Consider the following 57671-nt stretch of genomic DNA (forward strand, 5'->3'; position numbering starts at 1 on the left):
AAGTCTGCCGCGAAGACGGACAAGGCTGAGCCGGTCGAAGATCTGGAACTGAAGTCCGAGGAAATTGCCGATCAGGCGTTCGAAGCCCAGGATGCGACCGTTCTTCCGGGTGACCGTCCGGCACCGGAACTGCAACAAGGCTCCAATGGACGCCGCCGCGCCATCCTTTATACCGCTGCCGCAGTTGTTCTGCTGCTTGGAACGCTGCAAGTGTTCCGTATGGCAACCGGTGGACCGGAAGAGGGTGATCAGGTTGCCGCCAATACGCCGGAAACCGTTGAAGCAACACCTGCGCAGACCGTGGCTGATGCAACTCCGGCACAGGCAGACACCCAGCCGGAAGCTGACGCGACAAGCGAGGTTGCACTTGCAGAAAGTCGTGGCGCCGAAGCTGCCGCAAACAATCCTCCCCCTGAGAACACAAGCAAAGCGGTCTCAGCGCAGGCACCGGCTGTTGCTGCCGCAGCGCAAGCGGCTCCGGCCCCCGCAGCGCCCGTCACCGAGAAAAGTACGGTTCAGGCAGCTTCTGCCTCCGGCACACTTTCTCCGGAAACAGAACTGGCCTTTGCCCCGCCTGCCGGCGTTGCCAGCACCTTCGGCGAACCAGGCGAAAGCACGGTCTCAGGCTTCGAACCGGCAAGCACGACCGGTGCACAGGCAAACCTTATTGCCAACCTGCCACCGGAAGGCGTCGGTCCGATGGCGCTGCGCAGCGCCGCAGCCAGCGGCAATGCGGCGGCAGAGTTCCTTGTGGGTGTGAAATACACCGAGGGCAACGGCGTCCCGGCGGATCTGGCCAAGGCGGCAGCCTGGTATCAGAAAGCAGCCGACAAGGGCCTTGCGCCCGCTCAGTACAGACTTGCCAGCCTTTACGAGAAAGGCCGCGGCGTCGAAAAGGACCTGCCGAAGGCGAAAGCCTGGTACCTCAAGGCGGCCGAGGCTGGCAATGCGAAAGCCATGCATAACCTTGCGGTTCTTTACGCGGAAGGTGGCGGGGAACAGCCCGACTATGCCGCTGCCGCGAAGTGGTTCGAGGAAGCCGCCAACTTCGGCGTCAAGGACAGCCTGTTCAACCTGGGCATCCTCTATGCCGGTGGCATCGGTGTCGATAAGGACCTGGTTGCCAGCTACAAATGGTTTGCCATCGCAGCCGATCAGGGCGATCCGGAAGCGGCCAAGCGCCGTGACGACGTCGCCAACATGATGGACCAGGAACAGCTCGCCAATGCCCGGCTTGCCGTCGAGAGCTTCAAACTGAAGACCCCGAACGCGGCAGCCAACAAGGTCACGATGGAGCCGAACTGGGTGGACAGCGCTGCGTTGCCGGCGGAAAAAGTGTCGATCCAGGCTCCCGACAACACAGCCATGGTCAAGGAAGCGCAGGACAAGCTGAACTATCTCGGTTTCGACACCGGAACGCCGGACGGCCAGATGGGACCGCGCACCCGCAGCGCGATCCGCGCCTTCCAGCGCAGCATCGGGATGCCGGAAACCGGCGAAGTTGACGGCCGTCTGCTGGACGAGCTGAAAAGTCAGGCGATCTAGGTGACGCCCTCATAAACGGGTAGCCAAATCAGAAAGACGCCCAGTCAGGCTTGTTGCCCGGCTGGGCGTTTTGGCGTTGGAGGGGCGTTTAAGATCTCATGGCGCTGGACGTGAGAAATGTGTTCGGCAATCGAAGGTGCCGTTGGCTCGGCCAGTTTTTGCTGGGGATAAGGGCCCGTCAAAAGTGACGTCGGATTTTTGACAGAAGAAGCGGTGCGGGTCGCAGTGTTGAAAACCGGCCTTTTGCCGAGATATTTTCGCAACGCAACAGGAGAATTCCGCCTGTTATTGTCCTAAAGACGGCGATTGGAACAGAACCGGCCCGCAGGCTGGTTGACAGGCCGGACAGTACGGGTCTTTAACCATTTCATCGTAATCATTACGCAGTCATTTCTGCAATATTTCGGTTGATCCCGTGCAATTATATCTGCCCATAGCCGAGATTCCGGTGAATATCTTCGTGATATTCGGCATGGGTGGTGCCGTGGGGTTCCTGTCGGGGCTGTTCGGTATCGGCGGCGGGTTCTTGCTGACACCGCTGTTGATCTTTTCCGGCATCCCTCCGGCAGTGTCCGTCGCGACGGTCACCACCCAGGTGGTCGCCTCATCGTCGTCGGCTGTCGTCACCTATTGGCGCCGAAAGGCCATCGACCTGAAACTCGGCACGATCCTCCTCTGCGGAGGTGTGTTCGGCTCGCTTATCGGCGTCGTCCTGTTCCAGGTTCTGCAGTCCATCGGTCAGCTCGACGTCGTGATTTCGCTGTCCTATGTCACGTTTCTTGGTGCCATCGGCGGCCTGATGCTGTTCGAATCCATCCGTGCCATCCGGCGGCGCAAATCCGGTGTCGCGCCCAAAGCGCGCAGACCCGGCCAGCATAACTGGATCCACGGCCTGCCGCTGAAGGTGCGGTTCCGCCGCTCCAAGCTCTATGTCAGCGTCATTCCGGTTGTCGGGCTTGGCGCAATCATCGGCTTTCTCGGCACGATCCTGGGCATCGGCGGCGGCTTCATGATGGTGCCGGCGTTGATCTATCTGCTGCGTGTTCCGACCAACATCGTCATCGGCACCTCCCTGTTCCAGATTCTGTTCACGATGGCGGCCGCGACCGTGTTCCATTCCATGGGCACAAAGACGGTCGATATCGTTCTGGCCATGACGTTGATGATCGGTGGTGTTATCGGAGCCCAGTTCGGCGCGCGTATGGGCCAGAACCTGCGCGGCGACCAGCTGCGCATGCTGCTGGCCCTGCTGGTGCTGGCTGTGGGCTTGCGATTTGCGATCGACCTTCTGCTGACACCGGACGACTTCTATTCCATCGCGATCCGGAAGGGGGCAGGGGCATGAGCCGGCTGTTCCTGCTTCTGTCGATGGTCCTGTGTCTGACGACGGGCGCACGAGCACAGGAGCGGCCTGCTCAGGAGCTGGTGACCTCCCTGTCGTCGGACCTGATTTCAATCCAGTCCAATTTCACGGGCACGGAAATCGTCATTTTCGGCCAGGCGAGCGACATCCAGCGCCAGCCGAACGATCCCAGCAGTTACGAACTCGCCATTGTTGTCGAAGGCCCGCCCCAGGACATAACCACACGACGCAAGGGCCGGTTTCTGGGGGTGTGGGTCAACCGCGAGGCCGAGCGCTTTCAGCACGTTCCGTCCTTTTACGCGGTCGCCAGCACCGTCAATATCGGCAGCATGGCGAACCGCACGGTGCTCGATGATCTTGGCATCGGTCTCAATCACATCAACCTGGCTGTGTCCGGCGTTTCCAATGTGGCACTGTCCGACCGGGATGATTTCCGCCGTGCCTTTATCCGTTTGCGGAAGCAAATGGGCCTGTATTCGGAGCAGGAAGCCTCGATCACTTTTCTGACCGAGACGATGTTTCGCACCAATATTCCTCTGCCGGCCAACATTCCGGTTGGTGACTACAAGGTGAAAAGCTTCCTGTTCCTGCACGGCCATGTGGTGGCCCAGACGGAGCAGACACTGGCCGTTGCGAAAAGCGGGTTTGAACAGGTTACTTTCGAAATGGCGCAGTCCTATCCGTTATTTTACGGCGTTCTTGCAGTCTCGCTGGCCATCTTCACCGGCTGGCTCGCCGGCGTGATTTTCCGCAAGGACTAGTCAGCCCGTTGTGGGCCCCCGGCACCATTCAACTCGCACGGTTCTGATTGCTTGCCACCTGCGCAACACCTTTGTTTCGCAGCGTCAAATCGCTTTTCTACGCACTTTCCGCTGGCGCTCGCAGCAGCTGTGGCTATTCTCAAGTCTATCGAATTTTCAGACTGTTGGGGCAGGCGGACATGACAGATGAACCCTCATCCAGGCCACGGGTGGAAACAGTCGTGAAACAGGATCCGACGCTTGACGCGAAGGTGATCGATGTTGCCATCCGCCTCGGCGTTCTCGGGCTTTTCGCCTATTTTTCGCTTCAGCTGGTGGCACCGTTCTTTCTGTTTCTGGTGTGGGCCGTGGTGCTGACAGTTGCGCTTTATCCGGTCTATGGCTGGCTGACAGCCAGGCTTGGCGGACGCAAGGTTCTGGCTGCTGTCCTGATCACGCTCTGCTGCCTGGCAATTGTCATCGGTCCCGTCGCCGTGCTGATCGTCAGTCTCGTCGACACCCTGCAGGGCTGGTACCACGGCGTTGCCAGCGGCGTGCTCAAGCTGCCTCCGTTGCCCGAGAAACTGGGCACCTTGCCGGTCGTCGGTGAGAATCTTTCCGAAATCTGGCACCTTACCGGCCAGGGTCTGGAACAGGTGTTGGCCAAGGTCGGTCCAACACTGGTGCCCGCCGGTGGCCGCATCCTCGGCGTCCTGGCATCGCTGAGCGGCAGCGTTCTGTTCTTTGTTGTCTCCATCATTCTGTCAGGCTGCCTGTTCGTGCCGGCTCCCTCTCTGGCAAAGGGTGCCAAGCTGTTTGCCGACCGCATCATCGCTCCGCGCGGATCAGAGTTCGTCGATCTGGCTGGGGCCACCATCCGCAACGTCTCGCGTGGGGTCATCGGTGTCGCCGTCGTCCAGGGGCTGCTGACGGGCATCGTGCTGATCGTGTTTTCCGTGCCGCTTGCCGGTGTTCTGACCTTCGTGGCGCTGATCCTGTGCATCGTTCAGATCGGTCCTGCTCTGGTAATCATTCCCACAATCATCTGGGCGTGGAGCTCCTGGGACCTGATGCCAGCGCTCCTGTTCACCGTGCTGATGGTTCCGGTGATGCTGATCGACAATGTCTTGCGACCGATCCTGATGTCCCGGGGCCTGAACGTGCCGATGCTGGTGATCCTGATCGGCGTTCTCGGCGGCACCATAGCCTATGGCCTGATAGGCCTGTTTCTCGGGCCCGTCATTCTGGCGGTGTTTTACGAACTGGTCATTGCATGGGTGAAGGCAGGCGAGAAGAGGGCGGCTGAAGCGACGAGCTTGCCCGATCGCTAGAGCGTCTGGAAATAGCCGCTTGCCGGATCTTCAGCGAGATGGCTGGAAATCGCTGCCCAGGTTCCATCGGCAACCAGTCCGTCGATATGCGCCTTGTGGATTGCTTCGTTTTCCCAGTTTTCGACAAGCGTAAAGTGGCAGGCATCATCCCGGTCTCTCAGAACCTCGACGCCGTGACATCCGGATACGCCCGGAAGCTCGGTCGCGACGGAGCGCATGATGGATTCAAAAGCCTCTTGCTTGTCTTTGAGTGCCTTGAAGTGAACGACAACTTTGATGGCCATGTGGAGTCCCTTCCGCGTTGGCTGTGTGGTGCGGGCATGGGATAAGCTGGCAAGAGAGATAATAACAGACCCGTTCCTGCTGAACGACTGCCCGATCCTGCGAACCTTTCTTCAGCCGTCGTTCTGGCGAGGGCTATGCAGAGTCTCTGTATATTGGCGCGGAGCCAGGCCGAAAGCGGATTTGAAATCGCGCGTGAAATGGGACGTGCTGGCGTAGCCGGCAGCCTCGGCGGCACGGGCGACGCTCGTGTTTGAAGTCAGGAGTTGCTGCCGGGCGCGATCTAGACGTACCTGCTTGCGATATTGAAGCGGCGACTGGCCGAACAGGGCAGTGAAACCATGTGCGAAATGCGAGGGGCTCAAGGCAACCTCGGAGGCGATTTCGGCAACTGTCAGATCCGGTTTTGCAGCATGGGCCTCGATATAGCGCAAGGCCTTGACCAACCTTTCATCCGTTGCACCCACCATGCTCCTCAGCACGCCAAATGCGTTGGACCGCAGGATCCGGTAACAGATCTCCTGCAGGCAGAGGGGCGCCAGGACGTGGCAGTCGGCAGGATCCTGAAAAGCGGTCAAGAGGCGCAGCAGCGAAGCGGCAAGTCCATCGTCAAGTGGCTCGCAGGCGATAAGCGCGCCATTGGCCGGGGAGGACACATCGGCATGGGTTTCGGAAAGGCGGACCAGCGTTTGAGCAATCAGCTCCGGTGGCAGTTGCAGTTTGATGGCGAGGTAAGGCTCTGCCGGAGAGCCCTCCACATAGGCGCTGTAAGCAGTATCACCATGAAACGCGATCACGTGGCCTGTGTCATTGATGATCTGCTTGTCGCCCAGGGAAACGCGTTTCAACCCGGATACTGCAACAGCGACTGACAATCCCCTGTTCCGGCCACGATGATAGGGAAGGCATTCCGACTGTCTCAACACCCAGACGGACGCAAGCGGGGACGGGGTGACACCATCCGTCTGCGCAAACTTCCAGACAGCATCGGCCAGTGCACACATTGCTGGTGAAGCACTTTCGGGACTGCCGGATTGGCAAGGTTCGGCGGGAGTGGTCGTTAGCATCACTTTGGCTTAGTCAAATGATGCCGCCGACACAAGCAGCAGGTAAATTGTCAGTCCCCGACCAGCCGGCTGGCGGTGAAGGGGTAGAGGCGGTCGTTGCCGAGCATGAAGACCGAAAACTGGCGCCGCCGAAACAGCATGCCATAGGCCTCGTCGGTGACGTTGAGGCCACCTGTCAGCGCGCCAAAGGCGGGCAGGACAAGACGGGTGCCGTCGGTGACGAAACAGGCCCGCCGGATCGAACGGCCGAAGCGGCGCACGCGGGCGGCGGGATGCAGATGGCCGCAGATTTCCCCGGTGGTCTCGGTAGAGCCAACCTTTTCGACCGGTTCGTGGCGGAAGGTCAGCGGTCCGATGGTGATTTCATCGACCGTGACACCGCACAGGCGGACCGGTGCAACCGGATCGTGGTTTCCGGTAACCCAGATCCATTCGCGGCCGAGCTGCAGCGTTGTCAGCATGGCCCGGTAGGGCGCAGGCAACCGGTCGGAGCCGTCAGGGTCGTGGAAACTGTCGCCGAGGCAAATGACGCAGGCCGGGTCGAAGGCATCGATCACGCCGGCAAGCTTTTCCAGCGTCGCTCCGGTGTCATAAGGCGGCAGCATCACACCGCGCCGGGCGTAACTGGAGCCTTTTTCAAGATGGAGATCCGCGACGATCAGGGTGGATTCGTCCGGCCACCACAGGATTCCGCTGTCATGTAGACCGACCAACTGGCCATTGATCTGAATGTCATGACATACCGGCGCAGCAGCATATTTGCGCAGATGGGATGTCAGGGCACTCATTCCATAGCCTCCAGTACGAGTTCTTCGGCGGCGTCGGCCAGCAGCGTATCCATGGCCTCCCCGTAGACCGGTTCTTTCCCTATTTCGAGAAGAATTGGCACGGCAAGGGGCGAAACATGTGGAAGGTCAGTATGCGTGATTCGTCCGCGGATACGGGCAAGAAGTTCCCCCAGACGAGAGATATCCAGAAGTCCTTCGGCGGCATCGTTCCAGGTTGCCTTCAGGAGTATGTGGTCTGGTTCATGGGCGCGCAGCACGTCATAGATCAGGTCCGAGGAAACGGTTACCTGCCGTCCCGACTTCTCCAGCCCCGGATGGCGGCGTTCGATCAGGCCGGCAATGACAGCACAATTGCGAAACGTCCGTTTCATGAGGCTGGATTCGGCGAGCCAGGCATCAAGATCGTCTCCAAGAATGTCTTCCTCGAACAATTGATCCAGTGGGATCCTGCCGGAGGAAAACTGCAGGGACAGATCGCCAAGTCCCCAGACCGCAAGCGCATAGTCGTTGGCAACGAAGCCGAGCGGGTTTGCGCCCAGGCGTTCCAGACGCTTGGTCAGCAGCATCCCGAGCGTCTGGTGCGCAAGGCGCCCTTCGAAGGGATAACAGACCATGTAATGCTTGTTCGCGCGTGGAAATGTCTCCACCAGCAAGCCGTCTCTGGACGGCAATACGGATTTTTCCTGCTGAATGGTCAGCCAGTCGCGCACCTGTTCCGGCAGAGCCTTCCAGGTTTCGGGCGTCGCCAGCATCGTGCGCACGCCTTCGGCGAGATAGGTGGAGAGCGGAAACTTGCCGCCCATATAGGACGGGATCATCGGATTGTCCGATGTCGTGCGCGAGACATAGGCTTCGCTTTCGCGGATGCCCTCAAAACGGACCACCTCGCCGCCGAAGAGGAATGTGTCGCCCGGCGCCATCTGCTCCAGAAAATACTCCTCCATCTCGCCCAGCACCCGGCCGCCCCGACCAACGGGCGTCCTGCGCCCGGAAGCCTTGGAGCGGACCAGCCGCACCTTCAGCATCGGCGCTTCAACGATGGTGCCGACGTTCAGCCGGTATTGCTGCGCGATCTTCGGGTGGGAGATGCGCCAGAGCCCGTCCTCGCCTTTTCGCAGCTTGGCATATTGATCGTAGCTCTTGAGCGCATAGCCGCCGGTCGCGACAAAATCGAGGACCCGCTCGAAGGTCTCCCAGTCGAGATGCCTGTAGGTTTCCGAGGATCGTATCTCGTTGAAGATGTCCACCGCATCCAGCGGATCAGCACAGGCCAGACCAAGCAGATGCTGAGCGAGCACGTCCAGCGCGCCCTGGCGCAACGGCGGCGTGTCCTGGTCCCCCCGCATGGAAGCGGCAAGAGCCGCCTGGCACTCCAGCACCTCGAAGCGATTGGAGGGGATGAGGATCGCCTTGGACGGTTCGTCCATGCGGTGATTGGCGCGGCCGATCCGCTGGGCAAGACGGCTCGCCCCCTTCGGCGCACCAATATTGACCACCAGATCGATGTCGCCCCAGTCGATGCCCATATCGAGCGAAGACGTGGCGACCACCGCCTTCAGGGCTCCGGAGGCCATGGCGCTTTCGACCTTCCGCCGCTGGCCAACATCAAGAGAGCCGTGATGAAGCGCAATCGGCAGCGTATCGTCGTTGATGCGCCACAGTTCCTGAAACACCATTTCGGCCTGGCTGCGTGTGTTGACGAACAGCAGCGACACGTTGTGCGCCTTGATCAGCTTGTAGATGTCGGCAATGGCATAACGTGACGAGTGCCCGGACCAGGGCACGCGTTCTTCGCTGTCCAGGATCGAGATATCCGGCCTCGCGCCACCGGCAACCTCGACGACATGAGACAGAGCCCGTCCATCGGGGTCGGGTTGGTCGACAAGATAGGCGCGAAGGTCATCCGGTTCAGCGACGGTTGCCGAAAGGCCAATGGTTCTGAGGTTCGGTGCCAGCCTGCGCAGACGGGCGAGGCCTAGCGCGAGGAGATCGCCCCGTTTGGACGTCACCAGCGCATGCAACTCGTCCAGAATGACGGTGCGAAGAGAGGCGAACATGCGCGCCGAGGCCGGGTCTGACAGCAGCAGGGCGATCTGCTCCGGCGTGGTCAGCAGAATATCCGGCGGATTGAGCTTCTGCCGTTGGCGCTTGTGGGACGGTGTGTCACCGGTGCGTGTCTCCAGCCGGACGGCAAGATCCATCTCCGAAACGGGGGCTTCCAGATTACGGGCAATGTCGACGGCAAGCGCCTTCAGCGGCGAAATGTAAAGCGTGTGGATGCCGTTGCCCGCGGAACCGGGTTTCCTTTTTCCGCGCGTCTCAAGTTCCACCAGGCTGGGCAGGAACCCTGCCAACGTCTTGCCGGCGCCCGTTGGCGCGATCAGCAGCGTGGAATGACCTTGTTGAAGGTGATCGATCAGTTGAAGCTGATGCGGCCTCGGAGCCCATCCCCGCGAGGCAAACCAGCTTTGGAATCTATTCGGTAGCAACTGCGCGTCCATGGCTTGGTTTTAGGTCAGGGCTGGGCGAAAAGCGAGGGGATGTTCCTAGAATGTTCGTCTTGCCTTCAAGTCCGCTTTGGTCAATCGTGCGGGAAGATGCCTTAGGGGGAGGTTCTGTTGAAAACACTTGCATTTATTGGAATATTGTCGGCCGCTGTTCTGTCTGCAACTGCTGGTGCAAAGGCTTCGGAAAGCCTTAATTACCGTTGCAATCTCGGCAATCAGTTCGCCTTCATTGAAACGATCCCGGAAGAGGGGCGCGCAATTCTTGAGGACATTGACGGCAAGACCATTCTGGTACCGGACGGGCGGGGCGGTTACTTCAACGATGGCGAGGAGATTTCCTTTGACCAGGACAAGCCCGTCCCCGAACTCTGGCTCGGCGATGTGTCGCATCGCTGCGAGATAGCGACACCGGCTTCCAGCAACCAGACTCATGCGAACGGCGCTGTTGGCGGGAACGACACGCAATTGAATCTCCAGGGACAATCTCTGGGTGGCAAGCTTCGCGACGGGCCTGGTCTGAATTTCCGGCAGACCGGCAGCCTTCCGGAAGGAACCTGGGTCACGATCCTGAAGAACACGGGTGTGCGAATGGATGGCTACGACTGGTTCGAAGTTGCGGCTGACAGCGGATTGCGCGGTTACCAGTGGGGTGGGATCATGTGCTCCAACGGCTCGCAGATTGCCGGTGTTTATCAGGCCTGCGGTGCGCAGGCGTCTTCGCAACCGGCTGTGAAGGTGGCTCAGCAGCAAGGCGGCGGCTGGATGGCCTTTGCGCTGGCCCCCGGTGGAGCCTTTGGTCATGGTGCTGCCCCGACCCGGGCAGGTGCGGAGCAGTTCGCCATGCAATATTGTGGCAACAACCAATGCAGGATTGCGGACACGACGCAGGCAAGGTGCCATGCGCTCGCCGTGTCACCCTCCAGTCATGGTATTGGCGCGGGCGATAGCGAACAGGCCGCGATGAATTTCGCCATGGGCTGGTGCTCGAACAGCGGCGCAAGCGGCTGTCGCATCGAATACAGCTATTGCCAATGATCTGAAACAACACCATGCGGCCTTCTGGCCGCATGGCTGTGGCACAAACGCCAAACAGGCCCTATCTAGCGTCTGATGTCCGATCTTCTAACGCTCACGCCCGAAGGCCTGTTCTGCGCTGAAGCAGGTGTTCATATCGATCCGGTCCGCCCGGTCGAAAAGGCTGTCATTACACACGGCCATGCCGATCATGCCCGGTCGGGCCATGGGGCGGTGTTGGCGACCCGCCAGACACTCGACATCATGGCCATCCGCTACGGCGAGAATTTCTGCGGGGCGGCGCAGGCAATCGGTTTTGGCGAGACGCTGAAACTTCAGGGTGTCGAGATCTCGCTTCATCCGGCAGGACACGTGCTCGGCTCTGCCCAGGTGTTGTTGACATCTGCCGGTCAGCGAACCGTCGTCTCCGGCGACTACAAGCGCCAGGCGGATCCGACCTGTGCTCCGTTTGAAGTCGTTCCCTGCGATACCTTCGTGACTGAGGCGACCTTCGGTTTGCCGGTGTTTCGCCATCCCCCGGCGCGAGAGGAAATTGCCAAGCTGCTTTCCTCGCTGGAGTTGTTTCCGGAGCAGACCCATCTGGTCGGGGCCTATGCGCTCGGCAAGGCGCAGCGCGTGATCGCCGAATTGCGGGCGGCCGGTTATGAAAAGACGATCTACATGCACGGCGCGCTGGAAAAGCTGACGGCCTATTACAAGAGCCAGGGGATCGATCTTGGCGATGTCGAAGCCGTTGGCCAGCGCGGCAAGGAGCTCGCCGGTGAAATTGTCCTGTGTCCGCCCGGGCAGCTGTCAGACCGATGGTCCCGCCGCTTCGGCGATCCGGTTGCGGCGATGGCATCGGGCTGGATGCGCGTCAGGGCCCGGGCCCGGCAAAGAGGAGCCGAACTGCCGCTGATCCTGTCCGACCATGCCGACTGGGATGACCTTTGCCGCACCATTCTGGAAACGGGAGCCGAGCAGATCTGGGTAACCCACGGCGCGGAAGAGGCACTTGTCCACTGGTGCGAATTGAATGGACGAAACGCCCGCCCGCTCAATATGATAGGCTATGACGACGGCGAGGATGCCGACGTTGCGCGGGCCACACATGGCTGATCAGGCCTGCACGGAATTACGGCATATTTTCCTTTTGGGGGAGAGGTAGTCATGGCGGACAACGGTGGATTTGCAGGAGCCGGAAACGGACAGACAAACGGGGCCGGGGCCAGCGCAAATGGCGATGCGGAAGAAGCGATTGCCCAGCTCTTTGACGACTACCAGGCCGGTTTCAACGACTATGACATCGACAGGATCTGCGATTGCTTCGCGCTGCCGACCATCATCTGGCAGCATGAGAAGGGCCATGTCTTCAACGACGACGAGGAACTGATCGAGAATATCGAGGCACTTCTGCAGGCCCTGGAAAAGGAAGGCGTGTCCCATTCGGATTTCCACGTCGTCTCCAGCCACGTCAGCGGCTCGGCCGCACTGGTGACCCTCGACTGGAGCCAGGAAACGGCCGACGGCGAGGCCGTTTTGGAATTCACCTGCCACTATCAGCTCATCCAGGACGGAGCGGATTGGGTTATTGCCTGCATCATCAATGAATAAAACGAAGGGCCGGAGGGCGGGTCGTCTTGTCCTGCCGGTCCTTTGCATGCTGTCGGCCCTGTCTGTACGGGCTGGAGCCGAGACGCCGGCAGCCTATGGTGCGCTGACACCAGCACCCGAAAGCTTGAAAGCCTGCGAGCTTCCGGAGATTGCCCCGGGCAAGGTTTTGCTGGAGACGGATTGCCGCTATTCGGATCCAGTCGTGATCTCCACCGGCAATGTGATTCTGGATTGCCGTGGAGGCACCATATCGGGCATGCACCGGCGCGGCATCACCATCCGGCCCGGTCTGAAGAACGTTACCATCCGCGATTGCCGCCTGGCTGACACCGGCGGCATCCTGATCGAAGGTCAGACGCCGACGGATGATGCCCCGGCACGGGATGAGGCGCGGGCAACATCGTCGCAAGGGGTCGTGCTCGACCATCTGACAATCACCCAGTCCTATATGACCGGTGTCTTTGTCGACCACTACGTGGTCGGTGCGACGATCCGAAATTCCATTGTTGCCGATGGTCACCATGTCGGCATCTATCTGGAACATGGGTCGCAGAAGAACGTCGTTTCGGGCAATCTGATCCGAAACAACGGCCTCTTCACCAACAAGGGTATCCGGCGCATCGGCCCGACCCGCCGCGAAGGCCTGTCCGTGGACGGGTCCGCCTACAATCTCATTGAAAACAACGTTTTCGACAGCAATGCCTTCGGCGGCATCTTCCACTACAAGAACTGTTGGGAATTCCACACCACCAACCCCGAAAGCCGCCCGCGCCTGCAAGGATCGGACGGCAATGTCATCCGGGGCAACGTCTTTCGCAACATGGACATCGGCATCTGGGTCGCCTCGCGCCAGGCGCGGGATCTGGTGATGTGGGATTGCGGCGACAAGAGCCCCTACGACAATCCGGTTTCGCTGAACCTGATGATGGGTGAGCGCCCGTGGGGCAAGTCCGACAATTTCCTGGGCTATCGCTTCAATCCGGAGTTGATCGCTGGCTTGGTCGACAAGAATGCCCTTGCCCCCAGGTGGCCGTTTCCGATGGAACTGCACCTTTACGAGGATTTCGCAGAAGACAATACCTACGAGGGCAATTGCTTCGAGAACCTTGTCACCGGCATCCGGATCGAAGACGACGGCAACACCGTCAGGAAAAACCTGTTCCTGGGGGACTTCGAATATCTTTATCTTGGCAGCCCGTTCCGGGCACGGGTGTTGAACCGGCCGATTGAGGGAACCGTTATCGAAGGCAACACAAACGTCTCTCCCTCGGGGCGAAGCTTCCTGCAGAACAGCTTCCTCGCGGAGGGGGAGTACACGGATACCGTTATCGATCAGCCAGACAAGGCGTCAGTCGGGCCGAAGCCGGAGGTCTGCCAAACGGGGCAGAGCTAGACCAGTCCAAAAGAAAAAAGCCGGTGACGCTGGTCACCGGCCTTTTGTCAGGGCTTGGTTTTCGAAGCCTTGCGCTCGGAGCGCGACGGCTTGTTTTTCTTCCCGGCTTTCTTCTTGACCCCTGCGGCGTTGGCTGCAGGACGGCTGCGCGGTTTGCGGCGTTCGCCGTCAGGTGCATCCGCGGAACGGCTCTTGCGCTTGGGAGCCTGGTCGCCGCTGTCGAGATCCCGGGCCAGTTCCTTGGTGTTCAGAGGCTCATAGGCAGGATGGTTCGGAACGAAATCGTCGTCGCCGGACCGACGGCGGGGTTTCCCGCGAGGGCCGTCAAATTTGCCCTTTGGGCCGTCGAACTTGCCGCGGCCTTCGCGCTTCGGGCGGCCCGCCTTCAGGCTGTCTTCTGCACCGAGGTTTTCATAGTCCGGTGCGTCCGCACCACGCGGGCGGCGTTTGGGCGGACCGGAGCGGTCACGGCGGAAGCCATCATCCTTCGGCGGAGCCGGTATCTTGCCGCCACGCGCGTCGAGCAGTTTGATGGTGGCATTTTCTTCACCCGTGCCCTCACGCTTGACCACGTCGGCAAAGCGCTGGCCATGGCTGCCGGCGATCTCGAAATAGAGTTCGTTCTGGAAGATCTTGATTGCGCCGACTTCCTTCTTGGTCACGTGACCGGCGCGGCAGATCATCGGAAGAATCCACCGCGGTTCAGCGCGCTGGCGGTGGCCAAGCGACAGCGAGAACCAGATGCCGTCTTCAAACTTGCCGGTGATTTCCGCAGTGCGGCCACCGCGTGAACCGGCATCCCGGCCTTTCAGAGACGAGTCATCCAGACCCGATACTTCTTCCGGAGCGGGCAGACGCGACTGACGCAGTTTGACAAAGGCAGCCGCCAGCTGTTCCGGGCTGTGCAGCGCAAGCAGTTCGTTGGCAATTGCCAGTTCTTCTTCTTCCAGCTCTACCTTCAGTGCCGGGTCGGCCAGAAGCCGTTCCTTGTCCTTGGCACGGATGTCATCCGCAGTCGGCGCACCTTTCCAGGTTGCCGTGATACCGGCGAAATGCAGCACGCGTTCTGCCTGGCGGCGACGCGGGAAGGGGACCATCAGCACGCAGGTGCCCTTGCGCCCGGCGCGGCCCGTACGGCCGGAGCGGTGCAACAGCGCCGCCTTGCCTGTCGGCAGGTCGGCATGGATCACCAGATCGAGGTTCGGCAGGTCGATACCGCGCGCGGCGACGTCTGTCGCGACGCAGACACGGGCGCGGCCATCCTTCATCGCGGCCAGCGCGCTGGAGCGCTGTTCCTGGCTGAGTTCGCCGGAAAGCGAGACGATGGAAAAACCGCGGTTTGCGAGACGGGATGTCAGCCGGCTGACGGCTTCACGGGTCGAGCAGAATACGATTGCCTTTTCCGCCTCGTGCTGGCGCAGCACGTTGATGATGGCGTTTTCGCGCTCGTTCGGCGCAACCGGATGCGCGACATAGTCGATGTCGCCATGCTGTTCGCGCGCATTGATGGTCGACAGGCGAACGGCGTCTTTCTGAAAGCGCTTGGCCAGTTCCGCGATCGGCTTGGGAACCGTTGCGGAGAACATCAGCGTACGTCGTTCCTGCGGCGCGGTATCCAGAATGAACTCCAGATCCTCGCGGAAGCCCATGTCCAGCATTTCGTCGGCTTCATCGAGCACGACGGCCTTGATCTCGGAAAGGTCCAGTGCGCCACGTTCGATATGATCGCGCAGGCGACCCGGCGTCCCTACGACGATGTGAACACCGCGCTCCAGTGTCCGCCGTTCCATGCGCGGGTCCATGCCGCCGACACAGGAGGCCGTCACGGCACCGGCTTCATTGTAGAGCCAGGTCAGTTCTTCCTTCACCTGAAGGGCAAGCTCACGGGTCGGGGCAATGGCCAGCGCCAAAGGCGCGCCTGCTCTGCCGAGGCTGTCCTGTCCGTCCAGCAGGGTAGGGGCGAGTGCGAGGCCGAAGGCAACGGTCTTGCCGGACCCGGTCTGCGCGGACACCAGAAGGTCGGCTTCCGGCGGAGCGTCGCTCAGAATGCTTTCCTGAACGGAGGTGAGGTTTTCATAGCCACGTTTCGCCAGCGCGGCCTTCAGCGCCGGGGCGAGAGAAGTCAAATCGGTCATAGAAATCTTTCAACTGCTCCGGATCTTCTGCATGCCAGTCAGCAGTCTACCGGATAGGGCCATCCAGTTATGGGCCCATGGATGGCCGCGGCTTATACAGGTATTTTCCGTTTCCGTCCATCCCGCATTTCGGGAGACCAGGCTAACCCTGACAAAACCGCCAAGGATTATCAGGGAACGCTCGCATAAATATTGGAAATAATACCATAGGTTTATAGTGCCTAATTTTTCACCTCAAGGTTACTCAAATTATTAACTTGCCCCTGCGTTTGATATTGCATCTTCAGGTTGGGGATGAGACATGTTGAAATCAATTCGAGTTCAGATCGCGCTGCTGGCGATCGTTCCATTGCTTGCTTTCGTCGTGCTTGGGGCAATGACGATAGAAGAGGCTTACCGGGATAGCCGGCATGCGTCTGAAATTCTGCCTATCGCCGACATGGCCAGGAAATCGGAAGCCGTTCTGCACGAATTGCAGAAGGAGCGCGGCCGCACGGCAGTGCTGATTGCCTCAGGATACGCCCCCGAACCGCAAGGTCTTCTCCAGAAACAACGCGCCGCGACGGACGAGGCTGTTGAGCAGTTGGTTACGACTGTTGACGGCTTCGCCGTCGACAACACGAAGTTGCTTGCCGCCGCGCGGGAAGCTGCTGCCGGAATGGAACCGATTGCGGCGCTGCGCGCGAGCGTTGACAGCAAGTCCATAGCGACCCCGGAAGTTCTTGCCTTTTACTCCGGCAAGGTGAGGAATCTGATTACGCTCGTTCAGGCCGCCGCCCAGGCAACGGAAGACGGCGCCTATACCGAGCAGATGCACCCATTCGTTCAACTGACCGAAGCAGGCGAGGCTGGCGGGCTGGAGCGCGCCATTGGCGGGCAATTGTTCACTCTCGTTGCTCGCAACGGTGAGGTTCCAACAGACAGGTTTCAGGCCTACTTCGACAGATTGTCGGTTGAACAGGCGTTCTTGAGCAATTTCAAACAGATTGCCACACCGGAACAGCTGGCCGCTTACGAGCAACTGGTTTCCGGTCCGTCGGTCGATCAGGTCATCGAGTGGCGCAAGGTGTTGCGCGGGCTGCCCGAAACCAAGGACGGACAGGGCATTGACGGGTCTGTCTGGTTCGGCAAGGCAACGGACCGGTTGAACCTCATCCGGGAAGCGTCGCTTGGCATGCTTGCAGCTGCCCAGGCCCGCGCTGCGCAGCTTTCCGAGGAAGCTGCGTCGCGTCTGCGCAATGCCATCATCGCGAAGGTGGCCGTCGTGTTGATCACCATTGCGCTTTGTGTCTGGCAGATCGGCCGGGTGAACGGCATTCTTTCACGGCTGACCACCGAACTCGTTCGCATTTCAAGGGGCGACCTTGATTTCGAGCTGCCCTTCTCCGAGCGGAAGGACGTTGTCGGCGACCTCGCCAGGGCGGGACGCATCTTCCAGGAAAATGCAAGGGTCCGGCAGGCACTCGAAGAGGAAGCTGTAAAGGAGCGCGACCGAGAGCGCCTGCGCCAGAACCATGTCGAGGCCCTTATCGAAAAGTTCCGGTCGCTGATGGTGACCGTGACGGGCAACGTCGATAGCCGGACAGCGTCCATGGCGGATATCGCTGCGCGTGTCCGCAGCATTTCACAGGAAGCCTCGGCTGCGGCTTCAGAAGCGAAAAACGCTTCCACCTCCTCATCGAACAACGTTCAGACGGTTGCAGCAGCAGCCGAGGAAATGGCGGCGGCGATCCAGGAAATCATGAGCCAGGCCGAGCGGGCGAGCGGTGTTATCGACGAGGCGACGAGCGTGGCACAGCGCACGGATACCAGCGTTTCCAGCCTTGCCCAAGCGGTTGAAAAAATCGACACGGTTGTTGAAATGATCCGTGCGATTGCCGAGCAGACCAACCTGCTTGCCCTGAACGCGACGATCGAAGCGGCGCGTGCAGGCGAGGCGGGACGGGGCTTTGCCGTTGTCGCGGCGGAGGTCAAGGAACTGTCGACCCAGACAGCAAAGGCAACGGAAGAAATTTCGAGTCAGATTTCCTCCGTCCAGGGACTTACCGACGAGGCTGTCGATTCCATTCGCCGGATTTCCGGGTCGATCGAACTGATCCAGGAAGTTACCGGCGCCATCACCGTGGCGGTCGGGGAGCAGAGCGTCGCCACACAGGAAATCTCGCAAAGCATCACCATGGCAGCGAGCGAAACCAGCAATGCCGTCCGGAGCGCAGAGACGGTCGACGAAGCGATCCAGACGACCGCCGGTGAAGCGGAGAGGGTTGATACAATCGCAGGCGAGGTCAAGCAGGTCGCGACCGAGATGGCCGACGGCATTGAAGGCTTCCTGGAAGAGATGACCCGTGACGTCGAAGAGCGTCGCCGGGCAAGCCGCAAGCAGGAAATGGGTCAGCACGTCACGCTTTTGACCCAGGATGGCAAATCGATCGAGACCCGCCTGATGAACAGTTCAGAAGGGGGCATCGGGGTGATGCATTTCGATGGCGCCCGAGCAGGCCAGTTGGTGACCTATGAGGACTTTTCCGGCAAAAAGTTCCCGATGGAAATCAAATGGGTGAGGGACGACATGGTCGGGCTTCAGTATCGAGCGGAAGCTGGCAGCATGGCTGACGCAGCCTGATCGGCTGCAAGCCACCTTGCGCGTCAGCCGTTATAAAACCGTTGGTCTGACCGGATGCCGGGAAGGTGACCGGCCAGACCTTCTAAAGAAAATCTGACAGGGCTTGCAGTCCGGACCCTTTCGCGGTTCGTATAGCGCTCATGCAGGCCTTTTCCCATTTGCTCGACCGGCTTTCCCTGGAACCCAGGCGCCTCGCCAAGGAAGCGCTTTTGATCCGGTATTTTCAGGACGTGGCAGATCCGGACCGGGGTTTCGCGCTGGCTGCGCTGACCGGTGGGTTGCGTTTCAAGAATGCCAAACCAGCCCTCCTGAGAGCTTTGATCGATGAGCGGACAGACACGGAGCTGTTTGCGCTTTCCTATGATTTCGTCGGCGATCTGTCGGAAACCATTTCCCTGATGTGGCCGCAGGCAACATCCGGGGATGTTGCCGTGCAAGACGCAGCCCCAACTCTGTCTGAAGTGGTCAATCGCCTGGAAAACGCCGGCAAGAGCGAAGTACCCGGTTTGCTGACGGACTGGCTGGACACACTGGATGAAACCGGCAGGTGGGCTCTGTTGAAACTGGTGACGGGCGGTTTGCGCGTCGGGGTTTCTGCAAGACTGGCCAAAACGGCGGTTGCCAGGCTCGGCGGCCTGGATGTCGCCTCGGTGGAGGAAGTCTGGCACGGGCTGGAGCCTCCCTATGAGGCTTTGTTCGCGTGGGCAGAAGGCCGGTCCGGTCCGCCCGATACATCCGATCCCGCTCCATTTCGCCCCGTGATGCTGGCGCACCCTCTGGACGAAATCAAAGATACGGACCTGCTGGACGCACAGGATTTCGCCGTTGAGTGGAAGTGGGACGGAATACGCGTGCAGGCAGCCGCTGGCCAGAGCGACACCGGAGACCGCGTGCGTCGTCTGTTCAGCCGGACCGGCGAAGACATATCGAAGGCCTTTCCCGACATTCTGGAACTCCTGACATTCGATGCCTGCATCGATGGCGAACTGCTGGTGGTCTCGGAGGGCAAGGTCCGTCCCTTTGCGGATCTTCAGAAACGCCTAAACCGAAAGACCGCAGGTCCAAAGCTGATCCGTGAGTATCCGGCTGCGATCCGTGCCTATGACCTGCTGAGTGTCGGCGGCACCGATTTAAGGGAGTTGCCGTTTAAGGAGCGGCGCAAGGCGCTTGAAGCATTTATCGCCGATCTGCCCGAGGGAAGCATCGATCTGTCTCCCATGGTGCACGTAACAGGTTGGGAGGAAATCACCGCGGCGCGTGCCGAACCCCATGCCCATCTGCCGGCCGCCGATGCCGAGGCCGTTGAAGGCCTGATGTTGAAACGATGGGATGCGCCCTATGTCACGGGTCGGCCAAAGGGACTTTGGTTCAAATGGAAGCGGGAGCCCTACCTGATCGATGCGGTGCTGATGTATGCACAGCGCGGCCATGGCAAGCGCTCCTCGTTTTATTCCGACTACACTTTCGGTGTCTGGCGCGACGGAGAGGCCGGTGCCGAGCTGGTTCCGGTCGGCAAGGCCTATTTCGGATTTACCGACGAGGAGCTGCGTGAAATCGATCGCTACGTGCGAAACAACACCATCAACCGTTTTGGTCCGGTTCGGGAGGTTGTTCACGGCGCCGAAAAGGGGCTTGTTCTGGAAGTCGCCTTTGAAGGCCTCAACCGGTCCACACGGCACAAGTCAGGGGTCGCCATGCGTTTTCCCCGCATTTCCAGACTGCGCTGGGACAAGCCGGCTGCTGAAGCCGACAGACTGGAAACGCTGCAGGCAATGCTGCCGGGCGAGAAAACATAATCCCGGGTTTCGACAACTGGTTTTTGAAAACCCGCCCTTAAGTCGTGCTTTGGCCATGGAAATATGGCACGCATGGACGAGACAATGGCCGACGGTTGCCCTGCTTTCGAAAGGGCTGTTCCCACATGCGGGAAACGCACGGCCGCCAACCGGAGAGGCACTATGACGATCCGCAACACATTTCTGGCTCCCCTGTTCCGTGGACTGGCCGTGGCCGTTCTTCTGGTCCCGGCAGCCATCGCTCAGGAAAAGGTCGCGCCTGAAACGGCAGACGCAGTCACGAAGGGGCAGGCGAACCGCTTTTCACTGGTCAAAGTCGATGAAGATATCCTGAGAGTGGACCGTCAGAACGGCACTGTTTCCATTTGCAAGGAACAGAGCGATGCATGGCGCTGCAATCCGGTGCCGCTGGCCGAAGAGGCCTATCTTGCGGAGATCAACGAACTGGCCGGTGAGGTGGATCGTCTGACGGCCCGCCTGGAAGAACTGGAAGGCAAGGGCGGAAAGTCCGGCAAACAATTGCCGCCCGGTTCCGCGCTCGACCGTCCGGCACCCAAGCCAGGAGAAGGCGGTCGTAGCCCGTCGGCGACCGAGGAAGATGAAGAACTCGAAAAGGTTCTGACCTTCACCGAAAGCGCCATGCGCCGCTTTTTCGGCATGGTCCGCGATCTGCAGAAGGACTTCGAAGGCGACGGCAACTGAGCGCTTGAGAGGAGCGGTGGAAAGATTGCGTGTCTCTGTCCGGGATACGCGATCTTCAAATGAGCTTTCTGCTGCCGAAAAAATCAGTCGATCAGCATTTTGCTGATGGCCTGATAGGCCTCGTCCGGTAGTTCAACAGAAACCCGCTTCGTCAGGTCCATCGTCAGCGCAACAACATCCAGCACGGCGACCAGACGGTTCGTCCGCGTTTCAAACAGATGATGGCGCATCGAGAATGTCTTGGGACTGACGCCGGTAAAGCCAGAAACGACCAGCATTGCATCGCCGGTCTTCAGAGGCGTTAGCCAGGTCAGTTTCATTTCGACAGCCACCCGGCCGTACCCGTTTTCCGTCAGATAGCTGTGGGTCATGGGCGTGCGTTGCCAGACGTGGGGTACGCCGTCCGTGCAGCAGGACAGGGCAAACCTGTCATCGGCCTTGCTGTCCGGGCCGATATCGCGCGGGAGCACGGTTCCCCGGTAAACGATCTGCGCCCCCTTGGCCTGAAGGGCGGCAAGCGTCGCGCGCGCATTTGCAGGGGCGGCGGTGATTCCTCTCGGCCCTGCCTCTGCAATCATAGGTGACTGGAAGTCGCGAAAGCGCTGACGCAGGGGTTTGGCGGCGGTGGCGCTAGGTTCATATCCGTCGAGCGCGGTCGCGGTGAGTGTGCCCGTGGCCCCGTCGCGCATCTCGTGGATGACGGTCAGCATATGCGGTCCGTCAAAGGCGATGCTGGAATGAACGGTGATCAGGTCTCCCGTTCGCATTTCCTTGTGGTAGCGCACGTGGCGCACACGACGAGCCCCGACGATGGTTTCGCTTAATCCGCTTAGCAGACGGAACTGGCGGTCTGCTTCTTCGAAACGACTGAAGTAGAACTGGACATTTAAATGATCATTTTCGTCACATTCCCAGCGGTTCACAAATGAAAACAGCGTTGCCTGAATTGTCATATTGGGTTCGTATACTCAGCGATTTCGATTATGTGATGTGTATTCGGTGCATCATTTGTTGCTGTATTTGATTTGATTATCAACAAAAAATGCAGACTGTGGAAAATTATCTTGAGCAACGTTGGGGAAGTAAGAAGAAACGCAATTTCAACTACGGGGAATTTTTTTAAACTTCAGGTTGATGATTGCGATTGGTTGTAGCCTTCCTTCTTTCTTACTGGAAGGGGTAGGCTGTTTGCCATTCTGGTTGCATCGGGGTTGCGAGCGATTCCACAGGGTTGGTCAAAAGCATGGTTTGACTTGCGCGCAACCCATGTTGCAAACATACTTTAAGATGGCCGCAACAACGGGGCTTCGCCGAAAAACCAAGAAGCGAGCGGTGACTGCATGTCAGTCAGCACCGCATGGCTCAGGCGGACCCTGCGGGCCAAACGGACCGTTGAGGGAGGATTAACAACGTGTCGGCGACATCGTATCGGTTCATTATCGCGGACGATCACCCCCTGTTCCGGGGTGCCCTCCGTCAAACGCTCGAAACGCAATATCCGGATGCAGTGATCGAGGAAGCCGGTGCGTTGGAGGACGTTACGGCCAATCTGGAACAGGATGGCGAGGTGGATCTCATTCTGCTGGATCTGTCCATGCCGGGCATGCGCGGCTTTTCCGGGCTTATGTATCTGAGAGCGCAATATTCCGGCGTTCCGGTGGTGGTGGTTTCGGCGAACGAAGATCCGCAAGCCATCCGGCGTGCGGTTGAATTCGGCGCATCCGGCTTCATTCCCAAGTCCCACGGCATCGATGTTATCCGGGAAGCGATTTCCGAAGTCATGTCGGGCAACATGTGGACCCCGCCGGACGTGGATCTTGCCGCCGATGATGGCAGCGGCGATCTGGTACAGCGCCTTGCAACCCTCACACCCCAGCAGGTGCGGGTCCTGATGATGTTGTCCGAAGGCCTTCTGAACAAGCAGATCGCCTACGAACTGTCAGTTTCGGAGGCAACCGTAAAGGCACATGTTTCCGCGATCCTGCAAAAACTCGGCGTGGAAAGCAGAACACAGGCTGTCATCGCGGCATCCAAGATCGAAGCCGGACAATGGCAGCTCGGTGGAGAAACAACAGAGGCCGCTCAGGCGCAATAAAGCGCAGATCCACTTACGTTTCGGCAGGCCTTTTCTGCGGTGAAGGCGGGTTCTTGGCTGGCTGACTTCTGGTCGTTTGGCGTGACCCGAAGCTATCCCTCCGGTTGCGGAATTGCGTGGCAAGTCGGCATTTTTCCAGTCAGAATTGCAAAAACATAGCTGAATCCTGACCTGCATTTTTACCGGAATTTCAGGGTATGGCTGTATCCGTCGTTGTCGCGGGGCGACGCCACGCACAGTGCGAGCAACGACCCGGGGACAAAATGCGGCTCAGCTTCAATTGGCGACTGATCTTCCAACTGATCGGAATGGCCTTTCTGTTGCCCGGTCGTCAGCTGAAAGCGGATTTCCATTCCGATCGCGGGCTTGGGAATGGCCAGCGGGAGGCCAATCCCATCCGGGCGCTCATGCTTGCGTTCGGACATCCGGTCGTTGACGAGCTTCTGGCCCGCAAGGTCCGCGCCGCACAAATTGCAAGTATCGCGCGCCTGACGCCCTTCATCGTACTGGCCAATGTCGTCAACGTGCTCGTCATTGTGCTGACGTTCCGAAGCTTCATGCCAATGAGCTTGATTGCTGTCTGGCTCGTGGCGATTGGCACGTTTTTGTGCCTTACCCTGTTCAAATGGCTGAAGGCCAGAAAATTACCGGTTCAACTTGCGTCGCGGCGGTCTCTGAACAAGGCCGTCATGCATGCGACGATCTTCAGCACCCTGTGGGCAGCCGTTCCGATTGCCGCCTTTGTTTATGGTGACCCGGATGGCATCTGGATCGCCTCCTGCCTGACGACCGGCATGCTTTGCGGTGGCGGGTTTGCGCTGGCAACGGTCCCTCAGGCGGCGTTCCGCTGGGTCGCCATCCTGTTCGTTGCCTCGCTCATGTCCTTCGCAATCGGACGCAGCGCGGAGCTGTGGCCATTGTTCTTCCTGCTGAGCAGCTACACGCTTGTGGTGATCGGCAGTGTTGCGTCCGCAGCGTGGCTGTTCGCTTCGCACTTCCTTGCCGAAGCAGAGCTGGAGCATCGCGGCGAACTGATTGCCCTGCTACTCAACGAGTTTGAGGAAAAGTCGAGCGACTGGCTTTGGAAGACAGACAGCCAAGGCGTTCTGCACTCGATTTCCGATCGGTTTCTGCATGCCAGCGGCCGTGACAGGGCGGAGCTGGAAACCTTGCGCATGGTTGATTTGGCGTATTCCCTGGACGAGAGCGATGCGCGGGCCGCGGTGGCAGCGCTGGAAAACGCCATGACGCGCCAGCAGGCCTTCCGCGAAATCGCCATCGGGGTGGATGTCAAAGGTGAGGAGCGGTGGTGGTCGCTTGCGGCACGCCCGGTCTACGACGACCATGGGTCCTTCACCGGTTATCACGGTGTGGCATCGGACATTACCGACGCCCACAGGGCGAGTTCTCTGGTCTCGCATCTCGCCGAGCACGATTCCCTGACGGGTATCGGCAATCGCAGCTGGTTCCTGAAGCAGGCCGAGGCACAGCTGGAAGAGCAGAACCAGAATGGTCAGAACACCCTGACACTGTTCCTGATCGATCTCGACAATTTCAAGGTGGTGAACGACACCAGCGGCCATCCGGCCGGCGACGAGTTGCTGCGCCAGGTCGCAAGTCGCTTTACGGCCCTTGGCGAAGGCCACACGATGCTGGCGCGTTTCGGAGGCGACGAATTTGCCGCACTCGGCCGCTTCGTCAGCGATCAGGCGGCCTTGGCATTCGCCGAAGAACTTGTTGCCGCCACCCGCAAGCCTTTCCGCATCGGCCGCCGCGACTTCGCCATTGGTGCCACGGTCGGCTTCACACGCCTGCACGACAGCAAGGACACGGTCGATGACCTGATGCGTAAGGCCGACATCGCGCTCTACAAGGCAAAGGAAGGTGGCCGGGGTCGCTCGCTCGCCTTCGAACAGGACATGGAGCGTGAGGTCCGTGAGCGCCGTGAACTTGAAGCCGACCTGCGCGAGGCTTTTGAATATGGCAAGCTCAACGTCGATTTTCAGCCGATCGTGGATGCCCGGTCCGGCGAGGTGGTGTCCAGCGAGGTTCTGGTTCGCTGGCTGCATCCCGTGCGCGGAGAGGTGCCGCCGGATGTGTTCATCCCGATCGCCGAACATGCCGGCCTGATACTGCCGCTTGGAAACTGGGTTCTGAAGAAGGCCTGTGCGGCCGCCGCACAATGTCCGGAGCTGGAGAGTGTCGCGGTTAACCTATCGCCTGTTCAGTTCATGGATCCGAACATGGTGGAACAGATCCTCGGTGTGCTGCAGGAGACGGGGTTCCCACCGGAGCGGCTTGTTCTGGAAATCACGGAATCGGTGTTCCTGCGCGATTTTGGCACCGCGTCGATCAAGCTGCAGAAGCTGCGTGACCTCGGCATCCGGATCGCGCTGGATGACTTCGGCACGGGTTACTCATCGCTTTCGTATCTGCGGCATTACAAGTTCGACAAGATCAAGATCGACAAGTCTTTTGTCGACGAGATCGGTGAACGCAGCGATGGCCTTGCCATCATCTCGGCAGTCATTGCACTTGCGCATAACCTCGGCCTTGAGGTGACGGCGGAAGGGGTGGAGCGCCAGTTTCAGGTGGAGGCGTTGCGCACACTCGGTTGCGATACCATGCAAGGTTATTTCTTCGGCAGGCCGGATCCTAATCCGATGCGGGTCGCCCAGATCCGCAAGGAGGACTGGCTGGACCGGTCCCCGAGCACTGCGCCGAAGGATCCCGGAGCACTTCGCTCCGTTTCCTGATGCGTTTGGGGCGGACAGTCTTTTCGACCGAACCCTGCGACCAGCCTATTCGGCGGCCTGGCCTGCCTGGCAGCGCGCCAGATGGGCACGCAGCGCTGCCGGCTTCAAGGGTTTGTTGAAGAAGGCGATGTCCTTTTCCTCCGCCTCGGTGCGCACAGGGCGGCTCCGGTCGGCAGTGATCAGGATCGCCGGTATCTGGCGTCCGAACTTCCACCGCAGTTTCAGGATCGCTTCGATACCTGTTCCATTGTCCAGGTGATAGTCCGCCAGAATGACATCGGGTGTCAGCCCGGCCTTGCTCAGCTCATTGGCTGCTTCAACGTCATCTGCGGCCGCGATCACCTTGCAGTTCCAGTTCGTCAACAGATGACGCATCCCGCTCAGGATGTCCGGTTCGTTGTCGATGGCAACCACACACAAGCCGTCGAGTTGCCCAGCAATGGCAGGCGCTTGAGGGATGGCAACCAGATCCGGCATATCTGCTGACCGCGGCAGTTCAACCGAAAAACACGAGCCCCTGTTGGCTTCCGAGCGCAGCATCACCGGGTGATTCAGAACGTGGCTGATCCGCTCCACAATGGACAATCCGAGCCCAAGGCCTTTTGCAACGCGCATGCCGTCGTCCAGCCGGTGGAACTCCTGGAAAATTGCCTTCTGTTTGCTTTTCGGGATACCCATGCCCGTGTCGTGAACTTCCACGATAACCCGGTTGCCATGCCGCCGGCAGCCGACCAGAACACGGCCCTGCTGCGTGTATTTCAGAGCGTTCGATACCAGGTTTTGCAGCAGGCGACGCAGCAGCCGCCGGTCTGTCCGCACCGAAAGGGACGTCGGCACGATCCGCAGTTCCAACCCTTTTTCCTTGGCGACAGGCTGAAAATCGAGCTCGATCCCGCGCAAGAGTTCATCGAGGCGGAATACTGTCGGTTCCGGTTTCAGGGCCCCGGTGTCCAGACGGGAAATGTCCAGGACAGCGCCGAGAATATCCTCAACCGACTCCAGTGCCATTTCCACATTGCGGACCAGTGCGCCGTCTTCGCCGTCCTTCACCTTGTCCACGAGAACCGAGGCATAGAGACGGGCGGCGTTGAGCGGCTGCAGGATGTCGTGACCGGCTGCGGCCAGGAACCGGGTCTTGCCGATATTGGCTTCTTCAGCGGCGCGGGTGGCTTCCACCAGGCGCTCGTTGACGTGGGTCAGTTCTTCCGTGCGTTCCCGAACCCGGCGTTCCAGGGTTTCATTGGCACGGGCGAGCGCTTCTTCCGCCAGAACCCGCTCGGTGATGTCGGTGTAGGTGGTCACGATGCCGCCATCGGGCATTGGGCTGATGCGGACTTCGAACACGGTTCCGTCCGATTCCAGTTTCTCCTGAAAGGTTTCCTGGATCAGAACAAGCTTTTCGATCCTGTCGGCGACAATCGCTTCCACTGGCCCGGGGCCATGCACCCCCCGCTCGGCGTTGAACCGCAGGATCGCATCCAGTGTCGTGCCCACCTGACCGTATTCGGCCGGCAGTCCAAGCAGATCGCGGAATTGCCGGTTCCAGCAGATCAGACGCAAGTCCCGGTCGAACACGCCAATGCCCTGGCGCACCTGATCGAGGGCCGTCTGCAGCAGGTCGCGGTTGTACTGAATGGCAATCGAAGCGTCATCGAGCAGCTTCACTGCGCCCTTTGTCGAGGGGTCGTGCCGCTTGAGCATCAAGGTCAGCACCAGGCGGGAGGAGGCCGCGCCGATGGCGCTCGCCAGAAGCTGCTCGGAGAAGCGCAGAAGGTTGGCATCCGCCAACCTTTTCGGATCAAGTTCGATGCCGCGCTCACTCGTGAAACGGCGGAAGGAACGGGCGGTACGCTCTTCACCGAGATAACGTGCAACGGTCGCCTGCAGGTCTCCTGCGGTCACCGACGTGCGCCAGTACCGCAGACTGGGCGAGGGCGCGAATTCCGCCGGCACGAAGACATTGGCCTGAAGCGTTTCCGCAGGCAGCGGCTTTCTTAGGAAGGAGCCACCCACAAAAAGAATGATGTTGACGATGAGGCTCCATAGCGTTCCGTGGATGAAGGGATCGATGTTGATCCCAAGCAGCGCCTGCGGGTTCAGTTGGGCAATGCCGAACGGTCCGGTTTCCAGGAACCCGTCCGAAATCAGGCCGGACTTGGCAAAGGTTGGCAGCAGCAGGGTATAGGCCCAGAACACGAACCCGCCGCTGAGACCGGCGATGGCGCCCAAGGACGTGGCGCGGCGCCAGAACAGGGCGCCGACGAACGCGGGCGCGAACTGGGCGATTGCGGCAAACGACAGGAGACCGATCGACACAAGGGCAGCAGTGTTGCCGGCCGCCTTGTAATAGGCGTAGGCCAGCAGAAGGATACCGAAGATGGCAAGGCGCCGGATCGTGAGCAACTTGTCGCTCATGTCCTGGCCGCCGGTGTTGACAATGTCGTCCTCGCTGTGCCGGCGCAGCAGCAGCGGCACGACAATGTCGTTGGAAATCATGATGGCCAGCGCAACCGTTGCGACGATGACCATGGCCGTTGCAGCGGACAGACCGCCGATAAAGGCAAAGAGCGCAAGCCAGGGATGTCCAGCATCAATGGGCAGCGCCAGCACGAATGTGTCCGGATTGATGTCCTGTCCGAAGCGCAGCAGGCCGGCCGCTGCAATCGGCATCACGAACAGGTTGATCAACACCAGATAGAGCGGGAACATCCAGGTTGCACGGCGCAGCTCGGCGTCGGAGTTGTTTTCCGTCACCGTGACGTGGAACTGACGCGGCAGCATGAGAACCGCGAAGGCCGACAGGCAGGACATCACGAGCCAGTTGCCGGTATTCAGCGGTTTTTCGAAAATCTGGGAGACTTCAGGTGCTTCCGAGATGGAGCGGATCAGGTCGACCGGGCCATCGAACAGCGAATAGGTCACCCAGAAACCGACTGCAAGAAAGGCAACGAGCTTGACCACCGCCTCGGCGGCGATGGCGAGCATCAACCCTTCCTGGTGCTCTGTCGCGTCTATGTGCCGGGTCCCGAACGCCCAGCTGAAAATGGCCATGCCGAGGGCGATCAGCAGCGTGACGTCGTCGAACACGGGCGTGAAGATGTCGCCTGGCGAGATCAACGGGCCGATCATGGTGGTGATCGACAGCGAGACGGCTTTCAGCTGCAGGGCGATGTAGGGAATGACGCCGATCACCGCGATCAGCGTGGCCAGCGCCGCGACCGACTGGCTCTTGCCGTAGCGCGCGCCGATAAAGTCGGCAATCGACGTGATGCTTTCGGTCTTGGAGATCTGGATGATCCGTTGCAGCAGCGGATAGCCGAGCGCGAAGACAAGCAAGGGGCCGATGTAGATCGTCAGGAATTCAAAGCCGGTCCGGCTGGCGTTACCAACCGAGCCGTAGAAGGTCCAGGAGGTGCAATAGACCGACAGAGACAGGGCGTAGATGAACGGGCGGCCGCCGGTACGGGACGTATACCGGCGTGGCATACGGTCGCCGAAGCTGGCGATGGCGAACAAGCACAGGATGTAGGCCGTTGCGGCCAGTATCACGAGCCATCCATGCAGCATGATCTGCTAACCGTCCTCCCGAGCGGCGTAGGTTCCGGCCGCCTCTTGCCGGGACAGCTCGGACCTGTTTCACGGCAAAAAGCCGGGTTGCCTATTGCGATCCGACCACAGCCAGGCCGATCTGTCTATTCACCTTGCGACTGACACTCTTTCACAGCTTCGCCCGGATGTTTGAATTGATCACCATCAGTGAAGTCTTCTTCAAATCCTTTCATGAAAGATATATGCGCAAACACGATATGGTTGCGCGACCTGCCAAAGAAGGACTCCCAAAGTGACCAGCCTGATCGAGCGATTGAGCCCGCAAGCCAGAAATGCGCCGGAAAGCGGTATTGTCGAAGTGTTCAATGCCGGTCGGGAGCGGGAAGATCTGATCCCGCTGTGGGCAGGCGAGGGTGATCTGCCGACGCCCGGGTTCATTTGCGAAGCGGCAAAAGCCTCTCTCGACCGGGGCGAAACCTTCTACACCTATCAGCGCGGCATTCCGCCCTTGCGCGAAGCCTTGGCCGCCTATCACCAGGATCTTTACGGCAAGCCGTTCTCCGCGGAGCGATTCTATGTGACCGGATCGGGCATGCAATCCATCCAACTCGCCGTACAGGCTGTTGCCGGACCGCGGAGCGAGGTGATCGTGCCGACGCCGGCCTGGCCGAACATTTCAGCAGCCATCGATATTCACGGGGCGCGTTCGGTCAGTGTGCCGATGCGCGAGGAGGAAGATGGCTGGAGACTGGCGATAGAAGATGTTGAAGCTGCCATTACGCCGCAGACGACCGCCCTTTTTCTGAATTCCCCCTGCAACCCGACAGGGTGGGTGGCCGATGAAGACGTATTGAAGGCCTTCCTGGAGCTTGCGCGCAGGCGTGACCTCTGGATCATCGCCGATGAGATCTACGCGCTGTTCTATTACGGAGAGGGGCCGCGCGCGCCGTCATTCTATGACATCGCCGAGGACGATGACCGAATCATCTTCGTCAACTCGATGTCCAAGAACTGGGCCATGACCGGATGGCGGGTCGGCTGGATTTCCGCTCCACCGGAATTGGGCCAGGTGTTTGAAAATCTGATCCAGTATTCAACCTCCGGTGTTCCTGCTTTCTCGCAGTGGGGTGCCGTTGCCGCACTGACTGAGGGGCGCGGCTTCCTGCAAGAACAGGTTGAGCGGGCCCGCAGGGGACGAGAGTGTGTTCTCAAGGGTCTGAAGGGGCTGAATCGCGTGAAGGTTTTGCCGCCCGACGGCGCATTTTACCTGTTCTTTTCGGTTGAGGGCGTCACGGATACGCGCAAGTTCGCGTTGGACCTCGTTCGCCAGACAGGCGTGGGTCTGGCACCTGGAACGGCGTTTGGAAAAGGCGGCGAACACTACCTGCGCTTATGCTATGCCCGGCGCGAAGATCACCTAACGGAAGCGGTGCGTCGAATTGGCACTTGGATACCAGAGATTTAGGTTGCAAACGGGTTGCTGGCCTACGGGAAAACCCCTAAACCTAGATAGTACATGGGGGTCATTTGGGTGCAGGGATAGTGCGGGACGGCATTTCAGACAAGGATGATGACAATGCAGCCGTAACGGAAGCGCGTCTTGCGAGTGTTTTCGATACCGCTGCCGACGGTATTATTGTCATCAACGACCGTGCTCAGGTGCTGGCCTTCAACAAGGCCTGCGAACGGTTGTTCGGCTATGAAGCGGCGGATCTTCTGGGACGGAATGTCAATCGGATCATGCCGGATGAATATGCCCACGCGCATGACCACTACGTGAACAACTATCTCACCACCGGTCACAAGAAAATCATCGGAATCGGCCGCGAGGTGCAGGCCCGCCATAAGGACGGCACGGTCTTTCCCATCGAATTATCCGTTGGGGAGGCGTGGACGCCGGCCGGGCGCCAGTTCATCGGCATTCTGCGCGACCTGCGCTCACGCAAACAGATGGAAGACCGGCTGGCCAAAACCCAGGCGCAGCTTCTTCACATGACCCGAATCAGCGCTCTGGACGAGATGGGAGCTGCAATCGCGCATGAGCTCAACCAGCCTCTGACAGCCGTTCTGCTGTATCTGCAGTCCGTATCGCGCAAGACCCGGGCCGACAATTCCCTGGATCCCTTCATCATCGAGGTTATCGACAAGGCGGTGCGCGAAGCCGAGCGGGCTGGAGAAATCATCCAGCGCATGCGTCAACTGGTGGAAAAAAAGACGCCCAATCGCGAGGCCATCGAAGTCCGGGACTTTATCGCAAGTTGTCTGGAAATGGCCGAACTCGGCAGTGGTCAGGGCGGGTCGATCATGAAGGCGGAGATCGCGGAGGGGCTGCCGCCGCTGATGGCCGATCCGGTGCAGATCCGGCAGATCCTGATCAATCTTCTGCGCAACGCGCGCGAAGCGGTCAGCGATCAGGCCGACCGCATGGTGGTGCTCTCTGTGTGCTGCAATGGCGATCGACTGGAATTCCGTGTCACGGACAATGGTCCGGGGGTTCCTGAGGAACTGGTCAACAACCTGTTCAGGGCCTTTACAGGGGCCAAACACAAGGGGGTCGGCCTGGGTTTGGCAATATCCCGTTCGATAGCGCAAAATCATGGCGGTGATTTGCGGCTGGAGCAGGCCGCAAATGGACACGGGGCTTCCTTCTTGTTGTCGTTGCCAATAGACCCGCCCGAAGATGATGTTTCAGAAAAAGCCGAATCTCAGGATCCGGCAGAAGATAAGTTGAGGAAGTGATGGACATAAAAGCTGACGCGGAGGCCATTTACATCGTTGATGACGATCCGGCGGTGCGCGACGCGTTGTCGGTGCTTTTCAATATGGAAGGCTATGTGGTCGAAACTTTCTCGGACGGCGACACGTTCATTCAGTCCGCAAGCAAGGCCGTGCCGGCCTGTGTCATGCTGGATGTTCACATGCCGGGCCGGTCGGGCATCGAGATCCTCAAGGCACTGAACGCGGAAAACTACCCGGCGCCGATCTTCATCATCTCCGGGCAGGGCGATATTCCCATGGCAGTCGAAGCCATCCGCAATGGGGCCTTCGACTTTGTCGAGAAGCCGTTTTCCGCCGAGACCGTTCTGGAGCGGGTGAAGGAAAGCATCGCCATCACAAGGCAGCGGCAGGACGACGTTGTGCCGGCGTCTTTCCAGGGTGCGGACCTTCTGACGCGCCGGGAACTTGAGGTCCTCAAGGAAATCACGGACGGAGCTTCCAACAAGGAAGCTGGACGCACTCTTGGCATCAGTCCGAGAACGGTGGAGGTGCACCGGGCGCGGATTATGGAAAAGCTCGGCGCGCGTAATGCGGCCGATCTTGTCCGTATCGTTCTGGGTCACCCGTCAGCCGGATAAGGTCAGGCCGTTCGATTTGCCGGACGGCATTTCGGCATCATGTGAAGGCCGAATCGTATTTCTGCGTACAGCCGGTATGCATTTTATGGCGTATAAGTAGAGACAGACTGCATGTCCGCAGGCTTTGAGGATCTACTTTCGTGGTTGTTCACATTGTTGAAGATGATGAAGCAGTTGCCGATGCGTTGGCGATCGCGCTCGAGGATTTCGATCATCATTCAGTCACTTACAAGGACGCAGAGAGTTTTCTCGCCAGCGCCGCACCCAGTTCAGACGACTGGGTGATTGTCGATATCGGACTTCCGGACAGGTGCGGTACAGAGGTCGTCCGCGAGCTTATGGATCTACCGGCGCCTCCGGGCATCCTTGCCATTTCCGGCAAGTCGAAAGTGAATCTCCTGCAGCAAATTCGGGAGCTTCCGGACCTGACGGTTTTGCGAAAGCCGTTGTCGATTGACATGGTGACTGCGGCCATGGCTCCCAAGGCCATGGTTTGAGGATGCTGTTCGTCCGGAATCCCTTTTGAAATTTCCCGGATTTCAGGTCCGGAGCGCCAAGTTTCATGGCGCGTTTTGGGCGCGCACGCCTGTGCCGCTCGTGCTGACTCTTCAATAACTTAGACCTTCGTCGGCTGCGGCGTTACGGCTCATATGTAGTTTATCTTACGCAGTCGACCGAATTTCATTCCCTGCTATCCGCGTTCTAGAGTGCACCCCGCAAGCTACCAGGTGTCGGACGGGGCATCTGCAATCAGCGGTCGATCTTGCCAGAGGCGCGACAGGAACGCGCCAGGGAAAAAGACCAATCGCCAACGTAGCAAATGAAGGCCGTGCTTCAGGCACGAAGGAGGGACATATGGCTTATTTCGACGCGGGTACCCCCGGCCAGGGAGCTGCACCGAGAATGACGGGCGCGCCGGTCTGCACACCCAGAAAAACATCATTTTCAGACTTCGGCGGCAAGTCCGTGCAGTACGACACCCATGCGGTGATCTACTACGAAGGTGATTCCGCCAAGCGGCTGTACGAGCTGGTGAAGGGCTCGGTGATGCTTTACAAGCTGCTGCCGGACGGGCGTCGCCAGGTTGTCGAAGTTCTTCGACCCGGTGATATTTTTGGTCTCGCCGGCGGCGACGAATACGATTGCACCGCCGAAACACTCACCAATGCCGATATTCAGGAAATCGACCTGAGGCAGGTTGAGCGGTCCGATGCGCTTCAGCGCACGCTCACCAAATGCCTGACCAACCAGATGCACGTGCTTCACGAACATGCCGTTCTGCTCGGCCGCAAGTCTGCCGTCGAGCGGGTCGCGAGCTTCCTGATGCATCTTGTCCCGGAGCGGGGCGGCGTCGGTTGCGTCGGTCCGACCGACGAAAGTGACGACGGCTTCGATTTGCGGTTGCACATGACCCGGCAGGAAATTGCCGATTATCTCGGCCTGACCATCGAGACGGTCAGCCGCGTGGTGTCCGATCTGAAGCGCCGGGACGTTATCCGCGTTGACCGTGCAGACCGGATCCATCTCAACAAGGTCTGCGGCCTCTGTCAGATGACCGGTATGCACTGAACACCGCTTGATCGTCGATTTCAAAGGGCTGCGATTTTCGCAGCCTTTTTTGTGGCTGGTCGTCCCTTCCAGATTGGTGGCGTCTGGTCTAGCATCAGGAACCGACCAGCCCCAAGGTCCAGCCCCAAACTCGTCCAGCTTGGGGCTTCGTTGTTCAAACCGCGGCAGAATGGCGAGCTTTCCCGCTTGCCTGACTTGCCGCCAGATAGGCGTCGAACGCCGCGGCGGCGAGGCGCACATAGGGTCTCCCGGCCTCCGTCACTTCAACCCTGGCGGTTTCAGTGTCCGGATCCAGCCGGACCAAACCATCAGACACCAGATCCTGTAACGCGTCGAAAGCATCTGCAAGGTGGCTGGTAGGCAGGCCGTAGTCCCGGCAGGCGGGCGCAAGATCACAAGCGTAGTTGGTCATCAGCTCTTCGATAATCCGTCCACGCAGGCGGTCGTCGGCGGAAAGTGCCAATCCTTTCGTGACCGGCAACTCGCCTGACATGATAGCCCGGCGCCAGTTGCCGACATCAGACACATTCTGAACGTAGCCAGCAGACAGCCGTCCGATGGAAGAGACGCCGAATCCGATCAGCTGTTCTCCCTGATCCGTTGTGTATCCCTGGAAATTGCGCTTCAGGGATCCGTCCGAAAGGGAAATGGCCATGCTGTCGTCCGGACGGGCGAAATGGTCGAGGCCTATGGCGATATACCCGGCCTTCAACAATTCGGCGCGGGCAAGATCCGCAAGAGCCAGCCGCTCTGCGGCGGTCGGCAAGGTGCTTTCGTCGATCAGGCGCTGGTGCTTCCGCATCCAGGGCACATGGGCATAGCCGAACAGGGCAATGCGGCCTGGAGACAGCGAGAGCGTTTTTTCCACCGTATCGAGAATCGTTTCCGGCGACTGGCCAGGCAGTCCATACATCAGGTCGAAGTTGAGCGCGGTCACCCCGGCCTCTGTCAGGAAGTCCACAGCCTGCTTGACGACCCTGTAGGGCTGTATGCGGCCAATGGCTTTCTGAACGTCAGGATTGAAATCCTGCACGCCAAGGCTGGCCCGGTTGACGCCGATGATGGCGAGCGTTTCGGCAAGCCGGTCCGTCACCAGCCTCGGATCGAGCTCGATGGCGTGTTCCAGATCCGGCGCAAGATCAAAATTGACACGCATCAGTCCGGTCAGGTCGATCAGGCTCTCGCGTGGCAGGAGGCTGGGAGTGCCGCCCCCCCAATGAATATGGCGGACAGGACCCGCCTGCTGCATGTGCTCGGCAACCAGGTTCACTTCCTGCCCGAGCATCGCGGCATAGGCCTTGAGCGGCGCGTCCTGGCGCGTTGCCTTGGTATGACAGCCGCAATAATGACAGAGCTCACGGCAATAGGGCACGTGCAGGTAAAGCGAGAGCGAATCCTGCGGCGACAGCGCCTTGAGCCAGTCCGCATAGACGCCGGCCGTTACGCCGTCATGAAAATGCGGTGCTGTCGGATAACTGGTGTAGCGCGGTACGTTGCGCATGGCGTAAGAGAGCGGATCTTTCATCATGTGGCGATCTAACCGTCCGGTCCGGGATCGCGCCTTGATATCGCTCAAGTCCCTGGTAGGGATGACGATGAAACCGAAGGAATGATCCGGCGTGACCGACTTGCCACCCCTTGCCGAAGAAAAACGTTTCCCCGATTCTCCTGAGCGATATCGTCTGCACGGCTCTCCGGACAGCGCCAATTTCATCGTCAGGATGGTTCTGGAAGAACTCGGTCTTGTCTATGACTATGCGCCCGTCGACCGGTTGATCTCGCAGCAGAACTCCGATGCCTATCGGCGGCTCAATCCACAGGGCCTGATTCCGGTTCTGGAAGTGCCCGGGCAGGACGGCCCCATGTTCGAAACAGCGGCGATCGTCCTGCATCTGGCGGACACGCACGAAAATTTCGCGCCGGCTATTGCCTCTCCTGACCGCGGACGGTTCCTGAAGTGGCTGTTCTTCCTGTCAAACACGTTGCACTCGGACCTGCGGATTTCCTTCAAGCCCGAAAGATACGTTCCCGAAGCGCAGGTGGCGGCGAGCCTTCATGCCGGTCTGATCCGCCGGATCACCGGCAGTTTCGGGCATCTCGAAGCTGAACTCTCCGCGCAGGGCGGTCCCTTTCTGCTGGGAGGCGCGCTTTCTGTTCTGGACCACTATGTTGCTGCTTGCGCCAGATGGGCGCAGCTTTATCGCAATGAGGGCAAGTGGTCTCTGGAGGCAACGCCGCATTTGCGTGCCCTTCTTGAGAGGCTGGAAACGCGTCCGGCCGTATGCAAGGCCTGTGAACTGGAAGGAATTGAGGGTAAACCTTTCACAGAGCCCCGTCCTGCTCAGTTGCCGGGGACAACCGGCTGAAAAAACTCGCCTCGTACATGTTGATCCATGCAATCAACCATGCGCTGGCCGATCAATCCATTTATAGCTCAAGGAGCCTTGCCAAGCTCAATGGGTCCTGATGCCTGACATATCGTTTCAATCTGCCGCCGGAAGACTGGCGGTCACGCTTCTCGTCGCGACTGCCGGGGGAGCGGTGTTCAACCTGCTCGGGCTGCCAGCAGGATGGTTGTCCGGTGCCATGGTCTTTGTCGCCATTGCGACCCTGGCGCGGGTGCCAACGCTTATGCCGGTCCCGCTGCGGGATGCGCTCTTCATCATGATCGGCATTTCCATGGGGGCAGGGGTTCATCCGGATATCGTTGAGCGGGTGGCAGAGTGGCCGGTGTCCATGGCCATGCTCCTGGCGGTGATGGTGGCTGTCACGTTTGCCGGTTACGCGGTGCTGCACTACGGCGCGAAATGGTCGAAGGAAACGGCTTTCTTCGGGGCGATCCCGGGGGCTCTCTCCTATGTTATCGCCCTTGCCACGGACAGGGGCGCGGATCTTCCCCGCATTGCCTCCAGCCAGTCGCTGCGTCTGTTCGTTCTGGTAGCGGTTCTGCCGTTTGCCGTCGTCTCCTCCGCGGAACCGACGGGCATCGGCAGCAGCGCGGTCTATGTCTCCGGTCTCTGGGATTTTCTGATCGGCATACCGCTCTGCCTGGCTGCAAGCTGGCTTGCGGTCAAGGCCAGGGTGCCAGGCGGTGGACTGACGGGCGCGTTTTTCATGAGCGCAGGTCTCAATGCGTCGGGTCTGCTGGTGCTCGTTCTACCGACTTACATCGTGCTGCCGTGTTTCGTGATGATGGGCGCCCATATCGGTTGCCGGTTTGGCAATATGACGCTCCGCCAGTTCGTCAGCGTCCTCGGCGCATCCATCGCGGCCTTCGCAGCGGCGTTTATGACGTCGCTTGCCGGGGCCTGGATGGTTGCCGAAATGGTGGATATCCCGTTCGGCCAGGCCTTGCTTGCCTATGCGCCCGGCGGCCTGGAGGTGATGACACTGCTCGCCTTCATGCTGGATCTCGACCCGGCCTTCGTCGCCGCTCACCAGATCGCACGCTTCACCGGAATGGTGCTGCTGCTGCCTTTCATCACCGGGCTTGTGCTGGGGCGGCGAAGCAACTGAGGCTGAGCCGTGACGCGCTGCATTGAACCATCAACTGCCGCGCTTCAGGTCGGGCGTCGATTTTACGAGCGGATGAAGTGGAGCGTATCGAAACTCTGCCGCCACTTGGAGACACGTTCGGCCATTGCCTGCGGATCGTTCGAACGCAGGGCCTCGGTTATCAGCCTGGCCAGTTCCGGCATGTCGGCGCTCGTCATGCCCCATCGGACCAGTTCCGGAGTTCCGAATCTGAGCCCGTTCATGTCGCCATCAACGGGCGCAATCGGCAGACCGATGCCGCATGCCAGAAATCCGGCCTGACGAAGCTTCTTCGAGGCCGCCTGGCCGCCGCCGAAGGCTGCTGCCTCCAGCGCAAACTGGTGGGACGCGGTTGTCCCCTTTACCGTGGAGAACACCGGCATTCCCTCCGCGGCAAGGGCATCGGCCAGCGTATGCGCGCTTGCCGCCATCTCGGCTGCATATGCCTGGCCGTAGTCGCGCCAGTCCAGCAGGGTGATGGCGAGTGCCGCCGACTTCGCAACGTCGAAATTGGCGGTGAGCCCCGGAAACGCAATTCCGTCGAGCTTTCGGGCGAGATCCTGTTCATTGGTCACGATCAATCCGCCGGCCGGACCGCCCAGGCTCTTGTAGGTGCTCATGGTCATCAGGTGCGCGCCTTCCGACAGCGGGTCTGAAAACACTCCGCCGGCAATCATGCCGCACTGGTGGGCGGCATCGAACAGCACAAAGGCACCGACTTCATCGGCTATGGCACGAATGTCCTTCACCGGGTGCGGGAATAGATTGAGGCTCATCCCGATGGTGATCAGCCTCGGCCGGACCTTCAGCGCCAGGGCGCGCAGGCCCTCCAGATCGATCGTATAGCCGTCGGCATCGACCGGTGCCTCGTGGATGTCCAGACCATAAAGACCGGCACACCCTGGTGCGTGATGGGTGACATGGCCACCAACGGACGCCGGAGGGGCGATGATGGCATCGCCCGGTTTGGTCGTTGCCATGAACGCATAAAGATTTGCCAGCGCACCGGAGGCAACCCGGATTTCCGCATGGGCCGACTGGAAGATCTCGCAGGCAAGGTTCGCTGCAATCACCTCGATTTCCTCGATGGCTTCGAGGCCCATTTCATATTTGTCACCCGGATAGCCGAGGGAAGGCCGGGACCCCATGCCACTCGACAGCAAGGCTTCGGCGCGCGGGTTCATCACGTTGGTCGCCGGATTGAGGTTGAAACAGTCCTTCTCGTGAATGGACCTGTTGGTCTCGGCAAGCGCTTCGACGCGCGCGGCAAGCGCTTCGGATCCGAGAGACGCGGTTGCCTGGGTGATCTTGTCGATACGGTTGGCAGCCACATCGGGAAGCCAGGGGCAATTGTCTTGTGCGCTCATGTCGGAACTCCGGTTCGATTTGAACAAAGTGTCCCTCTGCGCTTGCGTTCGTGCAAATCAGTTTTTAGAAATTCAAGGGCTAGAAAAATTGAGGCTCGAGATGTCCGTATCTCCACCTGTGCCCAGACTGCCGTCGCTGAATGCGCTGAGGGCCTTTGAAGCGTCGGCACGCCTCGGCGGGTTCGCGCAGGCAGCTGCCGAACTGCAGGTTACGCCGGGAGCCGTGGCGGCACAGATCAAGTCATTGGAACAGGAGATCGGCGCAGCCCTTTTCGTGCGCTACGCCAAGGGTGTGCGCCTGACAGCCACGGGTGAGCGGGCGCTGCCGGGTTTTGTTGCGGCTTTCGACCAGATGGGGACAGCCGTGCGCGATCTGAGGCGCGACGCTGCACCCGGCAAGATCCACATTGCCGCCTTGCCGGCACTCGCCCAGCTTTGGCTGGGGCCCAGGCTGCCCACGCTACGCAAGAAGCTGCCCGGGATCGACATCTCGGTGACGGCTCTGGAAACACCGCCGAACCTGAAACGCGTGCCCTTCGATCTCTGTCTGTTTTATTGCGAAACTGTTCCTGAAAACGGGATCGCGTTTTCAGGCGACGCGTTGCTGCCTGTCTGTACCCCGGCACTTGCCAGGAAACTCAGTCAGCCAAGTGATCTGAAAGAGGCGATTTGTCTGACGGATACGGCCTGGGCGGACGATTGGCGGCTTTGGGCTGATCATGTGCTGCCGGGCGCCGGGTTTGCGCCACGCGGCCCTGTCTTCTCGCTTTATGCCCTGGCCGTGGAAGAAGCGCTCAACGGGGCAGGGGTCTTGATGGCCCATCGCGCGCTTGTTGCCGAACAGCTTGCGGCGGGCGCTCTGGTGGCACCCTTTTCAACGTCGGTTCCGCTGCACCGGCAGATTTGCCTGTGGAGCCTTCCATCAAGCCGTGCCAATGGCGCTGCCGGTCAGGTGCTGCAGGCCTTGCGTGAAATTGGATAAGCGTCCGAACGCAGGCTTTGCTTTCAACTGCGCCGGGTCTTTGCCTTGTTGCCACGCCAGAGGATGAACAGTCCCGATCCCACGATGACGGCACATCCGACCAGCATAGGTGCATCGATCCGCTCGTTGAACCAGACGGTCCCCAGCAGGACGCCGAACAGGAGACGCGAATAGCGGAACGGTGTGACGGTGGCGATTTCGCCTGTGCGCATGGCCTTCATCAGCGCGCCGTAAGCGAAGACGCCGCAAAAGACTGCAGTTCCAAGCGCCGCAGCTGAAGTCATTCCTGGCACCACGAAGGCTGAACGGTCCCAAAGGCCGTAGACAAGCCCTGCGATGATGATTGTCAGAAACCCGTAGAACCCCAGAATATTGGTGCTGAGCGTTGCAGGCGCGGCACGGCTGGCCAGGTCACGGCCGGAAAAGCCGAGCATGCCGATGACGGCCAGTAGCGAAAGTGCGGAGAAGCTGTCGCTCGTCGGGCGCAGCACGATCAGCACGCCCAAAAGACCGATGAAGATCGCTGTCCATCTACGCCACCCGACCTTCTCGCCAAAGAACAGGGAAGCGCCCAATACGACGAATATCGGCGTGGCCTGAAGGATGGCCGTGGTCGAGGAGAGCGGCGTCAGCGCAAGGGCCAGGATATAGAACAGCCTGCCGACGAGCTCGAAGGCGAAACGCACCTGCATGACCCGCGAGAAAACGTCCCGTTTCAGAACCTTTTCTCCCCTGGCGGCCGCAAGGCCAAAAAAGCATAGGGTTCCGCCGACACCGAACAGCACGAGGATTTCCGAAACAGGCAACTGGGTCGCGGCCTGTTTCACAAACGTATCTTCGAACGCAAAGGCGGCCATTGCGGCCACCATCCACAGACTGCCGATGATGTTGGGGCGAAGGCCTGCGCCTTTGTTGAAAGCTGCGGTCACAGGGAGAGGTCCGGTATCGAAAAGGAAAGCCAAAGGGGGCAGGTGAACGCTCTTTGCGGGCCCCTGAACATCACCCTTCAGCGGAAGACGAAGGGCTAACACGTTTCCCGGTGCTTGGCTTTGGAAAACCCGAAGAGGCGGGGGGAGTGGACACTGGCACCAGAGCCCCGAGGGCAGTCGGTAGCTGCGACAGGAAACTGAAATCGAACGGATGTCACATCCTTTTTACGGTCGCCCTGCATCGTAGGCGCGACAATTTATCCAATGCAATCTGACGTTTGGGGGCACTTCTGGGATCGTCAATTGCGGGCATGTTGATATGAATCAACGCAGCATTTTTAGAGTCGTGTGCATGGTCGTGCCATCGTTGGCACCTTGTAACGATTTCAAGACTGGGGCGCTAAAATGGCACACAACAAGGCCAAAATGATCTCGCTCGAGGAAGGCGGCTTCGCCATCTTCCTTGTGCTGCTTGCATTTGCCTGCATCATCGTGGCGGGCAAGACATTCGATCAGGTCATGGCATTCCACGCTGGCATAGGCGCATTGTTCGCCGCCGTCAGCGTGTTTCTGATTTTCAAGAATTACTTCGATGACGGCGGGGAAGCGATTCCGGCCGAAATCGACGGCAAACCAAACTACAACATCGGGCCGATCAAGTTCGGTGCGGTCGCGGCGATGTTCTGGGGCCTTGCCGGTTTCACGGTCGGTTTGATCATCGCTCTTCAGCTGGCCTGGCCGGCGCTGAACTTCGATCTGCCGTGGACAAACTTCGGGCGGCTGCGTCCGCTGCACACCTCCGCTGTGATCTTCGCCTTCGGCGGCAACGTGCTTCTGGCAACATCCATGTATGTGGTCCAGCGCACCAGCCGTGTCCGCATGCCGGGCAAGATCCTGCCCTGGTTCGTGATCCTGGGCTACAACGCCTTCATCGTGATCGCGGGAACGGGCTATCTGCTCGGAGCGACGCAGAGCAAGGAATATGCCGAGCCGGAATGGTATGCCGACCTGTGGCTGACCATCGTCTGGGTCTTCTACCTGCTGCTGTTCCTGGGCACGCTTTGGAAGCGTAAGGAACCACATATCTATGTGGCCAACTGGTTCTATCTGGCGTTCATCGTCACGATTGCCATGCTGCACATCACCAACAACCTGACCATTCCGGTCTCGATCTACTCGACCAAGTCCTACATTGTCTGGTCGGGTGTTCAGGACGCGATGGTGCAGTGGTGGTACGGCCATAACGCGGTGGGCTTCTTCCTGACCGCCGGCTTCCTGGCCATCATGTACTACTTCATCCCGAAGCGTGCAGAGCGGCCGGTCTACTCCTACCGTCTGTCCATCGTGCACTTCTGGGCGCTGATCTTCATCTACATCTGGGCAGGTCCGCACCACCTCCACTACACGGCTCTGCCGCAGTGGGCGTCAACGCTGGGTGCAACCTTCTCCATCATTCTGTGGATGCCGTCCTGGGGTGGCATGATCAACGGCCTGATGACGCTTTCGGGCGCCTGGGACAAGCTGCGGACCGATCCGGTCCTGCGTATGATGGTGGTTTCGGTCGCCTTCTACGGCATGTCCACTTTCGAAGGCCCGCTGATGAGCCTGCGTTCGGTCAACTCCCTGTCGCACTACACCGACTGGACCATTGGTCACGTGCACTCCGGTGCTCTGGGCTGGGTTGGCTACATCTCCTTCGGCGCGATCTACTGCCTGATCCCGTGGTTGTGGAACAAGCGTCAGCTTTACTCTCTGAAGCTGGTGAACCTGCACTTCTGGCTGTCGACGATCGGTATCGTTCTCTACATCACCGCGATGTGGGTGTCCGGTATCATGCAGGGCCTGATGTGGCGCGCCTACGATCAGCTCGGCTTCCTGGAATACTCCTTCGTGGAAACCGTCGAGGCGATGCATCCCTTCTACATCATTCGTGCTCTTGGTGGTGGGCTGTTCCTGCTCGGCGCTGTGATCATGGCCTACAATCTCTGGATGACCGTCCGTCACGGCGAGGCTGAAGAAGCCGATGCCACGCCGGCTGGCTCCCTGGCTCCGGCCGAATAAGGGAGGGACAGACAATGTCTGCATGGAAAAAACACGAAGTCTTCGAAAAGAACTCCTTCATCCTCTTGATCGGCATTCTGGTCATGGTCGCCATCGGCGGCCTGGTCGAGATCGCTCCGCTCTTCTATCTGAAAAGCACGATTGAGAAGACCGAAGGCATGCGGCCCTACACGCCGCTCGAACTTGCCGGACGCAACATCTACATCCGCGAGGGGTGCTATCTGTGCCATTCGCAGATGGTGCGTCCGATGCGCGACGAAATGGAACGCTACGGCCATTTCTCACTGGCGGCGGAGTCGATGTACGACCACCCCTTCCAGTGGGGGTCCAAGCGGACCGGCCCGGATCTGGCCCGCGTCGGGGGCAAATACTCCGACGACTGGCATGTGGAGCATCTGAAGGACCCGCGCGCGCTGGTTCCTGCCTCCATCATGCCCGGCTATCCGTTCCTGGCTGAAAACCGCCTGAACACCCGGGACATCGAGGCCCACCTGTCGGTCAACACCATCGTCGGCGTGCCTTACACCGAAGAACAGATCGCAAATGCCGCATCTGACATCATCGGTCAGGCGAAACCGGACACGGAAGCCGCCGACGGCTTCGAGGAACGCTGGCCGAACGCCACGATCCGCGATTTCGACGGCAACTCGAAGGAAGTCACCGAGATGGACGCGCTTGTCGCCTATCTGCAGGTTCTCGGAACCATGGTCGACTTCTCGATTTATGACGACAAGGCAAACGCGAGGTAAGAGCGATGAACGAGACATACTCCGCATTCGCAGGCTTCGCGCAAACCTGGGGCCTACTCTATTTCATGATCCTGTTTGGCGTCGTACTGGCCTACGCACTGTGGCCGAAGAACCGGAAAAAGTTCGACGACGCTTCTCAAATCCCGTTTCGGGAGGACTGATCAATGGCAGACACACATAACAAGGAAGTCGACCAGATCTCCGGGGTCGAAACCACCGGCCACGAGTGGGACGGTCTGAAAGAACTGAACAACCCACTGCCGAAGTGGTGGCTGTATCTGTTCTATGCCTGCATCGTCTGGGCCGTGATCTACTGGGTTCTCTACCCGTCCTGGCCGCTGATCTCCAGCTATACCACTGGTATTCTGGGTGCCAACCAGCGGACCGAGGCGATCGCGTCCTATGACAAGGGCATTTCCGAACGGTCAGTCTTTGCCGACAAGATCGTGGCAGCCTCTCTTGAGGACATCGCGACGGATCAGGAACTGCTGCAATTTGCCCGGGCCAACGGCCAGGCAGCTTTCGGCGACAACTGTGCACCGTGCCACGGTTCCGGCGGTACGGGCGCGGAAGGCTTTCCGAACCTGCAGGACGACACCTGGATCTGGGGTGGGACGCTGGACGACATCCACACCACCTTGGAATACGGTATCCGGTCCGGCAATGACGATGCACGCATCGGCGAAATGCCTGCCTTCGGGCGCGATGAGTTGCTGAGTCGTGAGGAGATCAATCAGGTCGCCAACTTCGTCGCATCCCGTGCCGGGCTTGAGACCGAACAAGGTGTCGACCTGGCAGCAGGACAGACTGTCTTTGAAGACAACTGTGCGGCTTGCCACGGTGAAGACCTGAAGGGCATTCAGGAGGTCGGTGCGCCGAGCCTGCTGTCCGCCAACTACCTCTATGGCAAGTCTCTGGACGCCATCAAGTCGCAGATCAACAACCCGCGCAACGGCGTGATGCCTGCCTGGGTGGACCGTCTCGACCCGGCGACCATCAAGTCTCTGACGGTCTATGTCCACTCCTTCGGGGGCGGGCAGTAAATCCGCGGATCTGGTGCGACAAATGCGCCAGATAACCTGAACAATTTGATCCGGCGCAAAGTGTGACGCTTTGCGCCGGTTTATTTTGAGCACTCGCTGCTAAGAGTGAGTGGCGAATGATTTTACAAAAGATCCTATTGGGGCAGGATCGCGTTGAAGAGGACGGACGGTATGTCTACGGACACCGAGACGCATGAGGGCGCGCAATCCGAAGAGTGGTTTGCATCGGCCAAAAAGATCTATCCAATGGCGACGCATGGCCTGTTTCGCAGGATCAAGTGGGCGCTGCTGTTCATCACGCTGGGCATTTATTATTTCCTGCCTTTCCTCCGCTATGACCGTGGGCCGGACGCGCCGAGCCAGGCGGTTCTGGTCGATATGGAAGGCCGGCGTGCCTATTTCTTTTTCATCGAAATCTGGCCCCAGGAAGTCTACTACCTCACCGGTCTTCTGATCCTGGCAGCCCTGACGCTGTTCCTCATGAACGCCGTCGCAGGACGTGTCTGGTGCGGCTATCTGTGCCCGCAGACGGTCTGGACAGACCTGTTCCTGTGGGTCGAGCGCAAGGTGGAAGGCGACCGGCGCGAGCGCATTGCGCTCGACAAGGACCCGTGGACTTTCGGCAAGGTCCGCAAGCGTGTGACCAAGCACTTCCTGTGGCTGATGATTGCCTGGTGGACGGGCGGCGCCTGGGTGCTCTATTTCAACGATGCTCCGACCCTCGTCTGGGAACTCCTGACCTTTCAGGCGCCGATGGTTGCCTACGTCTGGATCGCCATTCTGACCACGACAACCTATCTGCTGGCCGGTTTCATGAGGGAACAGGTCTGCATCTACATGTGCCCGTGGCCGCGTATCCAGGCTGCCATGACCGATGAGAAGGCCCTCAACGTCACCTATCGCTGGGACCGTGGAGAGCCGCGCGGATCTCTGAAACACAACAAGAAGCTTACCGAGCAGGGCTTGCCCGCAGGCGATTGTGTTGACTGCTACCAGTGTTTCCAGGTCTGCCCGACCGGTGTCGATATCCGCAAGGGCATGCAGCTCGATTGCATCCAGTGCGGCCTGTGCATCGACGCCTGTGACAACGTCATGACCAAGATCGGCAAGCCGAAGGGGCTGATCGGATACGACACGGACGAAAACATCCAGCGCCGCCTGGACGGCAAGGATTCGATCTACGAGATTGTCCGCCCGCGCACGGTTCTTTATGTCGGCATCATTGCCGTGGTCTGTGGCATCATGTTGTATGCGATGCTCAACCGCGATTTCGCCGACATCAGCGTTCTGCACGACAGAAACCCGGTTTTCGTCGAACAATCCGACGGATCCGTGCGCAACGGCTATACCGTTCGCCTGTCCAACAAACGCCGCTACGAGCGTCACTTCATGCTGCACGTGGAAGGAATGCCGGCCAACACCAAGGTTGAAGCCGTTGGCACGGAAGACACTTTCGCAGGCCGTCCGATCATCTCCGTTGGCCCGGACACGACGCGTGAAGTTCGTATTCTCGTAACGTCTCCACCCTGGGCAAAGATGCCGCACTCGACGCCGGTTACCTTCCGGATCACCGAAAGCGTGATGGGCGAAGTCGTGACGGCCGAGGATACGTTCAAGGCACCGAAAAAACCTTGAGGAGCAAGAAATGACAATGGTTCAATCGAACATGAAAGATCCCAAGGCGATTTCCGGAAAGACGGTCCTTGCCTGGCTTCTGGGCTTCTTCGGTGTGGTTTTCGCCGCCAATGCGGTCTTCATCTATCTCGCGCTCGGGTCTTTCCCGGGCGTGGTGGTGGAAAGCTCCTATGAGGCGGGCCAGGTCTACAACGAGGAAATCGCGGCTGCGAAAGCCCAGGCGGAACTGAACTGGCAGGTGTCGAGCGAATTTGTCCGCACCAGCGGTCAGGACGGCAAGCTGGTTGTCTCGGCCATGGACGCGCAAGGCACACCACTCTACGGGGTGGCGCTCAAGGCCCTTTTGCGCAATCCGGTCCATGGCGGTGCCGACGTGAAGGTCGACTTCACGGCCGATGGCGGGGGCCGCTACGTGGGCACGGTCGAAAATCTTGCCGACGGCAACTGGACACTCATTCTGGACATCGAGCAGGGTGGTCAACGGAAATTCCGGTCGGAAAACCGGATTTTCGTCAAGAACTGAGGCACATGCCGTGACGGTCCATCAGCGTGATTGGCAGGCATTCGTGACACCGGGCGATGACGGCGCGGTCCATATGGACCTTGCCGTCGACGGTATCACCTGCGCAGCCTGCATGGGAGAAATCGAACGGGGTCTGAAGCGGCTTCCGGGTATCCGGACCGCCCGTGTCAACCTGACCAGCCAGCGGCTTGCCGTTGACTGGTCGCAGGACCAGACCGGGGCTGATGAGATCGTCGCCGAACTGGCGCGGCTCGGCTACAAGGCCCACCCGTTCGATCCGGCCAGCCAGAAGGAACGTCAGGACAAGACCGGCAAACAATTGCTGCGCTGCCTGGCGGTCGCCGGGTTTGCGGGCATGAACATCATGCTCCTGTCTGTCTCCGTCTGGTCGGGCAATGCCACGGACATCACCCCGGAAACACGGGATTTCTTCCATTGGCTGTCGGCGTTGATCGCCATGCCGACAGTGGCCTATGCCGGGAGACCGTTCTTTCGCAGTGCCTTCAACGCTCTGGCTGCCGGCCGGTTGAACATGGACGTGCCGATCATGATTGGCGTGACGCTGGCCCTTGCGCTGTCTGTTGTCCAGACAATGCAGCACCAGCATCACGCCTATTTCGAATCCGCCGTCATGCTGCTGTTCTTCCTGCTGGTCGGGCGGTATCTCGATCACAACATGCGCGGGCGCACGCGTTCCTTTGCCGAGAATATTGCAGCGCTCAAGGCGGAAGTCGCCGCACGGATCCACCCCGACGGGGCTGTGCGCGAGGTCCCGCTCTCGAAAATTGCCGCAGGTGACCTTGTTCTGGTGTCCGGTGGCGAGCGGGTTCCGGTGGACGGCGTGGTCGAAACCGGTGTCTCGGAGATCGACCAGAGCCTTGTAACCGGCGAAAGCGTGCTGGCGCCTGTCGCTCCGGGTCAGCGCGTCTATGCAGGGACGCTGAACGGGGGAGGAGCGTTGCAGGTCCGGGTCCAGGCGGCCTCCGGTGCAACGCTGCTGGATGAAGTCAATCGCCTGCTGGAAGCCGCATCCCAGGCAAAATCGAAATATGTGCGCATCGCCGACCGCGCGGCTCGGCTGTATGCACCGCTGGTGCATGGAGCGGCAGCTCTGACGTTTCTCGGATGGTTGCTCGCCGGGCTCGACTGGCAGCCGGCCCTGATCATTTCGATTTCGGTTCTGATCATCACCTGTCCCTGCGCACTCGGGCTGGCGGTTCCTGCCGTGCAGGTGGTCGCATCCGGTCAGCTTTTCCGCTGCGGTGTTCTGCTGAATTCCGGTGATGCTATCGAACGGCTGTCGGACATCGACACGATCCTGTTCGACAAGACCGGAACCCTGACGCTTACCGAGCCGGACCTGTGCGGCTCCATCGAACCAGATGACGAGACGCTTGCTCTGGCAGGGCGTCTTGCGCTTGCCAGCCGGCATCCCTTGTCGGCCGCTCTGGTCAAGGCAACAGGCGCGCTGCAACCGCTTCCGAACGTCAGCGAAACCTCCGGTGCCGGTCTTGAAACGACGGTGTCCGGAAAACGTCTGCGTCTTGGCAGTCCGCTCTTCTGCGAGGCGTCGGGAGATCAGGTCGAGGCAGCCCTTGAAGCGAACCCGGGGGCGTCACTGCTTGCCATCCGCTTCGGCACGGAGCCAGTTCGCCTGTTGGCGTTCCGGCAAAGACTGCGGCCGGACGCAAGGGCGGTGATTGACCAGTTGAAGGGGCGCGGCTACGCGCTTGAAATCCTCTCCGGCGATACCAGACCCGCTGTTGCCGATTGCGCGGCGGCCCTGGGTGTCTCGCAGTGGCAGTCTGGCATGAAGCCTGCCCAGAAGATTGCCCGTCTTGAGGAGCTTCAGTCCGGTGGTCGAAAGGTTCTGATGGTCGGGGATGGCCTGAATGACGCCCCGGCGCTCGCCGGTGCACATGTCTCGTTGTCCCCGGTATCGGCCGTTCATCTCAGTCAGGCGGCGGCGGACGCTGTTTTCCTCGGCGACAATTTGCAGCCGGTGGCCGATGCGCTGAGGTTGTCGAAACGGGCAAGGGCGGCGATTGAGCAGAACCTGTGGATCTCGGTCGTCTACAACGTCATTGCCGTGCCCATTGCCGTGGCGGGGTTCGTCACGCCTTTGATGGCGGCCGCAGCAATGTCTGCGTCCTCTCTTGCAGTTACCGCGAATGCGCTCAAACTGCGCTGGGGGACTGGTGGCAGGAATGCGGAAACCGGAGCGCCCGGCATCGCGGAACAGCAGGCAGCGGAATGAGACCAACATGGACGTTCTGATCTATCTGATACCGATCGCACTGCTTCTTGGAGCGCTGGGACTGGGAGCGTTTCTCTGGTCTCTGAAAAGTGGTCAGTATGACGATCTGGAAGGCGCCAAGTGGCGCATCCTTGACGATGATGACCTGCCCGGCAAGTGATTGCCGGCAATCTTGACTTTGGCCCGCTGCGGGCCTAGCCCCATGCACTCCTTGAGATCGTTGGAGCAATGCATGGAAACGTTTCCCGAAGCGCACAAACCTGGCTACGCCGTTTATTCCAGAACGTCGCTTGCCATCTACGATGCACTTGTGCTGGGGCTGTCCAACCGCTGGATCTGGCGTTGCCCGAGTTCCCATCTGGTCGCGCTTTACAATCACCATGTTTCCGCCAATTACCTGGATATCGGCGTGGGGACGGGCTACTTCCTGGACAAGACGCGGTTTCCCGTTGCAGATCCCAAGGTAGCCTTGCTCGATCCCAACAGGGACTGCCTTGGCAAGGCCGCTGCAAGAATTGCCCGCCTGAACCCTGTAACCATTCAGGCTGACGCCCTGGTACCGTGGCCGGGCAACATCGGCACGTTCAAGACGATAGGCCTGAACTACGTGCTTCATTGCCTGCCGGGAACCATGGCGGAAAAGGCCGTGATTTTCGATCACGCCATCCCGCATCTCGATGAGGGGGGAACCGTCTTCGGTTCCACCATCCTGCAAGGCGACGCACCACGGTCCGGTGCCGCTCGCAAGCTGATGCGTGTCTATAACCGAAAAGGGGTCTTTTCGAACGAAGCCGACACGCAGGAGAGCCTGCGGACGGAACTCGAAAAGCGATTTGATGACGTGACGGTGGAAAGGATCGGATGCGTGGCACTCTTCAGTGCCAGGGAGCCTCGTTCTGCCTGAAGCTTCTGATCACAGGCTGCAACGAGCTGGCTAGGAAAGAACGTTGGACAGGGCCATTCCGGTGGCAAGCAGGACGAGCCCTATGCCGGCCAGCAGAAGAAGATTGTCTCTCAGTTTTGCGTGCGATGCGAGGTCGGACTGCTCGTTCTCCATGGGGAGCGGGTCGTCTTCCCCGAACGTTTCAGGATCTCGGGACATGGTTCTTACAATCGTTTGCAACAGGCCGCTCATTCAGTTCTATTTCGTGCCTGCAAGATGACGGCGCACAATTGAAAGTCCCGTTAATTTCAGCCCGGCCAAAAGGTTAATTGATCGCAATCTTACCAATGCGTGAAATGCTTTAGTGTATTGCAATCAATTTCTCAGCCTTTGTGTAACTATTCAAAGTCGATCCCACGCATGCGGATAATTGAGGTGTCGAAAGGCACAGAACTAACTCATTGTTCAGACTTTCATGGCAATGGTAAAGTCAAACAAGGAGGACTAGGTGAGCCTTGATCTTGCCTCTCTGACATTCTTGCTGGTCGAAGACAGTGCTTACATGCGGACCATCCTGCGCACCATGCTTCAGGGGTTCGGAGCGCGTCGCATTGTCGAGGCCGAAGATGGCGCGTCTGGCCTGGAGGCCATGGACCGGGCGAACCCGGATATCCTCATTCTGGATTGGGTCATGCCGATCCTGGACGGGGCGGATATGGTGCGTATGATCCGCAGCCCGAACAATCCCTTCGCCTATATTCCGATCATCATGGTAACGGCGCATACCGAGCGCAGCCGGATTGTCGAAGCCCGGCGTCTTGGCGTGCATGAGTTGCTGTCAAAGCCGATCTCGGCAAAGGCTCTTTATCAGCGCGTTTCCAGCGTGATCCTGCATCCGCGCGATTTCATCAAGACGGCGACCTATTTTGGCCCGGCACCCCGTGAAATCCGCAACCGCCAGAAAATCTGGCAAGGCGGCCCCGGCCAGCCGCAGCAGCCGCCGCAAGATGGCGAGGGTGATGCAAAGCTCACCGCGATCGGCTAAGCGACGACAATTTCAGCACAAGATTGTGTGGAGGCGTCAGACGATGAATTCGTCAGGCGGCTGATTGTGCCGCGGCGCGCGTGTCTGTTGCCGGATAAGATGCAGCACCTTGCGAATTGGAGGCTTCTGCTGCCTCGGCAAACTGTGCAAGCACGTCTAGATCAACCGTGTAGTGGTCGAGCAGAAACTGCGAAAGAACATCGATAGGCAGGTGATGATAACCTTCGATGGCGGCCATCAAAGCTTCAAGTGTGTCCAGCCGTTCACGGAGTTTGATCATGATTACCCGATGCGCCGATTTTTTTCTCACACTGGAGTTTTATGGTTAATAAAGCGTAAAGTGAATCGTTGCAAGAACGCGCGCTCGCGGTATCACCTCCCTTAGTACCCGTCCACAATCTTTTGCCGGAAATCTTCGATTTTCTTGGTAAAAGTGACCAGTGCACGGCAAGTTGTCTGTGAAGTTCCAGGGAAAACTCAATGGCAAAAATCATTTATGTTCTGAACGGCCCGAATCTCAATCTTCTCGGCAAGCGGCAACCCGAGATCTATGGGGCTCAGACGCTGGACGACGTTCAGGCAATGTGCGAAGCGGCAGCGAAGCCGGCTGGCCTCCGGATCGTGTTCCGTCAGAGCAATGCAGAGCATGAGTTGATCGACTGGATCCACGAGGCGCGGGAAGCTGCGGCTGGCATCATCATCAATCCGGCAGCCTATACTCACACGTCGATTGCAATTCTGGATGCGCTCAATGCCTGCAGTTGTCCGGTGATCGAGGTTCATATCTCGAACATCCACAAGCGGGAAAGCTTCCGGCATCATTCATATGTTTCCGCCCGGGCCGACGCGGTCATCGCAGGCTGCGGTGTAGAAGGCTACCTCTTGGCCCTTCAACGGATGGTGACACTGTGCGCCAACGGGTAAGCCGGGGCTGCTGACAGTGGACGAAGACTTTGGGCTTTGCTGAAGCTTGGCGCACACCGAAAATAATGGGTGCCGGGTTCTGGAAAAAGATGTTCGTCAATAATGTAGGGAAGCATGCCGCACGAAGGCAAATGATCGCGACCTGCTTCAGGAACCAGTTGCGCTGAAGAATTCCTTCACGATGGTCGTAGCGAGGATCTTGACGTCCAGGGCGACCGACTGGCGCTCGACATAGGCAAGATCGTAGGCCAGACGCATACGGGCCGCGTAGGGGTCTTTGGTCTCACCGCGAAAGCCGTTGACCTGAGCCAGGCCGGTGATGCCCGGCAGAACCGTGTGACGGTCCATGTATCTGGGATGGAAATCTTCATAGGGCTTTCCAGCTGCCAGCATGCCAGGCACATGCGGCCGTGGGCCGACCAGAGACATTTCACCCCGCAACACGTTGATCAATTGCGGCAGCTCGTCGAAATTACTCTTCCGAAGCAAGGAGCCGATCTGCGTGACGCGCGGATCATTGGCAACCGTTTGCGAAATTCCGGTGCTGTCGCACTGATCTTCATACATCGTGCGGAACTTGAGCACGGCAAATTTCTTGCCGTTCAATCCGTAGCGCCACTGGCGGAAAAACACCGGTCCGCGGCTCGTCAATTTTATTGCAACCGCGCATACAACAAATAGGGGAAAAAGCAGCAAAACACCGGTTCCAGCCCCGATCAGGTCAATGCATTTCTTCAATACGGTGTGCAGAGCACCACGTGACCTTCGGCCCCGGTTCGGCATGGTGATCCGGTCGGTGGGAAGATAGCCCCAAGGCACCAGGCCGCCAAATTTGAGAGCGTCGCGGCGGTGACCATCTGCGTCGTAAGATACTGTTTCGTCTGCCAAGATATGCCAGCCTCAACCTGATTTACGAGACCACTTAAAGTGCTTCAGCATCCTAACTGGAGGCAGTTGCAATCGCTATTGTATCGTTAATATGTGGTTAATAAGATCAGGAAAATTGTTGTCCATTAAGGGTTTGGTTACCATAGTGACGCGACGTGAGCAACGTGCAAACGTCAAAAATGATATGAAATTAATTTAATTTTTAAAATTTCGAACGCCGGACTGTTGTCAGCCCGGCGTTCTTATCGATTAAAAAATGTCAGTGGTAAAAATACCCGCTTAATAGCTGCGTCCGACGCTGGTGTATTCGAAGCCGCGGGTTTCCATATAATCCGGTTTGTAGATGTTTCTGAGGTCTACCACCTTGGGTGACGCAACCAGAGATTTAACTCGATCTAGGTCAAGCGCACGGAACTGATCCCACTCCGTGACGATTACAACCACGTCAGCATTTTCGATGGCGTGATAGGGGCCATCACAGAACATGACGCCCGACATAACCTTCTCGGCCTCTTCCATGCTGGCCGGGTCATAGGCCCGTATCTTGGCACCGGCTTCCTGCAGTTTCGCGACGATATCGATGCTCGGGGCTTCACGCATGTCGTCCGTGTTGGGCTTGAAGGCGAGGCCGAGCAGCGCAATGGTCTTGCCGCTGACATCACCGCCCATGAATTCAATGACCTTGTCGGCCATTTTCTTCTTGCGGGCTGCATTCACCTCAATAACGGAATCGACGATCTTCAGATCCGATTGGGCGCCGGCGGCGATCCTGGACAGTGCGAGTGTGTCCTTGGGAAAGCAGGACCCGCCGTAACCAGGACCAGCGTGAAGAAACTTGCCGCCAATGCGGTTATCGAGGCCGATGCCGCGCGACACTTCCTGAACGTTGGCACCAACCTTCTCGCACAGATCCGCAATTTCGTTGATGAAGGTGATCTTGACCGCCAGAAAGGCGTTCGCCGCGTACTTGGTGAGCTCGGACGTGCGGCGGCGGGTCACGATGATCGGCGTTTCATTGAGGTAAAGCGGGCGGTAGAGCTCCTGCATCACTTCAATAGCGCGATCGTCCTCCGTGCCGACAACGACTCGGTCCGGACGTTTGAAGTCGTTGATTGCAGCGCCTTCGCGCAGGAACTCCGGGTTGGAAACGACGGCGAAATCCGCATCTGGATTCGTCTTGCGAATAATCGCTTCCACTTCGTCACCCGTGCCGACCGGAACGGTCGATTTGGTAACGACAACGGTGAAGCCCTCTATAAGACGCGCGATTTCCTCTGACGCTGCATAAACGTACGACAGGTCGGCATGGCCGTCACCGCGCCGGGTGGGCGTTCCAACGGCAATGAAAACAGCATCCGCACCGCGGATCGCCTCTTCCGGATCCGTGGTGAAGAAAAGACGTTCTTCGGCAACGTTCTTGGCAACAAGATCTTGTAGGCCGGGTTCGTAGATCGGGATCTGTCCGTTGTTCAGTGCATCGATCTTGCTTGCATCCTTGTCGATGCAGGTCACGACATGACCGAAATCAGCAAAACAGGTTCCAGACACCAGACCGACATAGCCGGTCCCAATCATTGCAACACGCATATTAAAATATCCTGCTTCTGGGTGGTCTTCAGGCGTTGGTCAATCACCGTAAGCCCGCTAGGTGCTGCTCGAATTACATGGATGGGCAGCAAAAGACCAGATCGTTGAAATCGTGTGGTTTGAAATTTTGAAAATCAGCTCCGTAAACACTTTTAAACAAGACTCGACAAGGCGTCTGCAATTGCCCGATCGCGTCTCAAGCGCGCAGCTTAGTGGAATGAAGCAAAAAACGGGAGCATTTTCTGGGCCCAAGGGGTCACGGGGCGCTCAACACAAGATCCCCCTGCGCGATGAGGGGGCAAAAATAGGTACCCATTCGCCAGTCTACTTTGGTGTGATGCCGCACCACGCGGCGGTGAACAGGGCAATCGTCTTGGTGACTCTTTTCAGCGACGGCAGATTGACGCATTCGTCTATGCCGTGAATGTTTTTCGTCAGCGGGCCATAGGTGAGGGCGGGAATGCCGCAATGGTTCATGTAGAGCGCGGCATCCAGATAACAGGCCATGATCGACCGTTTGAGAGCAGTGCCGGATGTGGTCCTGTGAGCTTCTGCGAGCGTGTTTTCGGCGTCGCTGCCTTCGGGGAGCCGGTATCCTGCCTGGCAGGTTCCTGTCCATTCCAGCTTCGGATTGGCTTTTTCAAGCCGGTGGTCCCTCGCACCAAGCGTCTTCAGCATGTCCTCCAGGCTGGCCATCCGGTCTTGTGGGGCATCGCCAGGATAAAATCCGATCCGGCCTTCAAAGGTGCATTCGAACGGGATTGACGACTGCCATTCGCCGCCGTTGATGGTGCCGATGTTGAGGCTCGCCGGATTGCGCAGACCGTCGAAGCCGGGATGCCCGGCCTTTTCCTCGTTCCAGCGGGCTTCCAGCGCCTTCAGTTCGTTGATGACGAGGAAAGCCGCTTCAATGGCACTCAGGCCGGACTCCGGCTCGCGGGGGTGGGCCGGGACGCCCTGAACCGCAATCTGGAACTTGATCACACCGGAGTTTGCAAAGATGACGTCTTCATCCGTCGGCTCGGGAATGAGCACGGCGTCAGCTGTCGCACCGCGCAGGATCGCAGCGGCAGTGCCGTTGCCGGTCACCTCTTCATCAATGACGGACTGGACCTCGAGAGGCCCTTGCAAACTGAAGCCGGCGGCCTCGATGGCGTCGGTGGCAAAAAGATTGGCCGCAAGGCCTGCCTTCATGTCACCGGCCCCCCGCCCGAAAAGCCAGTCGCCCTCGCGTACGGCCGCGAAGGGCGGGTGGGTCCAGCAGGCCGGGTTGGCGGTGGGAACGACATCGACATGGGCATTCAGGATCAGCGAACGTCCATTCGTAGCCGGCGTCTTGCGGCCGCTGACATTGAACGTGTCCTTGTAATCGATGGTGGCAGGAGAATAGGCCGGATGGGACTGAAGCGAAGCCACATCGACAGGATAGGTCTCGACTTCATAGTCACGGCTGCGAAGCGCGTCGGCGACGATACTCTGAACACCGGCCTCTTCGCCGCGCAGGGACTGGGCGCGAACAATCTCCTGCAGGAAGGCAATCTCGTTCTCGAAGGCCGTGTCGACAGCAGCTGTGATTGCGGAAACGGCTTCTTTTGAAAGTGGTTGTGACATGACGGTCCGGCTGAGTGAGTGAAGAGGCAGGCAATTTGCCTGCACCCTATCAACTGCGCGCCGCGCGTCAAATCGGCCGTGACCGACGTCGACCAGGTCTCCTATTCGAAGCACACCGGAGAAGCAGCGTGCCAAAGACTGGAAAAAGCAGGGGGGGAGCGGGCGTGAAAAGCGCACCCGGCTTTATACCGTCAGATACCGCCGGACCTCGCTTTCCGACAGATCCGCCCCGGTGCCGGAAAGCACCACTTCACCGCGATCCATCACGGCATAATCATCCGCCAGATCACGCGCAAACTCGAAGTATTGTTCGACCAGCACAATGGCCATGGTGCCCTGATCGCGCAGCCAGGAAATGGCCCGGCCGATATCCTTGATGATGGAAGGCTGGATGCCTTCCGTCGGCTCGTCCAGGACCAGAAGCTTCGGGCGGGTGACAAGGGCCCGGGCAATGGCAAGCTGTTGCTGCTGCCCGCCGGACAGGTCACCGCCCCGGCGGGACAGCATGTCGTTCAGCACCGGGAAAAGCTCGAAGATCGTGTCGGGAATGAACCGGTCCTTGCGCGGGATCGGAGCGTAGCCAGTCTCCAGGTTTTCCTTCACCGACAGAAGGGGAAAGATCTCGCGTCCCTGCGGCACGATGGCAATGCCCTTCTTGGCGCGGGCGTGGGCGGCTAACGAGGAGATATCCTCGCCGTCCCACAGGATCTTGCCGGCGCTGATGCCGTGTTGCCCGGCAACCGCGCGCAAGGTGGAGGTCTTGCCAACGCCATTGCGTCCCATAAGGCAGGTTACCTTGCCGGTCTCGGCCTTCAGTGAAACCTTCTTCAGCGCCTGGGCGGCGCCATAGTGAAGATCGATGTTTTCAACTTGCAGCATGGGCTGCCTTCCCTTTGCTGATCTCAATACGGCTGGAGCACTTTGCTTCGTTAGCTTCCGTCATCGATGCGGCACCAACCGAAACGACAACGGACAAAGACTAGCCCTCATCGTCCGAGATAAACTTCCACGACACGTTCGTTGGCTGAGACATGGTCGAGGGAACCCTCAGCCAGGACGGAGCCTTCATGCAGAACAGTGACTTTGACGCCCAGGGAGCGCACAAACACCATGTCGTGTTCGACCACGACGACCGAGTGATCATTGGCGATATCCTTCAGGAGTTCAGCGGTTTCAGCGGTTTCTGCATCCGTCATGCCGGCGGCAGGTTCGTCTACGAGAAGGAGCTTCGGGTCCTGTGCCAGCAGCATGCCGATTTCCAGCCATTGCTTCTGGCCGTGGCTCAGGTTGGCTGCAAGCTCGTTCCTCTTGGAACCGAGCCGGATCAGGTCGAGCAGATGGTCGACCTGTTTCTTTTCAGCTCCGGAAATGACGTGGAACAGGGTCGCGAACGGCCCACGCGGCGCTTTCAGTGCCAGTTCCAGGTTG

Annotated in this window: 49 protein-coding genes (2 of these 49 cut by a window edge); 32 read left to right on the forward strand and 17 right to left on the reverse strand. The window is 59.3% G+C overall.

Annotated features, from left to right (window positions below; translation table 11 throughout):
- From AC2A6O_RS17750 to AC2A6O_RS17765, 4 genes are all read left to right on the forward strand, one after another.
- Positions 1–1545: the 3' end of a peptidoglycan-binding protein gene (locus AC2A6O_RS17750; RefSeq protein ID WP_498929062.1), read on the forward strand. Its footprint begins 2529 nt before the window's first position; the window shows 1545 of its 4074 coding nt (coding positions 2530–4074); the start codon falls outside the window, past its left edge; it ends in the stop codon at positions 1543–1545.
- A 415-nt stretch (positions 1546–1960) separates the two neighbouring features.
- Positions 1961–2890 (forward strand): sulfite exporter TauE/SafE family protein, encoded by a 930-nt coding sequence (locus AC2A6O_RS17755; protein ID WP_148584875.1) that lies wholly within the window; start codon positions 1961–1963, stop codon positions 2888–2890.
- A complete protein-coding gene (locus tag AC2A6O_RS17760; RefSeq protein WP_498929065.1) occupies positions 2887–3669 on the forward strand; it encodes a TIGR02186 family protein in 783 nt (260 codons plus the stop codon). Before AC2A6O_RS17755 ends, AC2A6O_RS17760 begins: the two co-directional genes overlap by 4 nt.
- A gap of 221 nt (positions 3670–3890) precedes the next feature.
- The gene (locus AC2A6O_RS17765) at positions 3891–4979 is read left to right on the forward strand and encodes an AI-2E family transporter (RefSeq protein ID WP_498929066.1); all 1089 of its coding nucleotides are present in this window, start codon (positions 3891–3893) and stop codon (positions 4977–4979) included.
- Here AC2A6O_RS17765 and AC2A6O_RS17770 read toward each other — a convergent pair.
- From AC2A6O_RS17770 to AC2A6O_RS17785, 4 genes are all read right to left on the reverse strand, one after another.
- The gene (locus AC2A6O_RS17770) at positions 4976–5263 is read right to left on the reverse strand and encodes a putative quinol monooxygenase (protein ID WP_498929068.1); all 288 of its coding nucleotides are present in this window, start codon (positions 5261–5263) and stop codon (positions 4976–4978) included. The two genes, AC2A6O_RS17765 and AC2A6O_RS17770, sit on opposite strands and share 4 nt — an antisense overlap.
- Positions 5264–5374: 111 nt before the next feature.
- Complete coding sequence (locus tag AC2A6O_RS17775; protein ID WP_498929070.1) at positions 5375–6265, reverse strand: AraC family transcriptional regulator; 891 nt, start codon at positions 6263–6265, stop codon at positions 5375–5377.
- Between the two features lie 113 nt (positions 6266–6378).
- Positions 6379–7116, reverse strand: coding sequence for a ligase-associated DNA damage response endonuclease PdeM (pdeM, locus tag AC2A6O_RS17780; RefSeq protein ID WP_148584866.1), 738 nt, complete (start codon positions 7114–7116; stop codon positions 6379–6381).
- A complete protein-coding gene (locus AC2A6O_RS17785) occupies positions 7113–9617 on the reverse strand; it encodes a ligase-associated DNA damage response DEXH box helicase (protein WP_498929072.1) in 2505 nt (834 codons plus the stop codon). Before AC2A6O_RS17785 ends, pdeM begins: the two co-directional genes overlap by 4 nt.
- A gap of 117 nt (positions 9618–9734) precedes the next feature.
- On the opposite strand from AC2A6O_RS17785, the gene AC2A6O_RS17790 reads away from it, so the two are divergent.
- From AC2A6O_RS17790 to AC2A6O_RS17805, 4 genes are all read left to right on the forward strand, one after another.
- A complete protein-coding gene (locus AC2A6O_RS17790; protein ID WP_498929074.1) occupies positions 9735–10658 on the forward strand; it encodes a DUF4189 domain-containing protein in 924 nt (307 codons plus the stop codon).
- Between the two features lie 75 nt (positions 10659–10733).
- A complete protein-coding gene (locus AC2A6O_RS17795) occupies positions 10734–11756 on the forward strand; it encodes a ligase-associated DNA damage response exonuclease (RefSeq protein WP_498929076.1) in 1023 nt (340 codons plus the stop codon).
- Between the two features lie 51 nt (positions 11757–11807).
- Positions 11808–12251 (forward strand): DUF6841 family protein, encoded by a 444-nt coding sequence (locus AC2A6O_RS17800; protein ID WP_498929078.1) that lies wholly within the window; start codon positions 11808–11810, stop codon positions 12249–12251.
- Positions 12244–13644, forward strand: coding sequence for a right-handed parallel beta-helix repeat-containing protein (locus AC2A6O_RS17805; RefSeq protein ID WP_498929080.1), 1401 nt, complete (start codon positions 12244–12246; stop codon positions 13642–13644). The genes AC2A6O_RS17800 and AC2A6O_RS17805 overlap by 8 nt, the downstream gene beginning before the upstream one ends.
- Positions 13645–13691: 47 nt before the next feature.
- Here the strand turns inward: AC2A6O_RS17805 and AC2A6O_RS17810 are convergent, their stop codons facing one another.
- A complete protein-coding gene (locus tag AC2A6O_RS17810) occupies positions 13692–15779 on the reverse strand; it encodes a DEAD/DEAH box helicase (protein ID WP_148584855.1) in 2088 nt (695 codons plus the stop codon).
- A 301-nt stretch (positions 15780–16080) separates the two neighbouring features.
- Here AC2A6O_RS17810 and AC2A6O_RS17815 point away from each other — a divergent pair, with 301 nt between their 5' ends.
- The 3 genes from AC2A6O_RS17815 to AC2A6O_RS17825 all read left to right on the forward strand — a co-directional run bounded on the left by AC2A6O_RS17815 (position 16081) and on the right by AC2A6O_RS17825 (position 20900).
- Positions 16081–18402, forward strand: coding sequence for a methyl-accepting chemotaxis protein (locus AC2A6O_RS17815; RefSeq protein WP_498929082.1), 2322 nt, complete (start codon positions 16081–16083; stop codon positions 18400–18402).
- Positions 18403–18542: 140 nt separating this feature from the next.
- A complete protein-coding gene (locus tag AC2A6O_RS17820) occupies positions 18543–20198 on the forward strand; it encodes a cisplatin damage response ATP-dependent DNA ligase (protein WP_498929084.1) in 1656 nt (551 codons plus the stop codon).
- A gap of 162 nt (positions 20199–20360) precedes the next feature.
- On the forward strand, positions 20361–20900 hold the full coding sequence (locus tag AC2A6O_RS17825; RefSeq protein WP_209001130.1) for a hypothetical protein: 540 nt from the start codon (positions 20361–20363) through the stop codon (positions 20898–20900).
- An 83-nt stretch (positions 20901–20983) separates the two neighbouring features.
- On the opposite strand, the gene AC2A6O_RS17830 is transcribed toward AC2A6O_RS17825, so the two are convergent.
- Entirely contained in the window at positions 20984–21853 is an 870-nt protein-coding gene (locus tag AC2A6O_RS17830; RefSeq protein WP_148584848.1) for an acyl-CoA thioesterase, read from the reverse strand.
- Positions 21854–22311: 458 nt separating this feature from the next.
- Between AC2A6O_RS17830 and AC2A6O_RS17835 the strand changes: the two genes are divergently transcribed.
- Together AC2A6O_RS17835 and AC2A6O_RS17840 are read left to right on the forward strand one after the other, a co-directional pair.
- Positions 22312–22995, forward strand: coding sequence for a response regulator transcription factor (locus tag AC2A6O_RS17835; protein WP_148584846.1), 684 nt, complete (start codon positions 22312–22314; stop codon positions 22993–22995).
- A 263-nt stretch (positions 22996–23258) separates the two neighbouring features.
- The gene (locus tag AC2A6O_RS17840; protein ID WP_498929087.1) at positions 23259–25751 is read left to right on the forward strand and encodes a putative bifunctional diguanylate cyclase/phosphodiesterase; all 2493 of its coding nucleotides are present in this window, start codon (positions 23259–23261) and stop codon (positions 25749–25751) included.
- 45 nt (positions 25752–25796) lie between these two features.
- On the opposite strand, the gene AC2A6O_RS17845 is transcribed toward AC2A6O_RS17840, so the two are convergent.
- A complete protein-coding gene (locus AC2A6O_RS17845) occupies positions 25797–29318 on the reverse strand; it encodes a PAS domain-containing hybrid sensor histidine kinase/response regulator (RefSeq protein WP_148584842.1) in 3522 nt (1173 codons plus the stop codon).
- Between the two features lie 274 nt (positions 29319–29592).
- Between AC2A6O_RS17845 and AC2A6O_RS17850 the strand changes: the two genes are divergently transcribed.
- From AC2A6O_RS17850 to AC2A6O_RS17870, 5 genes are all read left to right on the forward strand, one after another.
- Positions 29593–30765, forward strand: a complete 1173-nt coding sequence (locus AC2A6O_RS17850) for a pyridoxal phosphate-dependent aminotransferase (RefSeq protein WP_498929090.1) — start codon at positions 29593–29595, stop codon at positions 30763–30765.
- 62 nt (positions 30766–30827) lie between these two features.
- The gene (locus AC2A6O_RS17855) at positions 30828–32039 is read left to right on the forward strand and encodes a two-component system sensor histidine kinase NtrB (RefSeq protein ID WP_498929092.1); all 1212 of its coding nucleotides are present in this window, start codon (positions 30828–30830) and stop codon (positions 32037–32039) included.
- The gene (locus AC2A6O_RS17860) at positions 32039–32656 is read left to right on the forward strand and encodes a response regulator transcription factor (RefSeq protein ID WP_148584839.1); all 618 of its coding nucleotides are present in this window, start codon (positions 32039–32041) and stop codon (positions 32654–32656) included. Before AC2A6O_RS17855 ends, AC2A6O_RS17860 begins: the two co-directional genes overlap by 1 nt.
- 140 nt (positions 32657–32796) lie before the next feature.
- Positions 32797–33153 (forward strand): response regulator, encoded by a 357-nt coding sequence (locus AC2A6O_RS17865; RefSeq protein ID WP_148584837.1) that lies wholly within the window; start codon positions 32797–32799, stop codon positions 33151–33153.
- Positions 33154–33511: 358 nt separating this feature from the next.
- Positions 33512–34225, forward strand: coding sequence for a Crp/Fnr family transcriptional regulator (locus AC2A6O_RS17870; RefSeq protein WP_286192652.1), 714 nt, complete (start codon positions 33512–33514; stop codon positions 34223–34225).
- Positions 34226–34379: 154 nt separating this feature from the next.
- On the opposite strand, the gene hemN is transcribed toward AC2A6O_RS17870, so the two are convergent.
- A complete protein-coding gene (hemN, locus tag AC2A6O_RS17875) occupies positions 34380–35753 on the reverse strand; it encodes an oxygen-independent coproporphyrinogen III oxidase (protein WP_498929095.1) in 1374 nt (457 codons plus the stop codon).
- A 91-nt stretch (positions 35754–35844) separates the two neighbouring features.
- Here hemN and AC2A6O_RS17880 point away from each other — a divergent pair, with 91 nt between their 5' ends.
- Positions 35845–36591, forward strand: a complete 747-nt coding sequence (locus AC2A6O_RS17880) for a glutathione S-transferase family protein (protein ID WP_498929097.1) — start codon at positions 35845–35847, stop codon at positions 36589–36591.
- 100 nt (positions 36592–36691) lie between these two features.
- Positions 36692–37741, forward strand: coding sequence for an AbrB family transcriptional regulator (locus AC2A6O_RS17885; protein ID WP_148584833.1), 1050 nt, complete (start codon positions 36692–36694; stop codon positions 37739–37741).
- A 62-nt stretch (positions 37742–37803) separates the two neighbouring features.
- On the opposite strand, the gene glyA is transcribed toward AC2A6O_RS17885, so the two are convergent.
- A complete protein-coding gene (gene glyA, locus AC2A6O_RS17890; RefSeq protein WP_498929099.1) occupies positions 37804–39126 on the reverse strand; it encodes a serine hydroxymethyltransferase in 1323 nt (440 codons plus the stop codon).
- Between the two features lie 100 nt (positions 39127–39226).
- Between glyA and AC2A6O_RS17895 the strand changes: the two genes are divergently transcribed.
- A complete protein-coding gene (locus AC2A6O_RS17895) occupies positions 39227–40108 on the forward strand; it encodes a LysR family transcriptional regulator (protein ID WP_498929101.1) in 882 nt (293 codons plus the stop codon).
- Between the two features lie 23 nt (positions 40109–40131).
- On the opposite strand, the gene AC2A6O_RS17900 is transcribed toward AC2A6O_RS17895, so the two are convergent.
- Positions 40132–41037, reverse strand: a complete 906-nt coding sequence (locus AC2A6O_RS17900; protein WP_498929103.1) for a DMT family transporter — start codon at positions 41035–41037, stop codon at positions 40132–40134.
- Positions 41038–41442: 405 nt separating this feature from the next.
- On the opposite strand from AC2A6O_RS17900, the gene ccoN reads away from it, so the two are divergent.
- The 9 genes from ccoN (at position 41443) to AC2A6O_RS17945 (ending at position 50209) form a co-directional block, all read left to right on the forward strand.
- Positions 41443–43098 (forward strand): cytochrome-c oxidase, cbb3-type subunit I, encoded by a 1656-nt coding sequence (gene ccoN / locus AC2A6O_RS17905; protein ID WP_148584826.1) that lies wholly within the window; start codon positions 41443–41445, stop codon positions 43096–43098.
- Between the two features lie 14 nt (positions 43099–43112).
- Entirely contained in the window at positions 43113–43847 is a 735-nt protein-coding gene (gene ccoO, locus AC2A6O_RS17910; protein ID WP_148584824.1) for a cytochrome-c oxidase, cbb3-type subunit II, read from the forward strand.
- A gap of 5 nt (positions 43848–43852) precedes the next feature.
- Positions 43853–44008 carry a cbb3-type cytochrome c oxidase subunit 3 gene (locus AC2A6O_RS17915; protein WP_148584822.1) on the forward strand — a complete coding sequence of 52 codons (156 nt, stop codon included), beginning with the start codon at positions 43853–43855 and terminating at the stop codon, positions 44006–44008.
- Positions 44009–44011: 3 nt separating this feature from the next.
- Positions 44012–44890 carry a cytochrome-c oxidase, cbb3-type subunit III gene (ccoP, locus tag AC2A6O_RS17920; RefSeq protein ID WP_148584820.1) on the forward strand — a complete coding sequence of 293 codons (879 nt, stop codon included), beginning with the start codon at positions 44012–44014 and terminating at the stop codon, positions 44888–44890.
- A gap of 171 nt (positions 44891–45061) precedes the next feature.
- Complete coding sequence (gene ccoG / locus AC2A6O_RS17925; protein WP_209001128.1) at positions 45062–46525, forward strand: cytochrome c oxidase accessory protein CcoG; 1464 nt, start codon at positions 45062–45064, stop codon at positions 46523–46525.
- A gap of 10 nt (positions 46526–46535) precedes the next feature.
- A complete protein-coding gene (locus AC2A6O_RS17930; RefSeq protein ID WP_148584818.1) occupies positions 46536–47048 on the forward strand; it encodes a FixH family protein in 513 nt (170 codons plus the stop codon).
- 10 nt (positions 47049–47058) lie between these two features.
- Positions 47059–49305: a heavy metal translocating P-type ATPase gene (locus AC2A6O_RS17935; protein ID WP_498929107.1), complete on the forward strand. Its 2247-nt coding sequence runs from the start codon at positions 47059–47061 to the stop codon at positions 49303–49305.
- Positions 49306–49312: 7 nt separating this feature from the next.
- Positions 49313–49465: a cbb3-type cytochrome oxidase assembly protein CcoS gene (gene ccoS / locus AC2A6O_RS17940; RefSeq protein WP_006933680.1), complete on the forward strand. Its 153-nt coding sequence runs from the start codon at positions 49313–49315 to the stop codon at positions 49463–49465.
- Between the two features lie 72 nt (positions 49466–49537).
- Positions 49538–50209: a methyltransferase domain-containing protein gene (locus tag AC2A6O_RS17945; RefSeq protein ID WP_498929110.1), complete on the forward strand. Its 672-nt coding sequence runs from the start codon at positions 49538–49540 to the stop codon at positions 50207–50209.
- A gap of 30 nt (positions 50210–50239) precedes the next feature.
- On the opposite strand, the gene AC2A6O_RS17950 is transcribed toward AC2A6O_RS17945, so the two are convergent.
- Complete coding sequence (locus tag AC2A6O_RS17950; protein ID WP_148584812.1) at positions 50240–50440, reverse strand: hypothetical protein; 201 nt, start codon at positions 50438–50440, stop codon at positions 50240–50242.
- Between the two features lie 256 nt (positions 50441–50696).
- Between AC2A6O_RS17950 and AC2A6O_RS17955 the strand changes: the two genes are divergently transcribed.
- Positions 50697–51233: a response regulator gene (locus AC2A6O_RS17955; protein ID WP_148584810.1), complete on the forward strand. Its 537-nt coding sequence runs from the start codon at positions 50697–50699 to the stop codon at positions 51231–51233.
- A 52-nt stretch (positions 51234–51285) separates the two neighbouring features.
- Here the strand turns inward: AC2A6O_RS17955 and AC2A6O_RS17960 are convergent, their stop codons facing one another.
- A complete protein-coding gene (locus tag AC2A6O_RS17960) occupies positions 51286–51513 on the reverse strand; it encodes a hypothetical protein (protein ID WP_498929112.1) in 228 nt (75 codons plus the stop codon).
- 200 nt (positions 51514–51713) lie between these two features.
- Here AC2A6O_RS17960 and aroQ point away from each other — a divergent pair, with 200 nt between their 5' ends.
- Positions 51714–52157: a type II 3-dehydroquinate dehydratase gene (gene aroQ / locus AC2A6O_RS17965; RefSeq protein ID WP_498929114.1), complete on the forward strand. Its 444-nt coding sequence runs from the start codon at positions 51714–51716 to the stop codon at positions 52155–52157.
- Between the two features lie 147 nt (positions 52158–52304).
- Here the strand turns inward: aroQ and AC2A6O_RS17970 are convergent, their stop codons facing one another.
- The 5 genes from AC2A6O_RS17970 to urtD all read right to left on the reverse strand — a co-directional run.
- Positions 52305–53045 carry a sugar transferase gene (locus AC2A6O_RS17970; RefSeq protein WP_498929116.1) on the reverse strand — a complete coding sequence of 247 codons (741 nt, stop codon included), beginning with the start codon at positions 53043–53045 and terminating at the stop codon, positions 52305–52307.
- Between the two features lie 279 nt (positions 53046–53324).
- Positions 53325–54632: a UDP-glucose dehydrogenase family protein gene (locus AC2A6O_RS17975; protein ID WP_148584803.1), complete on the reverse strand. Its 1308-nt coding sequence runs from the start codon at positions 54630–54632 to the stop codon at positions 53325–53327.
- A 324-nt stretch (positions 54633–54956) separates the two neighbouring features.
- Positions 54957–56243: an ArgE/DapE family deacylase gene (locus AC2A6O_RS17980; protein WP_498929118.1), complete on the reverse strand. Its 1287-nt coding sequence runs from the start codon at positions 56241–56243 to the stop codon at positions 54957–54959.
- A 183-nt stretch (positions 56244–56426) separates the two neighbouring features.
- Positions 56427–57122: an urea ABC transporter ATP-binding subunit UrtE gene (gene urtE, locus AC2A6O_RS17985; protein ID WP_498929120.1), complete on the reverse strand. Its 696-nt coding sequence runs from the start codon at positions 57120–57122 to the stop codon at positions 56427–56429.
- Positions 57123–57229: 107 nt separating this feature from the next.
- Positions 57230–57671, reverse strand: the 3' portion of a protein-coding gene (gene urtD / locus AC2A6O_RS17990; protein WP_148584798.1) for an urea ABC transporter ATP-binding protein UrtD. Its footprint extends 305 nt past the window's final position; only the last 442 of its 747 coding nucleotides appear in the window; its start codon lies off the right edge, out of view; its stop codon occupies positions 57230–57232.

The organism is Labrenzia sp. ATLA3, from assembly GCF_057180185.1.

Excerpts from the sequence above, each read along its gene's own strand:
- AC2A6O_RS17800 (WP_498929078.1), top strand. The coding sequence starts at position 11,808 with ATGGCGGACAACGGTGGATTTGCAGGAGCCGGAAACGGACAGACAAAC.
- ccoG (WP_209001128.1), top strand. The coding sequence starts at position 45,062 with ATGTCTACGGACACCGAGACGCATGAGGGCGCGCAATCCGAAGAGTGG.
- AC2A6O_RS17815 (WP_498929082.1), top strand. The coding sequence starts at position 16,081 with ATGTTGAAATCAATTCGAGTTCAGATCGCGCTGCTGGCGATCGTTCCA.
- ccoP (WP_148584820.1), top strand. The coding sequence starts at position 44,012 with ATGGCAGACACACATAACAAGGAAGTCGACCAGATCTCCGGGGTCGAA.
- AC2A6O_RS17885 (WP_148584833.1), top strand. The coding sequence starts at position 36,692 with ATGCCTGACATATCGTTTCAATCTGCCGCCGGAAGACTGGCGGTCACG.
- pdeM (WP_148584866.1), bottom strand. The coding sequence starts at position 7,116 with ATGAGTGCCCTGACATCCCATCTGCGCAAATATGCTGCTGCGCCGGTA.
- AC2A6O_RS17980 (WP_498929118.1), bottom strand. The coding sequence starts at position 56,243 with ATGTCACAACCACTTTCAAAAGAAGCCGTTTCCGCAATCACAGCTGCT.
- AC2A6O_RS17805 (WP_498929080.1), top strand. The coding sequence starts at position 12,244 with ATGAATAAAACGAAGGGCCGGAGGGCGGGTCGTCTTGTCCTGCCGGTC.
- AC2A6O_RS17825 (WP_209001130.1), top strand. The coding sequence starts at position 20,361 with ATGACGATCCGCAACACATTTCTGGCTCCCCTGTTCCGTGGACTGGCC.
- AC2A6O_RS17950 (WP_148584812.1), bottom strand. The coding sequence starts at position 50,440 with ATGAGCGGCCTGTTGCAAACGATTGTAAGAACCATGTCCCGAGATCCT.
- AC2A6O_RS17895 (WP_498929101.1), top strand. The coding sequence starts at position 39,227 with ATGTCCGTATCTCCACCTGTGCCCAGACTGCCGTCGCTGAATGCGCTG.
- glyA (WP_498929099.1), bottom strand. The coding sequence starts at position 39,126 with ATGAGCGCACAAGACAATTGCCCCTGGCTTCCCGATGTGGCTGCCAAC.
- urtE (WP_498929120.1), bottom strand. The coding sequence starts at position 57,122 with ATGCTGCAAGTTGAAAACATCGATCTTCACTATGGCGCCGCCCAGGCG.
- ccoO (WP_148584824.1), top strand. The coding sequence starts at position 43,113 with ATGTCTGCATGGAAAAAACACGAAGTCTTCGAAAAGAACTCCTTCATC.
- ccoN (WP_148584826.1), top strand. The coding sequence starts at position 41,443 with ATGGCACACAACAAGGCCAAAATGATCTCGCTCGAGGAAGGCGGCTTC.
- AC2A6O_RS17760 (WP_498929065.1), top strand. The coding sequence starts at position 2,887 with ATGAGCCGGCTGTTCCTGCTTCTGTCGATGGTCCTGTGTCTGACGACG.
- AC2A6O_RS17830 (WP_148584848.1), bottom strand. The coding sequence starts at position 21,853 with ATGACAATTCAGGCAACGCTGTTTTCATTTGTGAACCGCTGGGAATGT.
- AC2A6O_RS17930 (WP_148584818.1), top strand. The coding sequence starts at position 46,536 with ATGACAATGGTTCAATCGAACATGAAAGATCCCAAGGCGATTTCCGGA.
- AC2A6O_RS17810 (WP_148584855.1), bottom strand. The coding sequence starts at position 15,779 with ATGACCGATTTGACTTCTCTCGCCCCGGCGCTGAAGGCCGCGCTGGCG.
- AC2A6O_RS17770 (WP_498929068.1), bottom strand. The coding sequence starts at position 5,263 with ATGGCCATCAAAGTTGTCGTTCACTTCAAGGCACTCAAAGACAAGCAA.
- AC2A6O_RS17870 (WP_286192652.1), top strand. The coding sequence starts at position 33,512 with ATGGCTTATTTCGACGCGGGTACCCCCGGCCAGGGAGCTGCACCGAGA.
- AC2A6O_RS17915 (WP_148584822.1), top strand. The coding sequence starts at position 43,853 with ATGAACGAGACATACTCCGCATTCGCAGGCTTCGCGCAAACCTGGGGC.
- AC2A6O_RS17795 (WP_498929076.1), top strand. The coding sequence starts at position 10,734 with ATGTCCGATCTTCTAACGCTCACGCCCGAAGGCCTGTTCTGCGCTGAA.
- AC2A6O_RS17845 (WP_148584842.1), bottom strand. The coding sequence starts at position 29,318 with ATGCTGCATGGATGGCTCGTGATACTGGCCGCAACGGCCTACATCCTG.
- AC2A6O_RS17775 (WP_498929070.1), bottom strand. The coding sequence starts at position 6,265 with ATGTGTGCACTGGCCGATGCTGTCTGGAAGTTTGCGCAGACGGATGGT.
- AC2A6O_RS17960 (WP_498929112.1), bottom strand. The coding sequence starts at position 51,513 with ATGATCAAACTCCGTGAACGGCTGGACACACTTGAAGCTTTGATGGCC.
- AC2A6O_RS17860 (WP_148584839.1), top strand. The coding sequence starts at position 32,039 with ATGGACATAAAAGCTGACGCGGAGGCCATTTACATCGTTGATGACGAT.
- AC2A6O_RS17840 (WP_498929087.1), top strand. The coding sequence starts at position 23,259 with ATGCGGCTCAGCTTCAATTGGCGACTGATCTTCCAACTGATCGGAATG.
- AC2A6O_RS17945 (WP_498929110.1), top strand. The coding sequence starts at position 49,538 with ATGGAAACGTTTCCCGAAGCGCACAAACCTGGCTACGCCGTTTATTCC.
- AC2A6O_RS17820 (WP_498929084.1), top strand. The coding sequence starts at position 18,543 with ATGCAGGCCTTTTCCCATTTGCTCGACCGGCTTTCCCTGGAACCCAGG.
- ccoS (WP_006933680.1), top strand. The coding sequence starts at position 49,313 with ATGGACGTTCTGATCTATCTGATACCGATCGCACTGCTTCTTGGAGCG.
- aroQ (WP_498929114.1), top strand. The coding sequence starts at position 51,714 with ATGGCAAAAATCATTTATGTTCTGAACGGCCCGAATCTCAATCTTCTC.
- AC2A6O_RS17975 (WP_148584803.1), bottom strand. The coding sequence starts at position 54,632 with ATGCGTGTTGCAATGATTGGGACCGGCTATGTCGGTCTGGTGTCTGGA.
- AC2A6O_RS17785 (WP_498929072.1), bottom strand. The coding sequence starts at position 9,617 with ATGGACGCGCAGTTGCTACCGAATAGATTCCAAAGCTGGTTTGCCTCG.
- hemN (WP_498929095.1), bottom strand. The coding sequence starts at position 35,753 with ATGATGAAAGATCCGCTCTCTTACGCCATGCGCAACGTACCGCGCTAC.